Source organism: Bacillus sp. FSL R5-0523, assembly GCF_037975295.1.
Lineage (GTDB): Bacteria > Bacillota > Bacilli > Bacillales > Bacillaceae > Bacillus > Bacillus subtilis.
In genome coordinates, this window is record NZ_CP150251.1 from 2780612 (window position 1) to 2838282 (window position 57671).

58 protein-coding genes, 1 pseudogene and 1 other annotated feature (2 of these 60 running past the window's edge) are annotated in these 57671 nt (G+C 44.1%); of the genes and pseudogenes, 10 read left to right on the forward strand and 49 right to left on the reverse strand.

The window, feature by feature from the left end; genetic code table 11:
- Positions 1-385, reverse strand: partial view of a M42 family metallopeptidase gene (locus NYE53_RS14290; RefSeq protein ID WP_003229495.1) — the 5' portion only. Its footprint begins 701 nt before the window's first position; the window shows 385 of its 1086 coding nt (coding positions 1-385); it begins with the start codon at positions 383-385; its stop codon lies beyond the left edge, outside the window.
- Positions 386-568: 183 nt separating this feature from the next.
- Here NYE53_RS14290 and ysdB point away from each other — a divergent pair, with 183 nt between their 5' ends.
- Positions 569-961, forward strand: coding sequence for a sigma W pathway protein YsdB (ysdB, locus tag NYE53_RS14295; protein ID WP_029318219.1), 393 nt, complete (start codon positions 569-571; stop codon positions 959-961).
- A gap of 15 nt (positions 962-976) precedes the next feature.
- Here ysdB and NYE53_RS14300 read toward each other — a convergent pair whose 3' ends face one another.
- Genes NYE53_RS14300 through infC form a run of 4 tightly spaced genes read right to left on the reverse strand, consistent with a single transcriptional unit; the run spans position 977 to position 2428 of the window.
- Entirely contained in the window at positions 977-1246 is a 270-nt protein-coding gene (locus tag NYE53_RS14300) for a DUF1294 domain-containing protein (RefSeq protein ID WP_003229490.1), read from the reverse strand.
- Positions 1247-1302: 56 nt separating this feature from the next.
- A complete protein-coding gene (gene rplT, locus NYE53_RS14305; RefSeq protein WP_003222420.1) occupies positions 1303-1662 on the reverse strand; it encodes a 50S ribosomal protein L20 in 360 nt (119 codons plus the stop codon).
- A 31-nt stretch (positions 1663-1693) separates the two neighbouring features.
- Positions 1694-1894, reverse strand: a complete 201-nt coding sequence (gene rpmI, locus NYE53_RS14310; RefSeq protein ID WP_003222418.1) for a 50S ribosomal protein L35 — start codon at positions 1892-1894, stop codon at positions 1694-1696.
- Between the two features lie 12 nt (positions 1895-1906).
- Positions 1907-2428: a translation initiation factor IF-3 gene (gene infC / locus NYE53_RS14315; protein WP_010886591.1), complete on the reverse strand. Its 522-nt coding sequence runs from the start codon at positions 2426-2428 to the stop codon at positions 1907-1909.
- A gap of 58 nt (positions 2429-2486) precedes the next feature.
- Positions 2487-2617: a sequence feature (ribosomal protein L20 leader region), on the reverse strand.
- 255 nt (positions 2618-2872) lie between these two features.
- Here infC and NYE53_RS14320 point away from each other — a divergent pair.
- On the forward strand, positions 2873-3535 hold the full coding sequence (locus NYE53_RS14320) for a hypothetical protein (protein WP_339245293.1): 663 nt from the start codon (positions 2873-2875) through the stop codon (positions 3533-3535).
- 31 nt (positions 3536-3566) lie between these two features.
- On the opposite strand, the gene lrgB is transcribed toward NYE53_RS14320, so the two are convergent.
- The 4 genes from lrgB to lytS all read right to left on the reverse strand — a co-directional run bounded on the left by lrgB (position 3567) and on the right by lytS (position 7342).
- Positions 3567-4262 (reverse strand): antiholin-like protein LrgB, encoded by a 696-nt coding sequence (gene lrgB, locus NYE53_RS14325; protein ID WP_003229482.1) that lies wholly within the window; start codon positions 4260-4262, stop codon positions 3567-3569.
- Positions 4263-4283: 21 nt separating this feature from the next.
- Positions 4284-4724, reverse strand: coding sequence for an antiholin-like murein hydrolase modulator LrgA (gene lrgA / locus NYE53_RS14330; protein WP_004399155.1), 441 nt, complete (start codon positions 4722-4724; stop codon positions 4284-4286).
- A 133-nt stretch (positions 4725-4857) separates the two neighbouring features.
- Positions 4858-5583 (reverse strand): two-component system response regulator LytT, encoded by a 726-nt coding sequence (gene lytT, locus NYE53_RS14335; RefSeq protein WP_015251493.1) that lies wholly within the window; start codon positions 5581-5583, stop codon positions 4858-4860.
- Positions 5561-7342 carry a two-component system sensor histidine kinase LytS gene (lytS, locus tag NYE53_RS14340; RefSeq protein WP_003229477.1) on the reverse strand — a complete coding sequence of 594 codons (1782 nt, stop codon included), beginning with the start codon at positions 7340-7342 and terminating at the stop codon, positions 5561-5563. The genes lytT and lytS overlap by 23 nt, the downstream gene beginning before the upstream one ends.
- Before the next feature lie 166 nt (positions 7343-7508).
- Here lytS and NYE53_RS14345 point away from each other — a divergent pair, with 166 nt between their 5' ends.
- Positions 7509-8291: an HAD family hydrolase gene (locus NYE53_RS14345; RefSeq protein WP_123372932.1), complete on the forward strand. Its 783-nt coding sequence runs from the start codon at positions 7509-7511 to the stop codon at positions 8289-8291.
- Between the two features lie 38 nt (positions 8292-8329).
- Here NYE53_RS14345 and thrS read toward each other — a convergent pair whose 3' ends face one another.
- From thrS to NYE53_RS14390, 9 genes are all read right to left on the reverse strand, one after another.
- On the reverse strand, positions 8330-10261 hold the full coding sequence (thrS, locus tag NYE53_RS14350) for a threonine--tRNA ligase (RefSeq protein WP_041336281.1): 1932 nt from the start codon (positions 10259-10261) through the stop codon (positions 8330-8332).
- A 393-nt stretch (positions 10262-10654) separates the two neighbouring features.
- Positions 10655-11500, reverse strand: a complete 846-nt coding sequence (gene ytxC / locus NYE53_RS14355) for a putative sporulation protein YtxC (RefSeq protein ID WP_021480288.1) — start codon at positions 11498-11500, stop codon at positions 10655-10657.
- A 78-nt stretch (positions 11501-11578) separates the two neighbouring features.
- Positions 11579-12220 (reverse strand): TVP38/TMEM64 family protein, encoded by a 642-nt coding sequence (locus tag NYE53_RS14360; protein WP_268548203.1) that lies wholly within the window; start codon positions 12218-12220, stop codon positions 11579-11581.
- A gap of 33 nt (positions 12221-12253) precedes the next feature.
- Complete coding sequence (dnaI, locus tag NYE53_RS14365; protein ID WP_339245297.1) at positions 12254-13189, reverse strand: primosomal protein DnaI; 936 nt, start codon at positions 13187-13189, stop codon at positions 12254-12256.
- Between the two features lie 27 nt (positions 13190-13216).
- Positions 13217-14635, reverse strand: coding sequence for a replication initiation membrane attachment protein DnaB (gene dnaB / locus NYE53_RS14370; protein WP_251233310.1), 1419 nt, complete (start codon positions 14633-14635; stop codon positions 13217-13219).
- Positions 14636-14749: 114 nt separating this feature from the next.
- A complete protein-coding gene (nrdR, locus tag NYE53_RS14375; RefSeq protein ID WP_003223586.1) occupies positions 14750-15208 on the reverse strand; it encodes a transcriptional regulator NrdR in 459 nt (152 codons plus the stop codon).
- 273 nt (positions 15209-15481) lie between these two features.
- Positions 15482-15862: an adenosylmethionine decarboxylase gene (speD, locus tag NYE53_RS14380; protein WP_003223584.1), complete on the reverse strand. Its 381-nt coding sequence runs from the start codon at positions 15860-15862 to the stop codon at positions 15482-15484.
- Positions 15863-16100: 238 nt separating this feature from the next.
- Positions 16101-17123, reverse strand: a complete 1023-nt coding sequence (locus NYE53_RS14385) for a glyceraldehyde-3-phosphate dehydrogenase (RefSeq protein ID WP_003229459.1) — start codon at positions 17121-17123, stop codon at positions 16101-16103.
- Positions 17124-17328: 205 nt separating this feature from the next.
- Positions 17329-17709 carry a winged helix-turn-helix transcriptional regulator gene (locus NYE53_RS14390; protein ID WP_003229458.1) on the reverse strand — a complete coding sequence of 127 codons (381 nt, stop codon included), beginning with the start codon at positions 17707-17709 and terminating at the stop codon, positions 17329-17331.
- Positions 17710-17892: 183 nt separating this feature from the next.
- On the opposite strand from NYE53_RS14390, the gene NYE53_RS14395 reads away from it, so the two are divergent.
- Positions 17893-19083 (forward strand): MFS transporter, encoded by a 1191-nt coding sequence (locus tag NYE53_RS14395; protein WP_327828173.1) that lies wholly within the window; start codon positions 17893-17895, stop codon positions 19081-19083.
- A gap of 23 nt (positions 19084-19106) precedes the next feature.
- Positions 19107-19949, forward strand: a complete 843-nt coding sequence (ytbE, locus tag NYE53_RS14400; RefSeq protein WP_339245301.1) for an aldo/keto reductase YtbE — start codon at positions 19107-19109, stop codon at positions 19947-19949.
- Between the two features lie 42 nt (positions 19950-19991).
- On the opposite strand, the gene coaE is transcribed toward ytbE, so the two are convergent.
- From coaE to NYE53_RS14450, 10 genes and pseudogenes are all read right to left on the reverse strand, one after another.
- A complete protein-coding gene (gene coaE, locus NYE53_RS14405) occupies positions 19992-20585 on the reverse strand; it encodes a dephospho-CoA kinase (protein ID WP_339245302.1) in 594 nt (197 codons plus the stop codon).
- A 15-nt stretch (positions 20586-20600) separates the two neighbouring features.
- Positions 20601-21251, reverse strand: a pseudogene (gene ytaF, locus NYE53_RS14410) (sporulation membrane protein YtaF); the annotation flags it as partial.
- 151 nt (positions 21252-21402) lie between these two features.
- Positions 21403-22230: a DNA-formamidopyrimidine glycosylase gene (gene mutM / locus NYE53_RS14415; protein WP_339245304.1), complete on the reverse strand. Its 828-nt coding sequence runs from the start codon at positions 22228-22230 to the stop codon at positions 21403-21405.
- Positions 22231-22252: 22 nt separating this feature from the next.
- Positions 22253-24895, reverse strand: coding sequence for a DNA polymerase I (gene polA, locus NYE53_RS14420; protein ID WP_339245306.1), 2643 nt, complete (start codon positions 24893-24895; stop codon positions 22253-22255).
- Between the two features lie 243 nt (positions 24896-25138).
- Positions 25139-26878: a sensory box histidine kinase PhoR gene (gene phoR, locus NYE53_RS14425; protein ID WP_339245309.1), complete on the reverse strand. Its 1740-nt coding sequence runs from the start codon at positions 26876-26878 to the stop codon at positions 25139-25141.
- Complete coding sequence (gene phoP / locus NYE53_RS14430; RefSeq protein ID WP_014477634.1) at positions 26871-27593, reverse strand: two-component system response regulator PhoP; 723 nt, start codon at positions 27591-27593, stop codon at positions 26871-26873. Before phoP ends, phoR begins: the two co-directional genes overlap by 8 nt.
- Before the next feature lie 211 nt (positions 27594-27804).
- On the reverse strand, positions 27805-28743 hold the full coding sequence (gene mdh / locus NYE53_RS14435) for a malate dehydrogenase (protein WP_003237775.1): 939 nt from the start codon (positions 28741-28743) through the stop codon (positions 27805-27807).
- A gap of 43 nt (positions 28744-28786) precedes the next feature.
- Positions 28787-30058, reverse strand: coding sequence for an NADP-dependent isocitrate dehydrogenase (gene icd / locus NYE53_RS14440; RefSeq protein WP_014477637.1), 1272 nt, complete (start codon positions 30056-30058; stop codon positions 28787-28789).
- A 164-nt stretch (positions 30059-30222) separates the two neighbouring features.
- Positions 30223-31341, reverse strand: coding sequence for a citrate synthase (gene citZ, locus NYE53_RS14445; RefSeq protein ID WP_004398810.1), 1119 nt, complete (start codon positions 31339-31341; stop codon positions 30223-30225).
- Between the two features lie 337 nt (positions 31342-31678).
- Positions 31679-32143 carry a DUF441 domain-containing protein gene (locus NYE53_RS14450; protein ID WP_004398695.1) on the reverse strand — a complete coding sequence of 155 codons (465 nt, stop codon included), beginning with the start codon at positions 32141-32143 and terminating at the stop codon, positions 31679-31681.
- A 96-nt stretch (positions 32144-32239) separates the two neighbouring features.
- Between NYE53_RS14450 and ytvI the strand changes: the two genes are divergently transcribed.
- Positions 32240-33355 (forward strand): sporulation integral membrane protein YtvI, encoded by a 1116-nt coding sequence (gene ytvI, locus NYE53_RS14455; RefSeq protein ID WP_339245311.1) that lies wholly within the window; start codon positions 32240-32242, stop codon positions 33353-33355.
- 32 nt (positions 33356-33387) lie between these two features.
- Here ytvI and NYE53_RS14460 read toward each other — a convergent pair whose 3' ends face one another.
- The 7 genes from NYE53_RS14460 to dnaE form a co-directional block, all read right to left on the reverse strand.
- A complete protein-coding gene (locus tag NYE53_RS14460; protein WP_014477640.1) occupies positions 33388-33771 on the reverse strand; it encodes an FxsA family protein in 384 nt (127 codons plus the stop codon).
- A gap of 92 nt (positions 33772-33863) precedes the next feature.
- Positions 33864-35621 carry a pyruvate kinase gene (pyk, locus tag NYE53_RS14465; RefSeq protein ID WP_004398560.1) on the reverse strand — a complete coding sequence of 586 codons (1758 nt, stop codon included), beginning with the start codon at positions 35619-35621 and terminating at the stop codon, positions 33864-33866.
- 42 nt (positions 35622-35663) lie between these two features.
- Entirely contained in the window at positions 35664-36623 is a 960-nt protein-coding gene (gene pfkA, locus NYE53_RS14470; protein ID WP_003237788.1) for a 6-phosphofructokinase, read from the reverse strand.
- Positions 36624-36806: 183 nt separating this feature from the next.
- Positions 36807-37784 (reverse strand): acetyl-CoA carboxylase carboxyl transferase subunit alpha, encoded by a 978-nt coding sequence (gene accA / locus NYE53_RS14475; RefSeq protein WP_003229417.1) that lies wholly within the window; start codon positions 37782-37784, stop codon positions 36807-36809.
- Positions 37769-38641: an acetyl-CoA carboxylase, carboxyltransferase subunit beta gene (accD, locus tag NYE53_RS14480; protein WP_003223544.1), complete on the reverse strand. Its 873-nt coding sequence runs from the start codon at positions 38639-38641 to the stop codon at positions 37769-37771. The genes accA and accD overlap by 16 nt, the downstream gene beginning before the upstream one ends.
- 334 nt (positions 38642-38975) lie before the next feature.
- Positions 38976-40208, reverse strand: a complete 1233-nt coding sequence (gene maeB, locus NYE53_RS14485) for an NADP-dependent malic enzyme (protein ID WP_014664951.1) — start codon at positions 40206-40208, stop codon at positions 38976-38978.
- A 136-nt stretch (positions 40209-40344) separates the two neighbouring features.
- Positions 40345-43692, reverse strand: coding sequence for a DNA polymerase III subunit alpha (gene dnaE, locus NYE53_RS14490; RefSeq protein WP_339245315.1), 3348 nt, complete (start codon positions 43690-43692; stop codon positions 40345-40347).
- Positions 43693-43831: 139 nt separating this feature from the next.
- On the opposite strand from dnaE, the gene ytrH reads away from it, so the two are divergent.
- The 3 genes from ytrH to NYE53_RS14505 all read left to right on the forward strand — a co-directional run bounded on the left by ytrH (position 43832) and on the right by NYE53_RS14505 (position 44966).
- Entirely contained in the window at positions 43832-44173 is a 342-nt protein-coding gene (ytrH, locus tag NYE53_RS14495; RefSeq protein ID WP_003229410.1) for a sporulation membrane protein YtrH, read from the forward strand.
- The gene (gene ytrI, locus NYE53_RS14500) at positions 44170-44673 is read left to right on the forward strand and encodes a sporulation membrane protein YtrI (RefSeq protein ID WP_003229408.1); all 504 of its coding nucleotides are present in this window, start codon (positions 44170-44172) and stop codon (positions 44671-44673) included. The genes ytrH and ytrI overlap by 4 nt, the downstream gene beginning before the upstream one ends.
- 101 nt (positions 44674-44774) lie before the next feature.
- Entirely contained in the window at positions 44775-44966 is a 192-nt protein-coding gene (locus NYE53_RS14505; protein WP_003229407.1) for a hypothetical protein, read from the forward strand.
- Between the two features lie 17 nt (positions 44967-44983).
- Here NYE53_RS14505 and nrnA read toward each other — a convergent pair whose 3' ends face one another.
- On the reverse strand, positions 44984-45925 hold the full coding sequence (gene nrnA, locus NYE53_RS14510) for a bifunctional oligoribonuclease/PAP phosphatase NrnA (RefSeq protein WP_134156553.1): 942 nt from the start codon (positions 45923-45925) through the stop codon (positions 44984-44986).
- A 130-nt stretch (positions 45926-46055) separates the two neighbouring features.
- On the opposite strand from nrnA, the gene NYE53_RS14515 reads away from it, so the two are divergent.
- Complete coding sequence (locus NYE53_RS14515) at positions 46056-46358, forward strand: YtpI family protein (RefSeq protein ID WP_133954453.1); 303 nt, start codon at positions 46056-46058, stop codon at positions 46356-46358.
- 18 nt (positions 46359-46376) lie between these two features.
- Here the strand turns inward: NYE53_RS14515 and NYE53_RS14520 are convergent, their stop codons facing one another.
- The 13 genes from NYE53_RS14520 to snaA form a co-directional block, all read right to left on the reverse strand.
- Positions 46377-47696 carry a CBS domain-containing protein gene (locus tag NYE53_RS14520; RefSeq protein ID WP_004398641.1) on the reverse strand — a complete coding sequence of 440 codons (1320 nt, stop codon included), beginning with the start codon at positions 47694-47696 and terminating at the stop codon, positions 46377-46379.
- Positions 47697-47871: 175 nt separating this feature from the next.
- Positions 47872-48774 carry a sulfite exporter TauE/SafE family protein gene (locus NYE53_RS14525; protein ID WP_088467317.1) on the reverse strand — a complete coding sequence of 301 codons (903 nt, stop codon included), beginning with the start codon at positions 48772-48774 and terminating at the stop codon, positions 47872-47874.
- Between the two features lie 18 nt (positions 48775-48792).
- Positions 48793-50043: an S-alkyl-N-acetyl-metabolite deacetylase SndA gene (gene sndA / locus NYE53_RS14530; RefSeq protein ID WP_339245321.1), complete on the reverse strand. Its 1251-nt coding sequence runs from the start codon at positions 50041-50043 to the stop codon at positions 48793-48795.
- Positions 50044-50060: 17 nt separating this feature from the next.
- Entirely contained in the window at positions 50061-50753 is a 693-nt protein-coding gene (ribR, locus tag NYE53_RS14535) for an RNA-binding riboflavin kinase RibR (RefSeq protein WP_339245323.1), read from the reverse strand.
- A 46-nt stretch (positions 50754-50799) separates the two neighbouring features.
- Positions 50800-52128 (reverse strand): LLM class flavin-dependent oxidoreductase, encoded by a 1329-nt coding sequence (locus tag NYE53_RS14540; protein ID WP_339245326.1) that lies wholly within the window; start codon positions 52126-52128, stop codon positions 50800-50802.
- Positions 52125-52406, reverse strand: coding sequence for a glutaredoxin family protein (locus NYE53_RS14545; RefSeq protein ID WP_134156562.1), 282 nt, complete (start codon positions 52404-52406; stop codon positions 52125-52127). Before NYE53_RS14545 ends, NYE53_RS14540 begins: the two co-directional genes overlap by 4 nt.
- A gap of 14 nt (positions 52407-52420) precedes the next feature.
- Entirely contained in the window at positions 52421-53425 is a 1005-nt protein-coding gene (locus NYE53_RS14550) for an LLM class flavin-dependent oxidoreductase (RefSeq protein ID WP_339245329.1), read from the reverse strand.
- On the reverse strand, positions 53422-54201 hold the full coding sequence (gene tcyN, locus NYE53_RS14555; protein ID WP_339245331.1) for a sulfur-containing amino-acid ABC transporter ATP-binding protein TcyN: 780 nt from the start codon (positions 54199-54201) through the stop codon (positions 53422-53424). The genes NYE53_RS14550 and tcyN overlap by 4 nt, the downstream gene beginning before the upstream one ends.
- Positions 54198-54905 (reverse strand): sulfur-containing amino acid ABC transporter permease TcyM, encoded by a 708-nt coding sequence (tcyM, locus tag NYE53_RS14560; protein ID WP_015714510.1) that lies wholly within the window; start codon positions 54903-54905, stop codon positions 54198-54200. The genes tcyN and tcyM overlap by 4 nt, the downstream gene beginning before the upstream one ends.
- Positions 54906-54934: 29 nt before the next feature.
- Positions 54935-55654 carry a sulfur-containing amino acid ABC transporter permease TcyL gene (gene tcyL / locus NYE53_RS14565; protein WP_339245334.1) on the reverse strand — a complete coding sequence of 240 codons (720 nt, stop codon included), beginning with the start codon at positions 55652-55654 and terminating at the stop codon, positions 54935-54937.
- 21 nt (positions 55655-55675) lie between these two features.
- Entirely contained in the window at positions 55676-56488 is an 813-nt protein-coding gene (tcyK, locus tag NYE53_RS14570) for a sulfur-containing amino acid ABC transporter substrate-binding protein TcyK (protein ID WP_339245336.1), read from the reverse strand.
- A gap of 13 nt (positions 56489-56501) precedes the next feature.
- Positions 56502-57311, reverse strand: a complete 810-nt coding sequence (tcyJ, locus tag NYE53_RS14575; RefSeq protein WP_283857542.1) for a sulfur-containing amino acid ABC transporter substrate-binding protein TcyJ — start codon at positions 57309-57311, stop codon at positions 56502-56504.
- 13 nt (positions 57312-57324) lie between these two features.
- Positions 57325-57671 carry the 3' portion of an N-acetyltransferase SnaA gene (snaA, locus tag NYE53_RS14580; protein WP_015251464.1) on the reverse strand. The gene runs 190 nt beyond the window's last position, so 347 of the gene's 537 nt are visible here — the last part of the coding sequence; the start codon falls outside the window, past its right edge; its stop codon occupies positions 57325-57327.

Below are 57671 nucleotides of genomic sequence, written 5' to 3' on the forward strand. Positions count from 1 at the left end.
TTGCTTCAGGAGATAAAATATGCGGCGGCTTAGAGCCGATAACCCCTGTGATTTCTCCTTTTTTTGTGACAATGGTGACGCGCTGGGCAAGCATAACCTGAGCCCACCAGCCGCCAACAGTTTGAAAACGGATAAAGCCTTTATCTGTGATTTGTGTCACCATAAAGCCGACTTCATCCAAATGTCCGGCGATCATAATTTTCGGGCCGTTTTCTGCACCAGTTTTTTTGGCAATCAAACTGCCCAGGCGATCTGTTGTCACCTCATCAGCAAATGGTTCTATGTATGATTTCATCACTTGCCTTACTTCTCTTTCATTGCCCGGTATGCCTTTTGCATCTGTTAAATCTTTCAGCATGGTCAATGTTTCATCTAATTTTGCCATGTTCCAAACCCTCCTTCATCAGTCCTGCATTCTTATTATACAAAACATGGCGCTAACCATACGACTATTTCACTTGAAAATCGGGTATATGTTTTTACAGCTTTCTTTTAGAAAAAGTGAAACCTTTTTCTATGCTTTTCGTATTACATCAGATCATCACAATAAGGGAGGTGCCTTCACACAATGTTTGTCATGGTTCTAAGGATTATTTTGCTTGCACTTTTTGCTTATTGTATTTATGCCGTGGTCAAATATGTCGCGAATCCTAAGAGAAGGCTTAAGCTGGCCCAATCAAAAGAACATTTTTATATTATTGATGAACAAAACAATACCCGGAAGAATTTTCAGCTGACGTATAAAGGCGTGCTTTTTGAGGGAGAAAAGCATATTCCTTCCAAGGATCATCCGCTGTTTATTCACACGATCTTTGTCTGGACAGAATCTCCTGAGAAGCTGAAGCATTTCTCTGCAAAAGATTTTGAGAGCATTGAAGAAAAAGTGCTGGAACGATATCCAAATTGTAAGATTGACTGGGACCAGCCCATTAAACTCGCAAAAAAAGCAGAAGAGCGTTAAACGCTTTTCTGCTTTTTATAAATCAAACGGGCTGTAGTAAATAGCGATGAGAATCGCTTCAATTACCAGAAGAAGCGGTACTCCGTACTTAAAAGAAGCGTGTTTCGTTTTATGTCTGAAGGTTTGCATGCCAAGCCAGACACCGAGCGCTCCAAACACGATGGCTATCAGCCACAGCCGGTCTTCAGAAATTCTCCACTTGTGCTGCTGCGCTTTGCGTTTGTCAATGCCCATCACCCAAAAACCGCACAGATTAATCAACACCAAATAAGCAGCAATAATCATGTTGCCTCATCCTTTATATAGAAAAAGCCGCTCTGCTGGAGAGCGGCTCTATATGATTACTTGTTTAATTGAGCTTTAGCAGCATCAGCAAGCTGATTGAATGCAGTAAGATCGTTTACAGCAAGATCAGCAAGCATTTTACGGTTTACTTCGATACCAGAAAGCTTAAGACCGTGCATTAAACGGCTGTAAGAAAGGCCGTTCATGCGAGCAGCTGCGTTGATACGAGTGATCCAAAGTTTACGGAAATCACGTTTTTTCTGACGACGGTCACGGAAAGCATAGTTTCCAGATTTCATGACCTGCTGGTTAGCTACTTTGTATAATGTATGTTTTGAACCGAAATAACCTTTTGCTAATTTAAGAACCTTTTTACGACGCTTACGTGTAACAGTTCCGCCTTTTACTCTTGGCATTGAATTTCCCTCCTAATTGTTCCTTATCCGATTACTTGATGTTAGCAAGCATTTGTTTGATACGTTTGAAGTCTCCTGCGCTTACAACAGCACTCTTGCGAAGCTTACGCTTTTGCTTTTGAGATTTGTTGGCGAATAAGTGACTTGTGTACGCGTGAGAACGTTTTAACTTCCCAGAACCTGTCTTTTTAAAACGTTTAGCAGATCCGCGGTGAGTTTTCATTTTTGGCATGGGATTTCCTCCTTATTGCTTTTCGTTTTTCGGTGCGAGCATTAAGAACATGCTGCGGCCGTCCATTTTTGGTTTTGTTTCGACTGTCGCAACCTCAGCACATGCTTCGGAGAAACGGTCTAATACACGCTGACCGATTTCTTTATGAGTGATTGCGCGTCCTTTAAAGCGGATAGAAGCTTTCACTTTATCGCCTTTTTCAAGGAATTTAATCGCATTGCGCAATTTCGTGTTAAAGTCATGCTCATCGATTGTCGGACTTAACCGAACTTCTTTTAAGTTAATGATTTTTTGATTCTTGCGTGCTTCTTTTTCCTTTTTCTGCTGCTCAAATCGGAACTTACCGTAGTCCATGATTCGGCAGACAGGCGGTTTTGCATTCGCTGCAACTAACACAAGGTCAAGATTTGCGCGGCCGGCGATTTCAAGTGCTTCCTGACGGGACTTGATTCCAAGCTGGTCGCCATTTTGTCCGATTAAACGGACCTCACGTGCACGGATACCCTCATTAACCAATTGATCTTTGCTAATAATGAGCCACCTCCATAGTTTCTTCGAATTGATTCACAACTCATTTTGAATGCATTTTGCAGGCAAACAAAAAGTGTGGGCATTATAAAACACCCACACTACGAACATCTGTATCAATAAAAATGTACGGTCAACCTGCCAACTACATGCATGTGTCAATCAGGTGAGAAGCGGGTGCTTCTGCTTGTGATTTATATTCAATTCAATAACTATTCTACACAATACCGGATCTTTAGTCAAGGACGACTTATCCGGAACAACTTTTACATTGTAACATGGGTTTTCTATGAGCGCAAGAGAGAAAAAGAAAATCTTTCAGCTCACCAAAATGCAAAGAACCAACAATTCCCCCCTTATTTCGCAATTTACAACAAAACCACCGACAGGAAGAAATGTAAAACAAAGTTAATATCTGACCGATATAAGAAGCAGAAGGGAGCCTGACACATGAACAAACTGATACAGCTTGCTTTATTTTTCACATTGATATTAACCGGTTGCTCGAATAGCAGCACATCTTCCGAATCAAAAGTCGAAACTGTTAAGACAACTGAAGCATTTCCTCAAAAGGAGCTGGAGAAAGAGCTAAAAAAACTAAAACCCGTTTCATTGGACATGAAGTTGGAGAGTCCACTTGCTACTGAGTTAGGAAAGCGGAAGGCAAAAGAAGAAGCTGAAAAGCAAAGACAAATCGCCGCTGAGAAAAAGCTTGAAAAAGAGCGGGAGGCGAAACGAAAGAAACAGCAGGAGGAAAAAGCGGAGAGACAGCGATTAGCAGAGCAGCAGGCGGCAGAGAATCAGCGATTAGCGGAAGCGGAAAGACAAGCTGAACTTGAAAGACAGCGGCAGGCAGCAATCCAAAAAGAGCAGAAAGCGAACGCTGAGAAAAAGCGGCAATCACAGGCACAACGGCAGCAGACCGAGGCCCCCTCATCTAATAGTAAAAATCCACCATCTCCCTCGAGTCAGACAGATAAAACCATTCAACAGCCAGCTTCAGAGCTTCCTGATGACGATGGTTATGGTTATGAAGAACGAAAAAAGTGGCATGACGATCAAGTAGAATGGGGCATTAAACAAGGGTATATCGATCCCGAAGACGCACCATAAAATAAAAAAAGCCAAGGCATTCAGCCTTGGCTTATCCTCCGATCAGCTGCACGAACACAGGGATGACCAGAACCGTTACCACTCCTACTACGACAACAGCAATACTTGCCATCGCAGCTTCAACTTCTCCCATCTCAATCCCGACTGCTACACCAAGTGCATGTCCGGATGTTCCAAGAGCCAATCCTTTAGAAATCGGATTTTTCACTTTAAACACCTTCAAGAACAATGCTCCGAGCGCATATACGATGACAGCGTTAAAAATGACCGCAAAGGCTGTGATGTCGCTGATGCCCCCGATGCCTTTTGATAAAGGAAGCGCAATTGCCGTTGTAGCCGCCTGCGGAAGCATGCTTTTCATTACGGCCGAATCGAGATGAATGCCTTTAGCGAGCAGATAAACAATCGTGACAGAGCAGATAGAGCCGGCAATAATGGAGGCCATGATTTGCCACCAGTACTTTTTAAGCTTATCTCTTTGTTTGTACAAAGGAATTGCAAATGCGATCGTTGCCGGTTCAAGGAAAAACTTAATGATCTCTCCCCCGTTATTATAATCCGCGTAGGAAAAACCGCCGATTTTTAAAAATGCGATCCCCAGTACCATGGCAACAAACAAAGGAGTGAAAAGGAAGAAGCCTTTCGTTTTCTTAAATAAAAAGGTGCCGATGCCGAATGCAGCAAGTGATACGACAATCCCAAAATAAGGACTCATTGTGCTTTCCATGTGAAGAACCTCCTGTTTCCCTTAATGGTGAACGAGTTCGTTATTGTTCTGCGGGCTTTGCACTGTTTTTGTTTTCATGTCCGCTTCGGTTTTGCGTTTTCCGCTCAGCGACAGAATCAGCTGAGAAAACAATCCCGTAGCCCCCAGCAAAATAATCGTTGCGAGCAGAATGACAAGAACAATTTGCAGGCCGTATTGCTGCATCACACCAAGCGAATTCATAACAGATATACCTGATGGAACAAATAAAAATCCGATCAGAGAGGTTAAAGACGTTCCGAGCGTTTCCACTTGTTCCAGTTTAATGACTTTCAAACATAATAGGAGAAATAATAAGACCAACCCTACAACCGATGCCGGGATAGGTATTGGGACAATAGCGGCAATCATATTTGAAACCAGCATAATGACGGCAAAAATAAATGCTTGTGTTAAAAACCCGTACACTTTTTTAGCACTCATTTTCTTCACCTCTTTCTCTTTGGTACCCTCATTATAAATAAGAATTCCCTGTTATAAAGCGCTTACAAGATAACATGCCGTATAGCGGATCTGAGTTGCAGAATCAAATGGCTGAAATGCAAAAAGCCGCCCATCAAATATGGAGCAGCTTTTTCAATTCCTTCGCATATGTCCGGCTGACCGGTATTTTCGATCCGTCTTTCATGATCAGATTATACGTTGAATTAAACCATGGCTGAATTTCTTTAATATATTCAGTATTCACGACAAAGCTCCGATGGACGCGGATAAAATCAGAATCCGGCAGCTTTTTCTCAATCACAACGAGTGTATCGCTGACCGTATAAGAATGATCGAAGGTTTTTACATTGACATGACCATCTTCTGTTCCGGCATAGATAATGTCCTTCGTATCCACAATCACAATCGATTCCCCCACAGATAGCGCGAGCTTGTGCTGGCCGGCATGGCTGTTTTGCTCTGTTTCTACAATATCCCGATTGACTTTTTTATATTTTTTCAGCGTTTGCTGAATTCTTTCTTCATCGAAAGGCTTGGTTAAATAATCAAGAGCGTCCACCTCAAACGCTTTGAGCGCATACTGGTCATACGCTGTCGCAAACACAACAGCAGGAGGATGCTTCATTTTCTTCAATCGCTTTGCGATATCAAAACCGTTTTCTCCGGATAAATCAACGTCTAAAAACAGCAAATCAGGTTTTTGATCCATCATTTGGTCAAAAGCGGATTCGATATTTTCCGCTTCATTGATTTCCATTTCCTCATTGGTCCGCTTAAGCAAGTAAGCCAGTTCATCCCTTGCCAGCATCTCATCATCAACTATTAACACCCTGAGCATGTTCTTCTCCCTCTTTCATCTGTTGCATTGGCACTTGAAAGGAAACCTCTGTCCCTTTATGAACCTCACTGCTGATATGCAGTGCAGCCTGCTGTCCGAATAAACCGATCAGCCGCTGATTTAGGTTATAAAGCGCTGTACCGGTTCCCTCCTTAGACGGAAACGGTTTCTTTCCCAGTTCCGGCAAGACGTCCGGCGGAATTCCGCGTCCGTTATCCGCCACCTTCATATAGACGGATGCATCATCAGATAAGACACAGACTGTAACCTTGCATATGTCTTGTTTTTTCGGAAACGCGTGCCGAAGCGCGTTCTCGACAAGCACCTGCAAAACAAACGGAGGGATTTCAATCTGCTCCAGTCTGCTGTCGATATTAAGCTCAATTTTATATTTCCCGGGAAAACGCGCCTGTTCTAATGACAAATAGGCGTTAAGATGGTTCAGCTCCTTTGAGAGCGGAATCAGCAGCTGTCTCGCTCCTTGAAGGTTTGAACGAAAATAAACACTGAGCTGCAATAGGAGCTTACGGGTTTTTTCAACATCTGTACGGCATAGCGCAGAAATCGTGTTGATCGCATTAAATAAAAAATGCGGATTCACCTGTGCTTGAAGCGCTTTAATTTCAGCATCCTTGAGAAGTTTGCTTTGCAGCTCTGCTTCCCCAAGCTCAAGCTGTGTCGAAAACAGCATGGCCAGCCCCTCGGCAAGTTCCTCCTCTACCTGACTCAGGCCTGCCGGGCTTTTAAAGTACATTTTTAAGGTGCCGATTGTATTGCCGTTCGATGTCAGCGGCAGAACAATTGCAGCGTGCAAAGGGCATTCAGCATGCGTGCATTCAATCTCTTCCTGCGAAATCGCCTTCATAATATGCCCTGTTTTAATCACCTTTTTGGACAGGCCGGTGATCAAACTTTTCGATGGGATGTGGTGATCCATTCCCGCACCGACATGCGCAAGGATCTTTTCTTTATCAGTGAGAGACACCGCATCTGTTCCTGTCAGCTTATGGATAATAGCCGCTACACTTTTACAGGAGTTTTCATTTAATCCTTGGCGAAAAAATGGAAGTGTCTGATCAGCAATCGTCAGCACTCGATGCGTTTCGAGAGCTCTTGCCTGTTCTTCCTTGCGAATGATCGCTTGAATAATAGACAGAAAAATAAAACTGCCTGTTCCATTGATGAGTATCATCGGAATTCCGATCATGCTGACAAGCTCCCAAGCGTCACTGAACGGCTTTGCCATCAGCAAAATAATGATCATTTGCAGTGACTCCATGCCGATTCCCACAAGAGCGGCGATGCGCGGTGTCGGCATTCGATATCGCTTCGTAAAATACCTGCCGATCAAGCCTGCAAGAACACCCGCTAAAATAGATGATACGGCACAGCTTAAAGCCGTGCTGCCACCGAGTGAAAAACGATGCAGGCCCGCCAGTATGCCGATCCCAGCCCCTACAAACGGACCTCCGAGAAGGCCCCCGATTTCCACGCCCAAAATACGGGTATTCGCGATAGAGCCCGATGGATCTATCGTAAACACCCAGTCATTGTTTACAATCATATTTCTTTGAATTTCGATGCCTGTATAATTGCTGATGATGCTGAAAAGAGAAAAAATTGAAATTAAAATCGCTTTTCCTTTATAGCCGTCCTGATTCTGAAGAGCTTGTCTGAAAAGTTTCGTATGGGCGAGAATGAACCCTAATATAACAATAATCCCCACTCTCTCCAGCATCATAATCATTAAATGAATCATTCATGTCACCTGTTCTTTCCGTTTTCATTCTAGCATGTTTTCGTTTTACGGCTGACTGTTTTTTTAAAATCGTCTGAAAACATATTTCACAAGGCTTTTATCTATTGTAAAATAAAACATGAGCCTTTTGGCAGAAAGATTTGAATCTGAAGCAGAGGAGAAGATCATGAAAGCCGTATTTTTTGATTTAGATGATACACTACTTTGGGACGAAAAAAGCGTCAGAACAACATTTGCAGAAACTTGCTTACAGGCGGAGAAAAAATATGGCCTTGACCCTGAGGAATTCGAAGCAGCTGTTCGCGAAGCGGCGAGAGAATTGTACATGTCATATGAGACGTATCCATATACAGTGATGATCGGCATTAACCCGTTTGAAGGACTGTGGTCCAATTTCTCAGAGCCAATCAGTGAAGGCTTTCAAAAGCTGAACAAGATTGTGCCGGAGTACAGAAGAAATGCATGGACAAACGGACTGAAAGCGCTTGGGATTGATGATCCTGCATATGGCGAATACTTGGGAGAGTTTTTTGCGGCAGAGCGCAGAAAGCGCCCGTTTGTATATGATGAAACTTTTGCTGTACTCGATCAATTAAAAGGCAAGTATGAATTATTGCTTTTGACAAATGGCGATCCGAGTCTGCAAAAGGAGAAGCTTGCCGGCGTACCTGAGCTCGCTCCTTACTTCAATGAAATCGTCATCTCAGGCGCATTCGGCAAGGGCAAGCCGGATGTTTCAATTTTTGAACACTGCCTTAAGCTGATGAATATTGAAAAAGACGATGCCATCATGGTCGGCGATAATTTGAATACTGATATTTTAGGCGCTTCAAGAGCCGGAATCAAAACCGTTTGGATCAACCGGATGGATAAGAAAAACGAAACTGACGTAACGCCTGATTACATCATCAGCAGCCTTCATGATTTGTTTCCTATATTAGAGAAATAAAAAAGCATGATCTCTTCAATGAGATCATGCTTTTTATTTTATTTTTTCGCTTCAGCTACTGCCTTTTTCACAAACTCATCAAGAGAAATCGTTTCAGAGTTCTGTTCTCCGTATTTACGCACGTTTACCGCGCTGTTTTCTGCTTCTTGGTCACCGACCACCAGCATGTACGGGATTTTTTGCATTTGCGCTTCACGGATTTTGTAGCCGATTTTTTCATCGCGGCTGTCGACTTCAACACGCAGGCCTTCACGCTGCAGGCGTTCCTGCACTTTTTTCGCGTAGTCTAAATGCACAGCCGGAGAAACCGGGATGACTTGGAACTGAACCGGTGCAAGCCATGTCGGCAGCGCGCCTTTGTGTTCTTCGATTAAGAAAGCAACAAAGCGTTCCATTGTTGAAACGACACCTCTGTGAATGACAACCGGACGGTGCTGCTTGCCGTCCTCACCGATGTATGTCAGGTCGAAACGTTCCGGCAATAAGAAATCAAGCTGAACCGTAGACAGTGTTTCTTCTTTTCCGATCGCAGTTTTCACCTGAACATCAAGTTTAGGGCCGTAGAATGCCGCTTCACCTTCTGCTTCGTAATAGTCGTGGCCGATTTCGTCCATTGCCTCTTTCAGCATGGATTGCGCTTTGTTCCACATTTCATCGTCATCAAAATATTTCTCTGTATCTTCCGGATCGCGGTAAGACAGACGGAATGTGTAATCACTTAAACCGAAGTCTTCATAAACATCCTGGATTAAACGGACTGTACGGATAAACTCATCCTTAATTTGATCCGGGCGCACAAAGATGTGTGCATCATTTAACGTCATTCCGCGTACCCGTTGAAGCCCTGACAGCGCACCTGACATTTCATAGCGGTGCATCGTTCCAAGCTCTGCAATACGAATCGGAAGCTCGCGGTAACTGTGAATGTCTTGTTTGTAAATCATCATATGGTGCGGACAGTTCATCGGACGCAATACAAGTGTTTCATTGTCCATTTCCATCGGAGGGAACATGCCTTCCTGATAATGATCCCAGTGTCCTGATGTTTCATACAGCTCTTTGCTGCCTAGCACAGGTGTGTATACGTGCTCATAGCCGAGGCTGATTTCTTTATCAACAATGTAGCGCTCGATGACGCGGCGGATTGTCGCGCCTTTTGGCAGCCAAAGCGGCAGGCCTTGTCCGACTTTTTGAGAGTTCGCAAACAGCTTTAATTCTTTGCCGAGCTTTCTGTGGTCACGTTCTTTCGCTTCTTCTAGCATACGAAGATGCTCTTCAAGATCAGCTTTTTTGAAGAAAGCTGTACCATATACGCGCTGAAGCATTTGGTTTTTGCTGTCGCCGCGCCAGTATGCGCCTGCAAGGCTTAACAGCTTAAATTCTTTGATTTTTCCGGTTGAAGGAACGTGGACGCCGCGGCACAGGTCAAAGAATTCGCCTTGCTCATAAATCGAAACGGTTTCTCCTTCAGGAATCGCATCCAATAGTTCAAGCTTCAGGTCGTCGCCGATTTCCGCAAAACGGGCTTTCGCTTCTTCACGGCTGACTTCTTTTCGAACGATCGGAAGGTTCGCATTAACGATTTTTTTCATTTCTTTCTCGATTTTCGGCAGATCCTCCGGTGTAATCGCTTCGTCCATTTCTACATCATAGTAAAACCCGTTTTCGATAACCGGACCGACGCCGAATTTAACATCCTTGTAGATGCGTTTAATCGCTTGAGCCAGCAAGTGAGCCGTACTGTGGCGCATAATTTGAAGACCTTCTTCTGAGCCTTCTGTAATGATTTCCACTGTACCGTCTTCATTGATCGGCGTTCTCAAATCGATTTCTTTTCCGTTCAGTTTTCCGGCTAATGATTTTTTCTTTAATCCCGGACTGATGGATGCCGCGATATCTTCTGTTGTTGTTCCTTTCGCAAACTCCTTGACTGCTCCATCAGGAAATGTGATTTTTACCATATCTGACATCTTTGTCACTCCTTTTTTTGCATATAAAAACCCCGCCCCCTATGAAAGGGACGAGGTTGAATAAACGGAATCGTGGTTCCACCCTTTTTTCCGCAAAGCCAATACGGCACCTGCGGCTCTAAGCTCTGTAACGGGAGTTCCCGTCAGCCATTACTGTTCCTTTTCAAGAGGTTCACAGCTGAAGTTCAAAGGCGGTAAAGCGAATGGTCCTTAGCTGGGAAGCTTGCAGCCAGGGCTTCCCTCTCTTTGAGCCGGTATCATTCCTTCGTGTCCTTATCAATACGTGTGTCTTTCTTAATCTCCTATGTATTATAAATTGTTCAATCCAAAAAATCAACACGATCGCGTTTCCTTTTTTAAACCGACAGCCTTATATAGACAGGCTGCCGGCCCTCATCCTTCCGAGTGCTTCACCGGTATTTCTGCATCTGTAAAAGCATGCAGCGGAAGCATTTCCACTCTCTCTTGAAATACGTTTTGAATGGTCCTTGCCATCATGTGCTCGGGCTGGTCGGTATAAAGCACGACTTCATCAGGCGCAATGGAAATCAGCGGCGCGAGCAAATGAGAATCAATATACATAGGATGATCCCGGACAAATCTCCTGTCTATGTATTTCATTTTTTCCCGTTCCGGCACATAGCGCAGCTCCCATAATGTAAAGGAACCATCATGGACAATATGCACTTTTTTGATTCGCGGCTGTTTGGCGTTCACATAGTCTCTGAGTGTTTGAATAAAGTTTTGATATTCCTGTTCCATCTTATATTCATCAATCGCTGCTTCTGTAATATCTCTCAGCTGCTTATAGTATGATCCAAGTCGGAAGGTCTGAAAGGAGCGAATGTAAAATACTCCTTCCTCTAAACAGATCGTTTGGAGTTCATCCAAAATAGATTGTTTCCGTGAAAGCTTCAGCGGCTCAAACGGAAGATCGTCTGCTTCACCTTCAATAATACTGTGTGCGAGCTGAAGGATTTGCTGCTGTTCATCCTGGTCCGTGAAACAATACGTTTCCTCAATCAATGACAGCATATGCTCGTCTTCTTTGCATTCCAAAAAAAATTTGACCAGAATCGGCTCCATAAAACGCTGAATAGGAAAAGCCGGATTCGCTTTTTCAATCCCGATTTTTCGTATGCCTTCACGGACAATGATATTGTTCCGATCGTCCGAATGCTGAATGAGATGTAAAAAAGCGGCTGCATCATGGTCATCTTCAAAGATTATTTCAAGCATGTTTGTCCCCCCTTACGGCATCTGTTACAAGTATATGGGGGATGTTTTTAAAATAGACGTAAAGGTCACTGGCAAATCTTAATTTGATTCCTGGAACAAGTTTTGCATTTTCTTTCTGAAGATGAACGGCAATGAGATAAACACGATATACAAAGCGAGCACCATAAAGAAAGCGGGCAGATTGCCAGCCAAAAAGCTCGCACCCAGCACATTAAGCGCAATCGTCCCAGGGATGATTCCCACAGCCGTCGCCGCAAAATACGGCAGCGCTTTGACATTGGAAAGGCCTGCCGCATAGCTGACGAAATCAAAATTGATCGGCAGGATTCTCAAAAGAAAGATATAGAAAAATCCGTTATCCTCCATTTGCTTCTGAATGGCTTCAAGCCTTTCGTAATGCCCGTGCTTTTTCGCCGCAAACAAACCGGCCGCAAAAAACGAAACAGCTGAAGCGCACATTGAACCGACTAACGTATAAAACGTGCCGAGAAGCGGGCCAAACGCAAGTCCGCCAGCTATTGAAATAACAGACACCGGAAATAAAACAAGTGGCCTGACGATGGATATCCCGATAAACATCAGAGGTGCAAAGACTCCGAACGACAATACCCATACCCTGATCTCTTTCGGCGATACATTCAAATATATTTTATTTCCCCAAAAGATTAAACCTGCACCTGCCAGCACTGCCAGCCATTTAAAAGCGGTTTTTCGATTCATACCCTCAGTTCCTTCCCCTTTGAACCGCAGCAGTTACTGATGGCGGCGGTTTTCTCCGTCAAGGCGGATCGGAGCAGCCAAATATAATATCCGCTCCATTAATCTTGCCGCTTTTACTTCTTCCTTTTCCCCCCTTTGCGAATACGTAAAATGATGCTTCAGCTCGTCAGGTGAGAAATTAGAAGAAAAGAAAGTAGGCAGCTGCTGGGACATTCTGTGCTGAAGCACCGTTCCGATGACTTCATCCCTTACCCAGCTTGTCATTGATTCTGCTCCGATGTCATCAAGCATCAATACGGGTGTGGTCTTTACCATATTGAGCTTCTCTTCCAATGTCTGGTCTTGCAGCGAATTCTTAAGCTCTCTCACAAATTCAGGCACATAGACAATCATGGAGGAGTACTCTTTTTCCGCCAGCTCATTGGCAATTGCAGCGAGCATAAACGTTTTTCCTACCCCGAATTTCCCGTATAAATATAATCCTTTCCCTTTTCCCGTCTCATTATAGCTTTTCAGGAAGTCTGTAACATGCTGAAACATTGCGAGCCTGCTCGGGTCACTGATATCGACTTGCTGGAACGTCGCTCCGAGAAGATCCTGCTGGATATACATGCTTTTCATAAGAGACTTTTGTTTCTTCTGCTGGTCGAGCTTCCGTTTGACTGGACATTCATAATACTCGATATCAATAGACCGCCCATTGACAACAAGCTTCGGATGGTAGCCCTCCAACAAATTGTTGCAGTTTTCATCTTCCGAACAATAGGAGCAATTCTTGCTTTGTTCGATATATTCATAAAGCTTATTTAAGCTCTTTTCGATCATTTTTTGGTCAATCACTTCTTCGTTTTCCTTCAAAAATACTTGAACATCTTGATCTTTCATGACTTTTTCCTTCATTTGTTCAAGACGTTTTTGGAAATCCGGCCTGCCGGTTACGCCCTGCAGGGAACGGCCGATTGGTTCCATCTATTCCTTCACCCCGCATCTCTGTCTTTAATAGGCAGAGTATTTTTTCAGTTTTTGCATTTCTTCCATCATCTTTTTCTTCTGTTCTTCCAAATCCTGCGGATGCAGCTTCTGCTGTCCGGATTCTGAGTCAGACGCTGTTTCCTTTTCTGTCATCCAATCAGGAAGCTTTTCTTCACGAATCACTTTTTGGTTTCGTTTCGAAGACTTTGTTTTTCCTTCAGCCCATTCAAGATACTGGCGGTTTTCTTCTATTGCGAGCTTCATCGCTTCCCTGACCGTTTTTACCTTTTTGCGTGCCCAATGCGAAGCGATTTTTTGGATATAGTTTTTCGACAGCTTCATGTCGGTTTTCAGCATGACATAATAAATTAACACATTTGTGACGCCTGGCTCGAGCTTCTGTTCGAACATAATTTCTTCTATGATCTTCAGATCAGCTTTTGACGGCTCTGTTCCGTCAGCAATGTCCTGCAGAAGCTTCTTCGGGGAAATCGCCTCCAGCAATGCGATCAGCTTCCCATCCAAAGAATCCTCTTCTGCCGGTTTTTCGCCTTCACGCAGATGCACCGGCTGTGTTTTTTCCACCAAATCGGGCAGCTGTCCGTTTCTTTCAATTTGATACCAGTCGCTCGCCGCTTTTCTTAATGCCTCCGTCGTAATGACGTCACGCTCATCAATTGCGCTCATCACAACATTTTGCATTTGCAAAGGGTCAATTCCGTACAGATAAGAAAGCTTTTTGATTGTGTCCCGCACCTGCTGGGTCATCGCTTTTCTCGGTATCATCGTCTCAGAAAGTCCCGCTAAAAACAAATCAAAATCAAACACATCCTCCGTTATGGTGTAGGACGGAGACTGTCCGACAGAAGTATACTCGGTCCCCTCGGCAAGCCTTACCGTTTCCTCCATATCGGATGTGAGCTTCCATTCACTCGGCTGCAGCGATTCAAACGCATGATTAAACGGACGCGTAATGTCCTTCGCATCTTCTGAAATGGCCGGGTGCGTAAAAAATTGTTTTAATTGCTGATATTTCGTTTTTCCGACTCTATTATACAGAAAAACATTCAGCATTCCGTCTTCAAAAAATTCATTCGGTCTGAGCGGCGGAAGAAGTTCATATATAAAGAGGCGCTCCTGCCGCTCGGATTCTTTCATATATACTTTCAGCAATCCGATGCCCTCGAGCTTCCCCTGTTCCTGATGGATCGTTTTTAAGTTGGACTGTGTCATCCCCATCAGCTGTCTATGTGTGGACTCTCCGCCCCACAGACGGTTTTGTTCAAGCTCTCCCCACAATGTCATATAAAGAGAGAATGCAACAGGGCCGATTAAGGGCTGGTACAGTTGTGTAATAATTTGTCTGTCAATATCCTGCAGCATTGATCTGCTTTTAACCACATACGGGTCTACAGGCAGTACATCTTTCCAATAGTCAGCCATACATTCTCAAACCTTCCGAATTTGTTTCTACCTTTCATTTTACACCGTTTCTTATATCTATCAAATGCCAATTTTGCACATGAGAAAAGAGCTAGAAGAATCCTCTTAGCTCTTTTAACGCTCTTTCTTTATTAAGTCTTTTAATTCATCGATAAAGACGTTTATATCTTTAAACTGCCGATAGACGGACGCGAACCGCACATATGCGACTTCGTCAATCTTAGCCAGCCGGTCCATGACCATTTCTCCGACGAGCTCACTTTTCACCTCGGAGCAGCCTTGATTGCGAAGCTCTTTTTCAATATCAAAGCACATGTCTTCAAGCGTTTTGAGTGAAACAGGCCTTTTTTCACATGCTTTTATGAGCCCGCGCAGCATTTTTTCTCTGCTGAATTCCTCACGCACACCTTCTTTTTTCACGACGATGAGCGGGGTTTCCTCCACTTTCTCAAAGGTCGTAAACCGGTAGTGGCAGGATTCGCACTCGCGTCTTCGGCGAATCGACTTTCCGTCATCCACAGGCCGTGAATCAAGGACTCGTGTTCCGTTATGCTGGCATGAAGGACATTTCAATAAAATCAGCTCCCAACTATATCGTTCCCTGCAATGTATTTTCGGCAGCCTCCGCCTTTTAAAAATAGATGTGACAGCATCTGTCGGGAGAGCCGTTGTTAAATTTGTTTCTATAGCATTAGGTGGTTTGTGAAAATCTCCTTCTTATTTTACAAAAAAAATGAAAAAAGAAAAAGCTGACACTCTCGTTTCTTTATAAAAATAAAAGGAGCATAAGCTAAAAAGCGCATAATGGCTTTCTAGCTTCAGCTCCCTTTGTGTTCGCAATTTACTTTATAGTACTTTCGCTTGCGCCTGTTTAATTTGCACAGGCCCCATTCCTCTTGGTATTTCAATGTTTTCTCTTGTATCAGCATGTAATGCCTCTGCAATGTAATCAGCAGCGACATTAGGATCTAAGTCTCCACAAGTATAAACATCAATGCTCGCATATCCGTGCTCAGGAAAACTGTGAATCGTTAAGTGTGATTCAGAAATAATCACAACTCCGCTTACGCCTTGCGGTGCAAATTTGTGAAATGCAACCTCGCGCACCTCAGCACCTGATTTTAGAGCAGCATTTACAAACGTTTTTTCAATAAAATCCATGTCATTCAGCTTATCAAAATCGCATCCCCATAGCTCGGAGATAACGTGACGCCCCATTGTTTCCATAGTCATGGACCCCCCTTAACAAGAATTAAAAAGTGAAATTCCAACAACTGGGTCGGCCATTTACCACGGGGGAAAGTTAGTCCGGAGAGGTCCTAACCCTTTAAGTAATTCCGAAACAGTCTCAAGCAAGAAGTTCACGAAAAATAGTATACTGTGTTTAAGTCTAATTTGCAAGGTGCGTTTTTTCAGAAATATGTTGTTAAGGGTTTTTTCTTTAAAATGTGTCCATGACCTTATTTTATACAGCAGAAGGATGTTTCATTCGTGCCGCTACATGGCGGATCAGATCAACAACTCTGCAGGAGTAGCCCCATTCGTTGTCATACCACGCCAGCACCTTTACTTTCCTGTCTTCCATTACCATTGTTGTAAGCCCGTCAATGACCGCTGAATGCGGATTCGTATTATAATCAGTCGAAACGAGCGGTTCATCTGAGTAATCAAGTACACCGTACATCGACGTTTTGGCAGCGCGTTTAAATGCCTCGTTTACTTCTTCAGCCGTAACATCCGTTTTCAGATCAACAACGAGATCAACCAATGAGACGTTCGGAACAGGGACACGCAAGGCGAGGCCGTGAAGTTTTCCTTTCAGATGCGGCAGCACAAGTGAAAGCGCCTTTGCCGCTCCTGTTGTCGTCGGAATGATGGATTCACCGCAAGCCCGCGCCCGGCGCAAATCTTTGTGCGGGTTATCAATATTTTTTTGGTCATTTGTATACGCATGAACTGTAGTCATCAGACCGCTCTCAATGCCAAACTCTTCATCCAGCACCTTTACAACAGGCGCAAGGCAATTTGTCGTGCATGACGCATTTGAAATAATGACGTGGCGCTCAGCGTCAAATTGGTCCTCATTTACGCCCATCACAATGGTAACGTCTTCATTTTTTCCCGGAGCGGTCAAAATCACTTTTTTTGCGCCTGCTTCTATATGGCCCATCGCTTTATCTTTAGCATTAAACTTCCCTGTTGCTTCGACGACTATGTCAATATCATATTCCCGCCAAGGCAGCTGTTTTGGATCACGGCTGTTTAACAAAAGCACTTTCTTTCCATTTACGATCAGGCTGTCTTCACCAGCCACAACCTCTTTGTCGTATCTGCCGTGAATTGTGTCATACTTTATTAAATGAGCCAGCGTTTCTGCGGAATAGCTGGCGTTAATGGCCACTACTTGAATTTGATCGTCTAACATCGCTTTTCTAAAAACCATTCTTCCGATTCTTCCAAACCCGTTGATCGCTACTTTTACCTTCATGTTGGACACCCCTTATCAATTATGCCATCCTAATTTGTTACTATCTAAAATTAGTATAACACATTAAAACGAATTCGCCAGTACATATTGATAAAAATCAACGATTATAACGCTAATTTATGATGCATCTTATGTTTTCTTGCACAGAATATCAGGCGTAAGAACCAAAAAGCAGCCAGCGCTCCGCACTGACTGCCCTCATGCTTTATGATTCCTGTTTTAACTTATCATTGAGCACACTTTCTTCTAGCACAGAAAATGTATCCCCGTACACTCTGTTAATATGATTCGCTCCCCAAGCACACAGCATATCTAAAATCCCTTCTAAGCTGCGGCCGTATTCGCTGAGCTCGTATTCCACTTTGGGAGGAACTTGATTATATACGATTCGGTTAATGACACCGTCCGCTTCCAGCTCGCGCAGCTGCTGAGTCAGCATTTTTTGCGTGATGTTGGGCATTAGGCGTTTTAATTCGCTTGTGCGTTTTTTTCCGTGCGTCAGATGGCATAAAATGACGCATTTCCATTTCCCACCGATCACTTCAAGAGTCGCTTCAACAGAAATGTTATATTTTTTCTTCTCCATACAATCCATTCTCCTCACAGGCACCAAAAAGTGACTATAGCACTTCAAAGTACGTACTTTTATTTCTTAACGATATGTTTCATAATCACATTTGCCGGCTGATTTGAATCTGCTCTTTTTTATTTATATAGCTTACTCGGCAGAATTTCAATCATACAACACATCTTACAAAGGAGGAACATCATGACTTCAGCCAATAAAAGCAGTATTCCTGCACTACTGGCTTTGGCCGTAAGTGCATTCGCAATAGGGACAACTGAATTTATCAGTGTCGGCCTTTTGCCGCTCATTGCTGATGACCTGGATATTCCCGTCACGACAGCAGGATTGACCGTTTCCCTTTATGCGCTCGGCGTTACATTTGGGGCACCTATATTAACTTCATTGACCTCAAGCATGTCACGTAAGACACTATTGCTTTGGATCATGTTTATTTTTATTGCCGGTAATACGATGGCAGCAACCGCTTCAAGCATCGGGATTTTACTAGCAGCACGTGTGATATCGGCATTTTCGCACGGTGTGTTTATGTCGATCGGTTCGACAATCGCAGCGGATATTGTCCCGGAGGATAAAAGGGCTAGCGCGATTTCAATTATGTTTACCGGCCTCACTGTGGCAACTGTAACCGGAGTTCCTTTTGGGACATTTATCGGCCAGCAGTTCGGCTGGCGTTTCGCCTTTATGGTCATTATCGCCGTCGGAATCATTGCTTTCATTACAAATGGCATTCTTGTACCGTCCAAATTACGAAAAGGGACGAAAACAACGATGCGGGATCAATTGAAGCTTGTGACAAACAGCCGGTTATTGCTTTTATTTGTCATTACAGCGCTTGGATACGGAGGAACATTCGTTGTGTTCACGTATCTGTCTCCCCTGCTTCAGGAAGTAACAGGCTTCAAAGCCGGGACTGTTGCAGTGATTCTGCTCGGATACGGAATAGCTATCGCGATCGGCAATATGATTGGCGGAAAGCTGTCAAACCGAAATCCGATTGCCGCTTTATTCTATATGTTTATCGTACAAGCAATCGTTCTATTCGTACTGACATTTACAGCCCCCTATCAAGCAGCAGGGCTCATTACCATTCTCTGTATGGGATTGCTGGCCTTTATGAACGTGCCCGGCCTTCAGGTGTATGTCGTCATGCTAGCTGAGCGTTTTGTCCCGAGTGCAGTTGACGTCGCATCCGCAATGAATATCGCTGCTTTTAATGCAGGGATCGCGCTTGGATCATACCTTGGCGGTGTGATCACCGATTCAATCGGATTGATTCATACCGCTTGGATAGGCGGATTAATGGTGGTCGGTGCAGTCATTTTAACAGGCTGGAGCCGCTTAATGGAAAATCGAGATCGGCAGGAAGCCTGACAATTTTAAAGGAGGAAATGAACATGACAACACATTTACAAGCAAAAGCAACACTTCATAATGGGGTAGAAATGCCTTGGTTCGGCCTCGGCGTGTTCCAAGTGGAAGAAGGATCTGAACTGGTAAGCGCAGTTAAAACTGCCATTGTTCAGGGGTACCGCAGTATTGATACTGCAGCTATCTATGGAAATGAAGCTGGCGTTGGAGAAGGGATTCGGGAAGGCATTGAAGAAGCAGGCATTTCAAGAGAGGATCTGTTTATCACATCGAAAGTATGGAATGCGGATTTAGGCTACGAAGAAACACTCGCCGCGTTTGAAACAAGCCTATCCAAACTCGGTCTGGATTATTTGGATCTATACCTCATCCACTGGCCTGTAGAAGGAAAGTATAAAGAAGCTTGGAGAGCGCTTGAAACGCTGTATAAAGAAGGCCGTATCAAAGCGATTGGCGTAAGCAACTTCCAAATTCACCATCTTGAAGATCTGATGACGGCAGCTGAAATTAAGCCTATGATTAACCAAGTGGAATTTCACCCGCGCCTCACACAAAAAGAGTTGATAAGATACTGCCAAAATCAGGGCATCCAGATGGAGGCTTGGTCACCTTTAATGCAGGGACAGCTGCTGGATCACCCTGTATTGGCTGACATCGCTCAAACATATAATAAATCTGTCGCACAAATTATTTTGCGCTGGGATCTGCAGCATGGCATCATTACGATTCCTAAATCAACGAAGGAACACCGAATTAAAGAAAACGCAAGCGTATTTGACTTTGAATTAACGCAGGATGACATGAACCGAATCGATGCACTGAATGAAAACTTGCGCGTCGGTCCTGATCCGGACAACTTTGATTTTTAATGGCAAAAAAACACCGTTCAATATGAACGGTGTTTTTTTGTATTATGCCCAGCTGTTCATGATTTCATCAAGCTGCTTTTTAGTCTCTTCAAGCGTGCCGCTGTTATCAATGACTTGATCTGCTCTTGCTGTTTTTTCCTCTAAGGGCATTTGAGAGCGGATACGGCTGACTGCTTCTTCTTCCGTCAGCTGATTGCGCTTCATCAGACGTTCCAGTTGAAGCTCTTTTGTCACACTGACCACAATAATTTTATCAACCAATGATTCCAATTTGCTTTCGAACAATAGCGGGATATCCAATACAACAAATGCCTCCCGATTTGCAACGGCTTCATCACGGCGATTGAGCATTTCCTGCCTGACTGCGGGATGAACAATTGCATTTAAAGCGAGACGTTTTTGTTCATTTGTAAATACCAGCGCTCCAAGCTTTTTTCTATCTATATCGCCATTTGAGAGCAGTATGTCTTCACCGAATTCGTCAATGATTTGCCGGTAGGCCGGCATCCCTTTTTCTACCGCTTGTTTTGCAATGATATCTGCATCTATAACTGTTATTCCTTTTTCAATCAGCATATTGGCTACCGTGCTTTTGCCGCTAGCTATTCCTCCCGTTAAACCAATGACTAAGGTCAAGAGATCCACTCCTTTTTACAATTTCCAGAGCCCAATCGTGATTAATAGAAGCCCCGGCAAAAACGCCATTTTATCGATCCATTTCCACTTAGATAGAAAATGGCCGGCATTGATTCCAATTGATACAAACAGCGAGCTCATGATTGCCACGGCGATGCTCATCACAATCGGCGAAAAACCGAGAATGGCTGCGCCTATACCTGCTCCAAAGGCATCAATCGATAAGGCAAATCCCAATAAGACCGCCTCAATTCCGTTGATCACACCCGATTTGTCGATATCCGCACTCATGGGTTTTCTCAAAATATGAATCACAATCCCTAATGACCGAACCTCTAAATTAAGCAGTGTTTTTTCATGCAATAGGTATTCTTTATCTTTTGCCGGTTTGAAAAATTGATACAGAACCCACGCACCGATTCCAACCAATATCAAACCGCCAAGCTTCTCCGTCACATATACAGGAAAAAACTTTGTGAGAAAGCTTCCGATCAGCATGGATATAAACATGACAGCACCGGAACAGCAGGCGATAACCAAAATCGCTTTAAACGGTATTTTCATTTTTCTCAATCCGTACGTAAATCCGACTGAAAAACTGTCCAAGCTGACAGCCAACGCCAGCAGCAGTATAGAAACCATTTGCATATCCGTTTCTTCCTTTCTGTTGGTGCTCTTGTATCAGATGTGAAATGCCCGGGATTCATCACAATCATATATATGGGAAAGTGAAAAATCCGTGTTTCAAAAATGGCATCCTCAATTCCAGAGTTACTGATATATGCACCGACAGCTTGGACGATGAAGCATTATGCTGCTACTTTTTCTGGCACTTTGCGCAAAAATGCGTGCCTCTTCCTCCAACGACAATTTTCGAAATCATCGTTCCGCAATTTTTGCATGGCTCGTCTTTTTTTCCGTACACAAAATGCTGCAGCTGGAACATTCCGATTTCTCCTTGGGAGTTGATATAAGAACGGACTGTGCTTCCGCCCGCATCAATCGCCTCCTGCAGGGTGTTTTTGATTTCAGCGTGAAGGGTTTTGATTGTTTTATCTGATAATTGATTTGCTTTTGTCTCGGGATGGACACCCGCTCTGAAAAGAGCCTCATCCACATAAATGTTCCCTAGTCCAACTACCGTTTTTTGATCCAGTAGGGCAGTTTTGACAGCGCGGTTTGTTTTCACAAGCCGTTCTTTTAAATACGCACTCGTAAATTCTTCTGCATCCGGCTCCGGACCTAACTGAGAAAGCGGGAGCTCGCCCGCTTCTTCTCCCGGTTTAAATAAGTGCATGGTTCCAAATTTCCGCACATCCCTGTACCGGAGCTGGGTTCCATCCGTCATCGTGAATATGACATGCACGTGTTTATCGTCAGGCTCCTCGGCTTGATGAAGACCGTATTTTCCTTCCATTCGAAGGTGAGAAACCATAACATAATGATCTAAATGAAACAGTAAAAACTTTCCCCGTCTTCCGATGGACTGTATCGTTTCTCCTGCTAGTTTTCGCGCAAATTCCTCCGGTTCGGCAGGCCGTTTGATGATATTCGGCCATCTGATCTCTACCGATTTGATTGTTTTTCCCTTTACAAGCCCGGTCAGAGTGCGCCGGACCGTCTCAACCTCTGGTAATTCCGGCACATCCATCACTTCCTATCTCTGTTTATTTCGCATCGTACCAAGATGGGCCTGATGCAAAGTCCACCTTTAACGGCACATCTAATGCAAGCGCATGCTCCATCACTTCAGGAACAAGCTTTTCAAGAATTTCAATTTCTTCCTTTGGCGCCTCAAAAATCAATTCATCGTGTACTTGAAGCAGAAGCCTTGCTTTTAACTGTTTTTCTTTCAGCTTGGCAGCCATGTCAATCATGGCTTTTTTGATAATATCAGCGGCGCTTCCTTGAATCGGCGTATTCATGGCCGTCCGCTCCGCAAAACTTCGGATATTAAAGTTCCGGCTCGTCAGCTCAGGGATGTAGCGGCGGCGATGCATAAGCGTTGTTACGTATCCTTTTTGTTTCGCTTCCTGTACTGAATCTTCCATGTACGCTTTTACGCCCTGGAAGCTTTCCAGATAGCGGTCGATAAATGCTCCCGCTTCCTTCCGGGTAATGCCGAGGTTCTGTGACAGACCGTAATCGCTGATCCCGTAAACAATGCCAAAGTTGACCGCTTTCGCCTGGCGTCTCATCGCAGATGTCACTTCATCCTTAGCGACATGGAACACATCCATTGCCGTTTTCGTGTGAATATCCATATCATTTGTAAAAGCTTCGATCAGATTTTCATCCTTTGAAATATGGGCAAGCACCCGCAGCTCGATTTGTGAATAATCGGCTGCAAAAATGAGCCAGTCTTTTTCAGACGGCACAAAAGCTTGGCGAATTTTCCGCCCTTCCTCAAGCCTGATCGGAATGTTTTGCAGGTTCGGATCAGTCGAGCTGAGACGGCCAGTTTGCGTTAAGGCCTGGTTAAATCGCGTGTGCACTTTATGCGAATCCGGTCTCGTCACCTTTAAAAGCCCTTCGATATATGTTGATTGAAGCTTGCCAATTTGTCTGTACTGTAAAATATAGTCGACAATATCATGCTTGTCAGCCAGCTTTTCAAGCACATCGGCAGACGTAGAATAGCCTGTTTTCGTTTTCTTTACGACAGGAAGGCCGATCTTTTCAAATAAGATGACGCCTAGCTGTTTCGGAGAATTGATGTTAAACGGCTCTCCCGCAATCTCATGGATTTTTTCTTCATATTCCTTCAGCTTCGCACCCAGTTCTTCACCCATCCGTTTTAAACGGTCAACATCGACCTTGACGCCAGTTGATTCCATTTCGCCAAGAATAAGCGCAAGAGGCATTTCCAGCTCTTCAAACAGTTCAAGCTGGTCGTTGTTTTCCAGCTCCTGAACGAGCTTTTCCCGAAGGCTTTGAATCGCTAACGCTTTCCGGCCAAGGTGCTCAGACAGTACGTCTTCTGACGGCACTGCCCGTTTTGCTCCTTTTCCATAAACTGATTCATCACTTGAAACGATATGCAGGCCGTAATCCTTAGCCACACTCGCAACGTCGTCATATGAATTGCCCGGGTTGATGATATAAGCCGCAAGGAGTGTATCAAACTCGGCTCCTTTCAGCTCAATGCCCTGCCAGCGCAAAGCGACAACGGCCCGCTTGCTGTCGAAGACCCATTTCTTCTGCTCGTCATTTTCCACCCATTCTTTAAACACCTCAGACTCAACGGCAGTGTCTTTCGGAATGAAATAAGCTCCCGTTTCATTTACGATCGAAAATCCGAGAATCGGCTCTTCATGATATTTATCGCCAATCTGTTCAACGACAAATGCGGATGGAGAAACCAATATATCGCTTGTCACGTCTGTGACTGTTTTGACATTAATGTCTTCCAACGATTGATCCTGTTCTGCTTCTGCACTGTCTTCTCCAAGCCGTTCAAGAAGCGTGTTGAAGCCAAGATCTTTAAAGATGGCAATGACCTGTTCACGATTAAAGCCTTGATATTCCAGGGCGGAAACAGATACCTCAATCGGAGCATCCGTCATAATTGTCGCAAGCTCCTTGCTCATCAATGCCTGATCCTTAAACTCCTCAAGCTTTTCCTTCAATTTCTTTCCGCTCACCTCGTCAATGGACTCCAGCAGCTTTTCAACGGAATCAAATTGTTTTAAAAGCTTAATCGCAGTCTTTTCTCCGACGCCGGGCACACCCGGAATATTATCTGAGGAATCGCCCATCAGACCCTTCATGTCAATGATTTGTTCAGGCGTAAGCCCGTATTTCTCTTTGACATGCTCCGGTGTGTAAAATTCAACATCGGTAATTCCCTTTCTCGTAATGGCAACTGTCGTTTTGTCCGTTGCCAGCTGGGTTAAATCCTTATCTCCTGAGAAAACCTTAACTTCAAATCCGTCTTTTTCAGCCGATTTGGCCAGTGTGCCGATAATATCATCCGCTTCATATTGTTCCAGTTCATAGCGGCTGATCTGGTAGGCATCCAGCAGCTCGCGGATAAACGGCATTTGTTCGGAAAGCTCAGGCGGGGTTTTCTGTCTGCCGCCTTTATATTCTTTAAATGTGCCGTGACGAAATGTTGTTTTCCCGGCATCAAACGCAACCAGCATGTGCGTCGGTTTTTCATCCTCAAGCATTTTCATCAAAATCATCGCAAAGCCGTATACAGCATTCGTATGAACACCTTTATCATTGCTTAACAGCGGCAATGCAAAAAACGCCCGGTAAGCCAGACTGTTTCCGTCTACAAGCACTAATTTTTTTCGTTCCGTCATTCAATTTCCTCCTAAGAAGCCTCAGGCTTCCATTCATCTCTTACATAGTCATTAGCTCCTCTTATTTTAACAAAGTTCAATTTGAAAGGAAAATACGTGAACTATAAGAGAAGACACAAAAAAGGACGGGAACACAAATAGGTTCCCGCCGTCAAAATTGGCTCCTTGGATGAAGGGGTTCTACTACATCCTACCAGCATAGGTTTAACAGTGCATGAAGATATTGTTAAACCTTTGTAAACATTAGGCGGACTTTTCAGCGGCCCGTTTCAGCGTCACGGTAAAGACAGTTCCCCGTCCAGGCTCGCTTGTGACATCAATTTTCCCTTCATGAGCCTCTATTAAATGCTTGACAATCGCAAGGCCCAGCCCTGTTCCGCCCGAATTCCTGCTTCTGTCTTTATCTACGCGGTAAAAGCGTTCAAAGATGCGCGGAATTTCTTCTTTCTGAATTCCGATTCCAGAATCGGCAATCTCAATCTGAATGTCTTTTTCTCTAGGTTTTACATTGATAGCCACGGAACCCCCCTCAGGCGTGTAGGTTAACGCATTGTTTACGAGATTAAGAAATACCTGTTTCAGCCTGTACGGGTCACCAGATACATATTGAGGGTCTTTCGGGACATTCAGGTGCAAGGAGATGCCTTTCTCATCCGCCTTATGCTTCAGAAGCGTTTCAATCTCACCAAGCATTTTGGCCGGCTCAAACGTTTCGATACTGAGCGTGAAATTTTGCTGCTCGATTTTTGAGAGATCGAGCAAATCCTGAACCAAAGACTGAAGCCTTTCGCTTTCCTTAAGAATAATAGAGAGAAATTCAGAAAGCGCCTCTTTGTCCTCCATCGCCCCATCCAATAACGTCTCCGTAAACCCTTTTATGGACGTAATCGGCGTTTTCAGCTCATGAGAAACATTGGCCACAAAATCCTTCCTCATCTGCTCTAATTTCTTTGTTTCCGTCATGTCATGGAAAACGAGCACAATTCCTTTCCATTCATCGTCCGGCCCCATAATCGGAACGCCGTCCACTTCAAAATAACGCCGTTCTATTTTGATCGGAAGTCTTAACAGCTTGCATTTCTTTGTCTCCGTCATAAAAATGTCTTCGACAAGCTGGATCACTTCTTCATGTTCAAATGCATCGTGATAAAGACGGCGCAGCATATGATTCGGATTGATATGAAACTGCTTGGCGTAAGATCTGTTTACGAGATTAATAAAGCCTCTTCCGTCGATCATAATCAGCCCGGAGCCAATGTTTTCAATGACTGTCAGCAGCCGATCCCGCTGCATTTCCTGCGTTCGCGTCATTTCCATCAGATCAATGGCAAGGCTGTTCATCGCATGTCCTAGCTTATCAGAACGCCTAATATAGCCGCCGTACGTCCGTGCATCGTAGTTGCCCTTAGAGAGTTCTGTGGCTACATTTGTCGCTGACTCAATTGACCTTTTATAACGTGAGGTCATGCTGGAATAAAAATAAACAATGACGATAAATGCGGTACAAAGACTGGCCGTCAGCATCCCCCACAATTCGCCTTTTAAGCCGTCGCTTTTTTCAGAGGCGGAAAGCAGCACATATCCTGTTTTTTCACCTTCGCTTCTAAGTGAAAGTCCGTAATAAAGCTTGTTATCTGTTGTTGACAGAATACCCTCATGGCCAGAAACAAGCGCCTGCACCTTTTGGGAATCAGCCGATTTCCCGTTTGACCCATACAGCACCTTGCCGTCTGTATCAATAACGGATGCGCTCACATCAAGCGCGCCGCCTGCATCTTTAATGATTTTCTCATTTGCTTGATTATTCAGATTGCCGGCATCAAGAAGCGAAGCCAAGTATTTTGCTTCTTTTTCAATGTGTTCCTCTGCTTTCCTTTGATCAGATGTTTCAAAAAGCTGCTGTAAAAACAGCCCGAGGACACAAAACACCAGAATCATACAGACAACGAATATAGAAAAAAGGCGCACACGGTATTTATTCATTCATTTTTGGCTCCTCCAGTTTATACCCCAATCCCCTAATCGTTTTAATGTAGATCGGTTTTTTGGTATTGTTTTCAATTTTGTCGCGAAGATGGCTGATGTGCACATCAACAATTCTTGTATCTCCGGCAAAATCATAATTCCAGACTGCGCTCAGCAGCAGGTCTCTTGTCAGAACTCTGCCTTTATGTCTGCCTAAATAGAGCAGCAGTTCGAATTCTTTCGGTGTCAGTTCAAGCTGACTTTCTTTAAAGTACGCTTCATAATGATCAGGCAGGATTTTCAGATCGCCAATTACGATCTGGCCTTCCATTTCATCATTCTTCATCTCACTAGAGGGCGCAGCCATTTCCGAACGCCTTAAAATCGCTTTTACTCTCGCATTTACTTCCCTTGGACTGAACGGCTTGGTCATATAATCATCAGCACCGAGCTCAAGCCCTAATACTTTGTCGAATTCCTCATCCTTCGCTGTCAGCATTAAAATGGGAAACATCAGTTTTTGCTGTCTCAGCTGCTTGCATACTTCGATTCCGTCCAATTTTGGAAGCATCACATCAAGCACAATCAAATCAGGCTTCTCTGTTTCCGCTTTTTTGAGTGCTTCTTCCCCATCCGAGGCGGTAATGACATCATAGCCTGACCGTTCCAAATTGTACTGTAAAAGAGTAACAATAGATTCTTCATCATCCACAACTAAAATTTTCTTGTTCATGCTGTGCCTCCAGTATTATAATTCCCCGACATCCTATTTCTCTATTTTATGTCATCTTAACATGTTTCATGATTTTATTTTAGCGAAAGCAGGACATTCCGACAATTCGCCTTTTACATCATTTTTAAAAGAAATAAAGACGTTTGTGATAACGCTTTCATTTATAGTAAAAAGAGAAAGGCTGTATTAAGCAAGCCTTTCTCTCTTTTTATTAGGATAATACTTTCATGACATTTTTGACAGATTCAACTGATTTATTCAGCTGCGCTCTTTCATAGTCTGTCAGTTCAAGTTCAATGATTTGCTCAAGACCGTTGCCGCCTACAATTGTAGGAACACCAAGGTAGATGCCTTCATAGCCGTATTCCCCTTCAAGATAAGCAATTGTAGGAAGAACGCGGCGCTGATCTTTCAAGATCGCTTCGACCATTTCAGTCAGAGAAGCCGCAGGCGCATAATACGCGCTTCCGTTTCCAAGAAGATTCACGATTTCGCCTCCGCCTTTTCTAGTGCGCTCCACAATTGCGTCAATCCGTTCTTTCGGAATAAGAGTTTCAAGCGGGATACCGCCAGCATAAGAATAACGCACAAGCGGCACCATATCGTCACCGTGTCCGCCGAGTACGAAACCAGTCACATCTTTCACTGACAGGTTTAATTCCTCTGCCACAAATGTTCTGAATCTTGCCGTATCAAGCACACCGGACTGGCCGATTACACGCTCTTTAGGGAAGCCTGATTCTTTGTACACCGCGTATGTCATTGCATCAACAGGATTTGTCAGCACCACAATAATAGAGTCAGGAGAATATTTCACGATTTCCCGCGTAACGCTTCTCATAATCTTTTCGTTTGTAGAGACCAGATCATCTCTGCTCATACCAGGTTTTCTTGCGATACCGGCTGTAATGACAACAATGTCAGAGCCAGCTGTATCCTCGTAATTGGATGTTCCCGTAATTTTTGCGTCAAAGCCTTGAACCGGGCTTGCTTCAAGCATATCAAGCGCTTTTCCCTTTGTCGGGTTCTCCAATTGCGGAATGTCAACAAGAACAACGTCTGCCAGCTCTTTTTGAGCGATTAAAAATGCAGTTGTAGCTCCGGTAAAACCTGCTCCGATAACAGAAACTTTTTTACGAGTATTTCCCATGTCTCTCTTCTCCTTTATGGCTAGTTTTAGGCTTTTTCCTTGCTTAGTCCATGTTTTTGATCAGTTCTTCTCCGAACTCTGAACATTTCACTTCAGTCGCGCCGTCCATTAATCTAGCAAAATCGTAAGTTACGACTTTGGAAGCGATTGTTTTTTCCATAGATTTGATAACCAAATCAGCCGCTTCGTTCCATCCTAAATGCTCAAGAAGCAGAACGCCTGAAAGAATAACCGAAGATGGGTTTACTTTATCAAGGCCTGCATATTTAGGAGCCGTTCCGTGCGTCGCCTCGAAAATCGCATGTCCTGTTTCGTAGTTGATGTTCGCTCCAGGAGCAATGCCGATTCCGCCGACTTGCGCAGCAAGAGCATCAGAAATGTAATCTCCATTCAAGTTCATTGTCGCAACGACATCAAACTCGTTTGGACGCGTTAAGATCTGCTGAAGGAAAATGTCAGCAATGCTGTCTTTGATAATGATTTTTCCTGCTGCTTCCGCTTCGCTTTGCGCTTTGTTGGCAGCGTCTTTTCCTTCTTCTTCAGCAATGCGGTCATATTGAGCCCATGTGAAGACTTTATCTCCGTATTCTTTTTCAGCAAGTTCATAGCCCCAGTTTTTGAACGCGCCTTCTGTGAACTTCATGATGTTTCCTTTGTGAACAAGCGTTACAGATTTGCGGCCATGCTCGATCGCATAATCAATGGCAGCTCTGACCAAGCGGCTTGTTCCTTCTTCTGAAACAGGCTTAATGCCGATACCTGATGTCTCAGGGAAACGGATTTTATTGACGTTTAACTCATTTTGAAGGAAGCTGATAAGCTTTTGCACTTCTTCAGAGCCTTTTGCATACTCGATGCCTGCGTAAATATCTTCTGTATTTTCACGGAAGATGACCATATCAGTATCTTCAGGGCGTTTTACCGGTGACGGCACTCCAGTAAAGTATCTTACAGGTCTTAAGCAGACGAATAGGTCAAGCTCTTGTCTGAGCGCTACGTTCAAAGAACGGATACCGCCGCCGACAGGTGTCGTTAACGGGCCTTTAATCGCGATGAAATATTCGCGGATCACATCTAATGTTTCAGCAGGGAGCCACTCACCTGTTTTATTATAAGCCTTTTCTCCGGCGTAAACTTCTTTCCATGTAATTTTCTTTTCGCCTTTGTATGCTTTTTCTACTGCTGCTTCCAAAACCTTCGAAGCCGCGTTCCAAATATCAGGACCGGTTCCGTCTCCTTCGATAAATGGGATAATCGGGTTGTTTGGTACGTTTAATACTCCGTTAGAGACTGTAATTTTTTCACCTTGTGCCACAATAAAAACCTCCCAGTATGTAATTCATATTTAGAAAACATTTTATTTTTCTTATATAGAAAATAAAATGATTTTTCCTAAGATTCAATTTAAAGTGTAACCCAATTTTGATGTTCTGAACAAGAGGCTAACCTCATTGACGCAAGCCAGCCTCCAATGGTTCTTTAGGCTCTTTCTTCAATCGGAACGAATTTTTGTTTGTCAGGGCCTGTGTAATCTGCCCGCGGGCGGATCAGACGGTTGTTGTCATACTGCTCAAGAATATGAGCGAGCCAGCCGGACATTCTGCTTACAGCAAAAATCGGTGTAAACAAATCATGGTCAATACCGAGGCTGTGATATACAGAAGCCGAATAGAAATCAACGTTAGGCGGAAGCTTTTTCTCTGATGTGACGATGTCTTCTATACGAATCGACATCTCATACCATTTGCTTTCGCCTGTCAGGTTGGTCAGGCGCTTGCTCATTTCTTTCAGATGCTTCGCGCGCGGATCACCATGCTTATACACACGGTGGCCGAATCCCATGATTTTTTCTTTCTTTTCAAGTTTAGCGCGGATGTACGGCTCAGCGTTTTCCACTTCACCGATTTCTGTCAGCATTTTCATAACGCCTTCATTCGCTCCGCCGTGAAGAGGCCCTTTCAGCGCGCCGATTGCTGCAGTAATGCCTGAATAGATGTCAGAAAGTGTTGCGACGCAGACCCTCGCTGTGAACGTTGATGCGTTCAGCTCATGGTCAGCATGTAAAATCAATGCTTTGTTGAAGGCTTCAACTTCAATTGGTGAAGGCTCTTCACCGTTTAATGTGTAAAGGAAATTCTCCGCAATACCGTAATCTTCTCTCGGTTCAACAGGCTCAAGACCCTTGCGAATTCTGGAAAACGCTGCAACCAGGCCAGGCACCTTTGCCTGAAGGCGGATCGCCTTTCTGTAGTTGGCTTCCGGGTTCATGGTATCAGCCTCGCTGTCAAGCAGGCCTAGTAATGAAATTGCTGTCCGAAGAGCAGCCATGGGATGAACATTTTCGAGGGAATAAGATTTGAAGTGCTCAATAATTTCTTGCGGAACGGCAGCTTCCTTTGCAAGCTGCTGCTTTAACTCTTCAAGCTCTTTTTTGTTTGGCAGCCTTAGATGCCAAAGCAAGTAGATGATTTCTTCAAAACTTGCATTCTCTGTCAAATCATCGATATCATACCCCACATATGTAAGGGTATCATCAATAATAGAACTAACAGATGATGTTGTTGCTACAACCCCTTCAAGACCGCGTGTCGCTGTCATATATAACATCTCCTTTTCAATAAATTTCCCCTTTAAGAGTGTTGTAAAAACATGAGGCTTACTTAAAAAGCACGATGCAAGTATTTCTCTCCCCCAAAAAGAAAATGCTTACATTTTACTGGCTGCTGGAACTAAAACTCTTTGCTTATGAAAGAACATAACAAATTCTTATAAGCTTATTTAAGTTTAAGCCTATTCTCATTATAAACAATAATCAGACATTTGTTAAATGTTTACCTATAATTTTTTTTTTTCATTCTGTGATTTCCCCGAAAAAACGCCTTTATTTGCGGGTTTTTGCATACAAAAAAAAGCGGCTTTAAGGCCGCTTTTTTTTTTATGAAGTGAACAGTTTTACGATCTGCATGGCTAAATAAGCAATCCCCGCTCCGATCAGCGGCCCCACCGCAACTCCTCCAAAAAGCGCGACTGCAAGAATGGTCCCGATCACGAGAGCAGTTGTAATATGTGGATCATTTTCAAGCAGGGTCAGGCCGTTTTTTGCAATCAGCGCCACTGCGATCCCCGCTCCAAGGGCGATCCATGCGTAGGAAGACCGCATTGCTTCTCCAAGCTGCTTAAATCCGATTTCTCCCGTGGCAATCGGGACAAGAACGGCGATGGTAATAATGGTCACACCCCAGTTAATGCCTTTTGACTGGATGGTCGGAAATAATTTCTGATCAAGTCCAACGATTTTGATGATCAAAAGGACGGATACAGCAAAGAGCAATGATTGGTTTTTTGCGATAAGTGCGATAGCCAAGAGTAAAATTAAAAATAAATTCGCTTGTGTAAACACATGCCATCCCTCCTTTAAGATGAATGTATTCATATTCAGCCGCAGCGTGAATACATATAAAAAATAGGACATGCTGACGAGAGGAGGACCGTTTTCGTGAATCAATCTTATATCACTATTTTTTTCAGAACCCTCTTTGTCATATCAATGACCGCAGGGTCGATAGCTGCAGCCTATTATTCGTTTCCGTTAACTTATCCGTTCCTGATCGCCCTTATTCTTTCTTCAATGATTCATCCTGTTGTCGATTATTTGGACAAAGTGACAGGATTCCCCCGAACGATAAATGTTCTGGGCGTTCTTGCTTTTTTTCTGCTCGCAGCCTTCGGCGTCCTCACCATTCTGGTAGCCGAAATCGTAACGGGAACAGCCTATCTAGCAAAAACGCTGCCTCCGCATATCAGCACGTTTATTTCATATTGCGAAAAATTGTTTACAACTCATATTCAGCCGCTCTATAACGAGTTAACTCTTTTGTTTCAAGAATTGGAAACGAACCAGCAGGCTTCCATCGTCACTCATATCCAGACACTCGGTGATTCTGCCGCTAAAAATGCCGGGCTCCTGCTGTCCCACATTCTAGAGATGATCCCGAGATTTTTCGCTCTTCTTCCCAATACGGCGGCGGTTCTGATTTTTTCTATTCTGGCAACCTTTTTTATGACAAAGGATTGGCATAAGCTGAAAGCCATGCTTGTTTTAATTCTGCCGGATCGTGTGACAGCTAACAGCAAAGCAATCAGCAGCGAATTAAAAAAAGCAATGACTGGTTTTATCAAAGCACAAGCCGTCCTCGTTTTCATCACGATGGTGATTGTATTTATCGGCCTTTCTCTCTTAAAGGTTGAACACGCCGCAACAATTGCTTTTTTAATCGGGCTTGTAGATCTTCTCCCTTACTTAGGTGCCGGCTCCGTATTTGTGCCCTGGATTTTGTATTTATCGATTACGGGCCAGCTGCCCCAAGCGATCGGAATTGGTATCCTGTACCTCGTCGTTCTTATTCAGCGGCAGCTGACAGAGCCCAAGATACTAAGTAAATCTATCGGGATCGATCCGCTGGCAACGCTCATCGCCCTGTTTGCCGGCTTTAAATTATTCGGGTTTTTAGGACTGATTGCGGGACCGGCTGTACTCGTCATCATCCAAGCTTTCATCACAACAGGCGCATTAAAAGAAATATGGTCCTATATCACCGTTCAGCAAAAATAAAACGGCAGCCGTTTTTTCATGGCTGCCGTTTTTTATTTGATGATGATCCGCTTATTCTTCGACATTCCTCTCAGCCATTTGAACAGAATCGGCTTACACCAGCCGCGGGTAAACGGGATAAGAAGACAGGCGCCGGCCAAATCTGATAAAAAGCCCGGAAGCATCAGCAATAGACCGCCAATGAAAATGCTCAGACCGTCAGCAATCGCTTCCCCCGGCATTTTGCCATATTGAAGATCACGCTGAACCTTATAATACACTTCGGTTCCTTGTTTTTTTGCAGCTGCTGCGCCGATAATCCCAGTCAGAATCATGAATAGAACTGTCGGCAAAATGCCAATCAGCTTGCCTAAAAATAGGAATATGCCGATTTCTATTGCCGGAAACACAATAAAAAGCAAAAACAAAAATCTCATATCCAAGCCCCCCACACGTGTAACACGTTCTGTTCAACAAAAGGCATGATAAAGAGAAAAGGAAGGGATTCCCCTTCCATTTTCACCTGTAATTAAAGAACGCTCGCACGGCCTTGATAGACTGCGCCTCTGGAAGCGTCAACTGTAATATCCTGGCCATCTGTCAAAATAGATGTCGCATTTTCCAGACCCACGATAACCGGGATGCCAAGGCTTAATCCGACTACCGCAGCATGGCTAGTCAAACCGCCTTCTTCTGTAATAAGAGCAGACGCTTTTTCAAGGGATGCAATCATATCACGGTCAGTGCTTTTGGTAACAAGTACCGCACCGTCAGTCATTTTTTGCTCAGCTTCTTTTGCATTTTGTGCAACGACAACCGGACCGTAAGCTGATTTGCGTCCAATGCCTTGGCCTTTAGCGATGATATCGCCGACAGTATGAACCTTCATTAAGTTCGTAGTGCCGGACTCACCGACAGTGCCTGCTGTAATAACGATAAGATCGCCGTGTTTTACAATTCCGCTGTTCAATGATTTTTGGACAGCATCCTCAAGCATCTCATCTGTTGAGCTCGCATTTTGGCCGCTTTCCGCGAATACGCCAGATACGAGGGCAAGCTTTCTGGAAATAGAGTCATTTACAGTAACCGCAACAATCGGAGCCTGCGGACGGTATTTTGCAATCATACGTGCTGTATGGCCGCTTTCTGTCGGTGTTACGATCGCAGCAGCATTCAGGTTAATCGCCGTATGCGCGACAGATTGTCCAATTGCGTCTGTAATTGTCATGCCTACTTGGTCTCTGCGTTTTGAGAGAATTTCTTTATAATTTAATGCTTCTTCAGAACGGGAGGCGATGTTATGCATTGTTTGAACTGCTTCAACCGGATAGCTTCCGGCAGCAGTTTCACCAGATAGCATGATCGCATCTGTTCCGTCGAAGATCGCGTTTGCAACGTCACTTGCTTCCGCACGAGTCGGACGCGGGTTGCGCTGCATGCTGTCAAGCATTTGTGTTGCTGTAATAACAGGTTTGCCCAGCGCGTTGCATTTTTTGATCAGTTCTTTTTGCACAAGCGGCACTTCTTCAGCTGGAATTTCCACACCTAAGTCTCCGCGTGCAACCATTAAGCCGTCAGACACTTCGAGAATCGCATCGATGTTGTCAACGCCCTCTTGGTTTTCGATTTTAGGGATGATTTGAATATCCTGAGCGTTGTGCTCTTCAAGAAGCTCACGGATTTCGAGCACATCCGTAGAACGTCGAATGAAAGATGGTGCGATGAAGTCTACTCCTTGCTCAATACCGAAAACGATGTCTCGCGCATCCTTTTCAGTAATACCCGGAAGATTGACACTTACGCCCGGTACGTTAACACCTTTTTTATTTTTGAGTGTTCCGTTGTTTAATACTTTTGTTTTGATTTCGCGTTTAGCGGCATCTACATCAAGTACCTCAAGACCGATAAGGCCGTCATCTAACAGAATCGTTGAACCTTGTTCAACGTCATGGACTAAACCTTCATATGTCACTGAAATTTTATCTGTTGTTCCTACAACCTCGTCCATTGAAATAATGAGCTCTTTGCCTGTTTCAAGCTCAATACCGCCGTTTTCCATTGTATGTGTGCGGATTTCAGGACCTTTTGTATCAAGCAGAATTCCAACGTTCTTGCCAAGTTTTTTACTTGCTTCGCGGATATTTTTAATTCTTGCACCGTGCTCCTCAAAATCTCCGTGAGAAAAGTTTAATCGAGCCACGTTCATTCCTGACTCCATTAATTTCGTAAGCATTTCAATACTTTCACTTGCCGGACCGATGGTACAAACAATTTTAGTTTTTCTCATTTGGTTCACTTCCTTCTGAAATCTTCAGCCTTCAGCTGTACATTAGATAGACAGTTCTTTTGAAAGCTGATACATGTTTTGCTCAACTGTGTGTTTTGTCTCAAGTATTTCTATAATATCATGGTCTACAAGCTTATTGTTTTGTATACCTACACAGCGTCCGCCTTTTCCTTCAAGCAGCAGTTCAACTGCATATGCGCCGAGACGGCTTGCCAACACACGGTCAGCAGCACTCGGAGAACCTCCGCGCTGGATATGGCCCAATACAGATACCCTAGTTTCAAGATTTGTTTCTTCTTCAATGCGTTTCCCGAATTCAACACCGCTGCCTACACCTTCGGCAACAATAATAATACTGTGCTTCTTGCCGCGTTCGTGGCCGCGTTTTAAGCGAGCAATGATTTCGTGCATGTCATAGTCTGCCTCAGGGATTAAGATCGATTCCGCGCCCCCTGCAAGACCGGCCCACAATGCGATATCGCCGGCATGACGGCCCATTACTTCGATTACATATGTACGTTCATGAGAAGTCGCTGTATCGCGAATCTTATCAATTGCGTCAATTACTGTATTTAAAGCTGTATCGAAACCGATTGTAAAATCAGTGCCCGGAATGTCATTATCAATTGTACCCGGTACACCTACACATGGAAACCCGTGTTCCGTTAATTTTTTCGCACCCATATATGAACCGTCTCCGCCGATAACAACAAGGCCTTCAATCCCAAGCTTCTTCAAGTTTTCTATCCCTTTTTCACGGCCTTCAACTGTTTTGAATTCAGGACATCTTGCCGTATAAAGCTTAGTTCCTCCACGATGTATAATATCGCCTACTGATCCGAGTTCAAGCTTTTCAATCTTTCCGCTGATCAATCCCGCGTATCCGTTGTAAATACCGTAAACTTCAACGTCATGATAAATCGCTTTTCTGACTACTGCGCGAACTGCTGCGTTCATTCCCGGGGAATCCCCGCCACTCGTTAATACCCCTATACGTTTCATTCTCCATTCACCTCAGCAACATATATGATTAAACATAACATGATCATTGCCCTAAAAACAATGAAAAGGGATCTCCATCCTCCCTATGAAACCTTACCTATTATACAATTAAATAAATTGTTTTTAAATAAAATTTAAGGAATGTCACAAAAAATAAACGTGAGCCAAAGGCTTCACGTTTATTTAGTTTACCCCGATATATTGATCTTCAACCGAGACTTTACCAATTGCTTTATATTTTTCATAGCGCTGCTGAACTAATTCTTCTTCGCTCAGCTTCAGCAAAGTTTTTAACGATTGTTTAAGGGTTTCGTCCATATAGCTTGCCTGCAGCTTCACATCATGGTGCGCTCCGCCTTTTACTTCTTTAATCATATGATCTATAATACCTAATTCTTTTAAATCCGGCGCAGTGATTTTCATTGTTTCTGCTGCTTTTTTAGCAAGACTAGAGTCCTTCCATAAAAGTGCCGCGGCACCTTCCGGAGAAATAACAGAATAAGTAGAGTTTTCCAGCATATGCAAGTGATTGCCTACACCCAGACCAAGTGCTCCGCCGCTTCCGCCTTCACCGATGACGATGCAGATAACAGGCACTCGAAGGCCGGCCATCTCAAACAGGTTTTTGGCAATAGCTTCACTTTGTCCTCTTTCTTCAGCTGCTCGTCCAGGGTATGCCCCCTTCGTATCAATAAAACAGATAATTGGTCTGTTAAATTTGTCAGCCTGTTTCATCAGACGAAGCGCTTTTCTGTAGCCTTCTGGATGCGGCATCCCAAAATTGCGGACTAGGTTTTCCTTCGTGTCTTTGCCGCGCTGATGCCCGATTACCGTTACAGGAAGGCCATGGAATTTCGCAATGCCGCCGACAATGGCTTCATCGTCCCCGTACGCTCTGTCTCCGTGACATTCAAAAAAGTCGGTAAACAGGTGTTCGATATAATCAAGAGTTGTCGGACGGTCCGCCAGACGCGCAATTTGAACCCGGTCCCATGGCTTCAGATTTTTGTAAATATCATCCTGAAGCTTAGCGAGACGGTCTTCGAGCCGTTCGATTTCCGCACTTAGATCCATATCGGAATCTTGGGTGAATTTTTTTAGTTCGGCGATTTTGGTTTGCAGTTCAATCACCGGTTTTTCAAATTCTAATCTTGGAGCCACTCAATGTCACCTCCTGTTTGATGCATATCCAGCAGATTTTCTAACGTTTTTTTCATATCGTCGCGATGAATAACCGCATCAAGCTGTCCATGTTTTAATAAAAATTCAGCCGTTTGGAAGTCCTCAGGCAGTTTTTCTCCTATTGTCTGTTCAATAATCCGTCTTCCGGCAAAACCGATCAGCGCGCCAGGTTCAGCGAAATTGTAATCTCCAAGGGATGCAAAGCTTGCTGATACGCCCCCGGTAGTCGGATGCGTCATTACTGAAATAATAAGACCCTGTTCTTCACTGAACAGTTTTAACGCAGAGCTTGTCTTAGCCATCTGCATCAAACTTAATACGCCTTCCTGCATTCTAGCGCCGCCTGAAGCCGTAAAAATAATAAACGGAACTTTATCAGCTTTTGCTTTTTCAATCGCAAGCGTGATTTTTTCACCGACGACTGAACCCATGCTGCCCATTCTGAATGAAGAGTCCATGACGGCGACAACAGCCGGGTGTCCGCCGATGGTGCCTTTGCCTGTCACAACAGCCTCGTTTAAGGATGTTTTCTCGCGATCTTTTTCAAGCTTTTCCAGATATCCCGGGAAACCAAGCGGATTTTCCGAGAGCATTCCCTGATTGAATTCCTCAAAGGATTGTTCATCCATCAAGCTTTCGATACGCTGTTTTGCGTTCATTGGGAAATGATAATCGCAGTTCATGCATACCCGCATATTTTTATCCAACTCTTTAGTGAGCATGATTTTTTTACACTTAGGACATTTTGTCATAATGCCTTCCGGAACATCGTGCTTCGCTTGATCAGACGGTACGGAAGCATACTTTTTCTTTTTCGTGAATATATCCTTTAACAAATGATTACCTCCCTTTTGTGAAGGGTTCTCTTCACCGCATGTCATCAAACAGATAGACTTGCTAATAACTTTACCGAAACTATTGTACTTTTTTTGTCAAACGCTGTCATCCTCAATTCGACAACTTTTTATTCGATGACGTGCTCGGAAAGGCTTGTATGAAATCAGATAAGGTGTTGAAGCGACAAGGTTGACAGCGCATTCAAAAATAATGTTAAACCCGGCTGAAATTTTTTTAAGGCTAACCCCCTAAAAAAATTTCAGCCGTCAGTTTAACTTGAGAACAGCGCGCCGGTCTCCGCCAACGCGCTGCCATTTTTGGAATGAATTAAAATTATTCACCAATAATCGTAAGTTTTCTTGTTTTTTCTGCGACTTCTTCAGGGTCAACAGTGATTCTTGCAACACCTGTTTCCATCGCAGCTTTTGCCACAGCCTTCGCAACAGCAGGCGCAACACGTTTATCAAACGGTGCAGGGATGACATAGTCTGCGCTAAGCTCATCTTCTGAAACCAGTGAAGCAATGGCTTCAACCGCTGCGATTTTCATTTCCTCGTTAATATGAGTGGCACGCACATCAAGCGCTCCGCGGAAAATACCAGGGAATGCAAGAACATTGTTTACTTGGTTCGGGAAGTCAGAACGGCCAGTTCCGATAACGCTTGCTCCGGCTTCACGCGCATCTTCCGGCATGATTTCCGGATTTGGATTTGCCATTGCAAAGATAATTGGATCTTTTGCCATGCTTTGAACCATTTCTTTTGTTAACGCGCCTGCTACAGAGACACCGATAAATACGTCAGCATCAACGATGACATCTTTCAGAGAACCGTCTTTGCGATCTTGGTTCGTGAACTTCGCCACTTCATTTTTGACATCGTTCATGCCGTTCGGGCGCCCTTCATAAATGGCCCCTTTGGAATCGCACATCACAATGTCGCGAACGCCATAATGATGAAGAAGCTTGATAATCGCAATGCCAGCCGCACCCGCGCCGTTTGCGACAACTTTAATGGATGACATGGATTTTCCAGACAGTTTCAGCGCGTTCACAAGACCTGCTACGGTTACAATGGCAGTACCGTGCTGATCATCATGGAAAACCGGGATGTTTGTTTCTTTTTTGAGGCGCTCTTCAATGATAAAGCAGTTTGGCGCTGCAATATCTTCAAGGTTGACGCCGCCAAATGTCGGTTCCAGCAATTTTACAGTTTCAACGATTTTATCAACATCGTTTGTGTTTAAAGCAATCGGGAACGCATCTACGCCCGCAAAGCTTTTAAAAAGAACTGCTTTCCCTTCCATAACAGGAAGCGCCGCTTCAGGGCCGATGTTTCCAAGGCCAAGTACAGCTGTACCGTCAGTTACAACTGCTACCATGTTCCCCTTCATTGTATAATCATATACTTTGTTAATGTCTTCATGAATATCCTTACACGGTTCTGCAACACCCGGAGAATACGCGAGGCTTAAATCTTTCGCATTTCTGACCTCTACTTTTGATTTAGACTCCAGTTTCCCCTGGTTGACTTTATGCAGGTGTAATGCTTCTTCTCTTAATGACATTCTCCTAAACACTCCTTATGGATATTTTTTGATTCGTATACTGCTGCGTTGATTGCTGCATTCTGCGGAGTAAATCTATCTGAATATTTAAACAGGATCACATAATTGCTCCAATTGTATAACAAAAAGCGAATCGTTACCACTGTTTTAAAACGACGTTTTTTTGACCCAACAGCTCTTTTAAGCGATATAACACCTGATGATCTGCATTGATATGAAACGACTCAGGAAGCTTAATCGTCTGTTTTTGCCTTTCATAATAGAGATAAACGCCTGTTTCCCCTTTATGCTCCAGCAAAATGCGCTTAATCTTTGCCAGGATCTCCTGGCTGTGCTGACTGCTTTCTATTTTTATATAAACCGATGGCGCTTTTTCTGCATCCATATTTTCTAATAATTCTGCCCGGGACATGATGAATTGGATCTTATCTTGTCTAACTTCACATTTCCCCGCAGTGAACAAAAGAGCGCCTTCTCTTAAAACGGGAGAAAGCTGTCTGAATTGTTCAGGGAAGACTACGGCTTCCATCTCGCCGGTTTCATCACTGAGCGTTAAAAACGCCATGTTTTGACCTGTTTTCGTCCGAATCGTTTTGATCTTCGACAGCAGAACGCCTAGTGAAAGCTGCCTTTTGACTGCCCGCTGAGCCTGCAGAATGGAGACTGCTCCTTGCGCAGTGAGCTGTTTTCGGAAGGCGGAGAGAGGATGATTTGAAAAATAAATGCCAAGCGTTTCCTTTTCAAACGCAAGTAAATCCACCAGAGGAAGCTCCTCCGTCTCCACATACTTCGGCTTAATTGAAAACGATTCATCTAAAAACAATCCCATTTGGTCATCGTCCGCGGCGAATAGCTCAGCATGTTCCAAAGCAACATCAATGGATGCGAGCAGCGTGGCCCGGTTTTGGCCGAATTCGTCCATCGCACCAGAAAAGATAAGTGCTTCAAGCATTTTGCGATTTACGCTTTTTGACGGCACGCGAAAGCAGAAATCGAAAAGATCTTCAAATGGTTTCTCTTTTCTTGCTTTATATATATCTTTGACTGCTGAGACGCCTACATTTTTTATTGCGCGGAGGCTGTATCTGACAGATCCGTTTTCAACTGTAAACGGAAAACTGCTTTTATTCACTGACGGAGGAAGGATACGAATCCCGCTCCCCTTTGCTTCGTAAAGATATTGAGAGATTTTATCCTCATTGCCAATGACGCTTGTCAGCAATCCGCACATAAAATATAACGGATAATGAGCTTTCAAATACGCAAGCTGGCACCCGATCATGCTGTATGCCACCGCATGGCTTCTGTTAAAGCCATAGTTTGCGAATTTGACGATTAAATCGTAGACCTCATTTGCAGTGTCTACAGAATACTCCTTTTTTAAGCACCCTTCAACAAAATGGCTTCGCTCTCTGTCCAGGATTTCTTTTTTCTTTTTGCTGACCGCCCTTCTCAATAGGTCCGCTTCGCCTAAAGAAAACCCCGCCATACGGGAAGCAATCATCATAATTTGTTCCTGATACACAATGACGCCATATGTATCTTCCAAAATGCTCCTTAAATCTTCATGAGGATAGTGAACAGGCGCCCGGCCGTGTTTACGGTCGATAAATAACGGAATATTTTCCATCGGACCCGGCCGGTACAGTGCATTGACCGCCACAATATCTTCTAGGCCCGAAGGTTTCAGCCGTTTCAAGACGCTTCTCATCCCTGCAGATTCAAGTTGGAAAATGCCTGTCGTATCCCCTTTTGACAGCAAGGAGAACGTTTTGTCATCGCTGTAGGATATACTTGAAAGATCTATATTAATATTTTCTTCTTTTTCAATCATTGAAGTGATGGATTCAATAAGTGTCAGATTCCTCAAGCCTAAGAAATCCATTTTTAAAAGGCCCAAGTCTTCAAGATGGTCCATCGCGTATTGCGTTAAATAGATCCCTTCATGCCCTTCTTGAAGCGGAACAACATCTGTTAACGGTTCTTCACTCAGGACAACGCCCGCTGCGTGGGTTGATGCATGCCTTGGCAGCCCTTCTATTTTCCGGGCAATTGAATAGACTTGCTGAAGCAGGCTTGACTCCCGAAGCCGCTTATCCAGCTGCGGTGACTGCTGTCTCGCTTCATCCAGCGTCATGCCCGGTCTTGAAGGAATGAGTTTTGCAAGCTGATCTGCCTCCTTCGGGCTGACGCCGAATACTCTGCCGACGTCCCGGAGCGCCGCCTTTGCCGCAAGTGTTCCAAAAGTGATAATCTGTGCGACGTGCATCGCACCGTATTTCTGCTGAACATATTGAATGACTTCATCCCTTCTAGTATCGGGAAAGTCAATATCAATATCCGGCATGCTGACGCGTTCGGGATTTAAAAATCTTTCAAACAGAAGGTGATGCTTAATCGGGTCAACATCTGTGATATACAGCACATATGCCACAAGAGAACCTGCCGCAGAACCTCTTCCCGGTCCTGTAACAATCCCTTTTTCATGGGCGTGCTTCATAAAATCCCACACGATCAGAAAGTAATCGCTGAACTTCATCCGCTTGATGACATCAAGCTCATATTGAAGACGGCGAAGGTATCGTTCATCAGGCTTGCCGAAACGGCTGCGGAGTCCCTCCATACAGATATCCGTTAAATAATCATCAGCGGACGTTCCGTCTGGGGTCGGGAAAGACGGTAGACGGGTCTGCCCGAGACTGACGTCAACCCGGCATTGTTCCGCGATCTCTACAGAAGCTTGCAGTGCCTCGGGATGCTCTCGATAAATGTTTTGCATTTCTTCGAGTGGTTTCAAATCGAGATCAGGCAAATCTTCAGCGGGTGCATCCGTCAGTTTTTCCCCCGCTTTAATCGCTTTCAAACAACGGTAGGCAGCCTTATCTTCCTTCCTTATGTAATGCACATCGCCTGTGGCCGTAACAGGGATATCCGTTTCTTCTGATAGCTTTAGAATCTGCTCAGACAAGACTTGATTCCCTTTAAAAGGCTGATAGGAGAAATAAAAAGCTCCCTTTCCGAATATAGACTGAAATTCCAGCGAGGCTTGAGCAGCCTGTTCGAACAGCCCTCCTTCAAGAAGCGTTTCAATATATCCTTTTTCGCCGGGCGTTATTGCGATAATCCCTTCTCGATAACTGTGAAGCCATTTCGGCTTCAGTCCGCCTTTTGATTTAGATTGCAGAACGCTGCTGATTTTCAGCAGGTTTTGATAGCCTGTATTTGATTTTGCCAGCAGGACGAGCGGGTATGCTTCAAGTTCGCTGTCATCTGTAAAAACAGAAGCCGTCAAACCGATTATTGGGTTGATCCCTCTCGCCTTGCAAGCTTTATAAAATTGAATAGCTCCGTACATGACATGATCATCTGTCAGCGCCAAAGACGCATATCCGAGCCTGTCAGCTTCACTGACGAGCTCTTCCACAGCCGCGGCGCTGTTTAGCAGGCTATACCCGCTATGCACTTGCAGGTGAACAAAAGACATGCTATCACCTCTTTCTCATTACGATCCATTTCTTCCTTCATTATAAGGCCGGTTTCCAAAAGAAACAAATGTTCTTTTTTGACTCATCATCATACTTGTCCTGAAAGCTCAATATGATATAAAAGGTGAGGTGATAAAGATGGATCAGGAAGCAGGATTTATGGTGAATTTTATCAATAGCTACTTCATTGCGTTAGGGGTGCTGATCGGGGGCGCACTCATTGGAGGGCTCGGAGCATATTTGGCAGGCGAACCCCCGCTTACAGCCATTACAAAGCTTGCCAACCGGTTAAAAATATGGGCGCTTGTCGCAGCTATCGGAGGCACCTTTGATGCGGTATACAGCTTTGAACGCGGCATACTCGAAGGCAATACGAGAGATATCTTTAAACAGCTTCTTTTAATTATTTCGGCCATGGGAGGCGCGCAAAGCGGCTGGCTTATTATATCATGGCTGACCCAGGAGCATCTTTCTTCATGAGGGTCCCCCAGCATTACAAAAAACCGGGATGGCAGCGTTTTTTCGCGGGAATGATGTGCGGAGCCGTAATTAGCTGGTTCTTTTTCCTGTTTACTTACGGAACATTCCAAGAGGAGCAGGTCAGCCTCATCGAAAAGCAAAAAGAGCATGTAAAAGACTTGAACAATCAAATTTCGATCTATCAGGAAGACCTCCATAAACTGAATGAAGATAATAAAAGAAAACTGCTGATTCAAAGCGTCAGCGTCAAATTGCTGAATGGGGATAAATATAAAATATCACAGCCGGATAAAACGAAATTCGAGGAGCATGTAAAGGATGATATTTCAGAGGTGATTACAAAAGACATAGAGAGCGTCTATCAAACAAAGGATCTCTTGAAGCGGACAATTGAAAATAAAGTCTATATGATCAATGAAAAAAAATACGAGGCAACCGTCAGAGAATTGATTATTTATACGAGGCTGACAGTGGAACTTGAAATATCTTTCGCCACATAATTATGGATTTTTTTTAAATTCTCCAAACTTCTGTCGCTTTTTCCCATTCTTTTTTATAAACTATATGTGAGGCTTAATGGCGAAAGGAAGGAGGAAGGGAAATGGAGGTTTACAGTGACCGTCAGTTAGCAAAAGATCAAGCAGCCCGTCTCAGACAAGGTTTTTCTGCATATGCCGAAACAAACTCACTCGCTTCCCTCATCAAAAAAGAACTTCAATCACACAATCTCCAAGTCTACGAGGACCTTACTGATTTCGGCTGCTGGTTCATCCCCGTCACAGATGAACACTAAGAGAGAGGGTCTCCCCTCTACTCGTGTTCTTTACATAATGTTTCCAGATCAGCTAAAATCCGATCAGCTTCATCCCAACTGTAAATAGAGGCGCCTGAAGCAAACGGATGCCCTCCGCCGTTATATTTCCGGGCAAGTCCGTTAATGACAGGCCCCTTCGAACGGAATCTGACTCTGATTTGATCGTCTTCTTCTACGAAAAACACCCAGGCGCGAATACCTGAGATATTGCCAAGCGTCCCGACAAGCTGCGACGCTTCAGAAGCCGTTGTGCCGAATTTTTCAAGCGTATCCTTTTTGATGAAAACAGAAGCAGCCCCGTTTTCGGACAAAGACACATTTTGAAAGATAAAGCCGTTAAGCTTCACCACATTCAGTTTTGTTTCATACAATTGATTAAATAACTCTGAGGAAGAGAATGGATACTGAATGAGCTCGCCTGCATATTTTAATGTTTTTTCCGTGGTATTCGGAAATAAAAAGCGTCCGGTATCTCCAACAATGCCGGCGTAGATCAGCTCTGCCGCTTTCGTATTCAGCTTCCAGCCGTGCTCTTTTCCTTCTAAATACAGCTCGTAAATCATTTCACTTACTGAGCTGGCGCTTGTATCGACCCAGAGAAGGTCACCGTATGGATCTTCGTTCGGATGGTGGTCGATTTTCATTAGTTTGGCTCCTGAAGGATAACGCTGATCGTCGATTCTTTCCTGATTTGCCGTGTCACAGACAATGACAAGTGCGCCTTCATATGTTTCATTGTCCACCTCATCAAGGGAATATAAGAAAGAGAGGGACGGTTCAGGCGTGCCGACCGCAAAAATATTTTTTTCAGGATATGTTTCACGCAGGATTTCCGTAAGCCCGCACTGTGATCCGTAGGCATCCGGATCAGGACGCACATGTCTATGTAAGATAATCGTGTCATATAATGATATGGTTCTGATCAATTCTGTTTTCATTTGATACTCCTTTATTGTTTTTATTCATTAAATCACATTCTCTGCCGACGGAAAAGAAAAATAACGTCAAAACCAAGCCCGTTTTTGTATAAAATGGGTTTGTAAACTTTTACGATGGAGGATTTCATTTATGCTGGTTCTTGTTTTTTTGATTGGGCTTTCAGCCTGCTTTTATGTGTACTATAAAGTAAAAGGCGTACGGGCAAAGCCATCTTTGGCAAAAGAAATCTATTCAGCAAAATCAAGCATGGCCTTAGGGTCACTAGTCCTGTTCTACGGGCTTAACCAAATGATATTATTCCATTCAGTATTAACGTTAGTAATCGGCGGTATCTTTATCGTCATAGGAGCAGGAAGCGCTTGGGCAGGTTATAAAGCCTTTAGGCATTACAATCCCCTTCACGCCAAAGAAGCTGAAAGAGATCACGCGTAAGGGGCGCCTGAACGTCCCTTAGCTTCTTTCCATCAGCTGAACCATCAACATCGCTTTAGACACGATATGACCTTGGCTGTGCACTTCCACTTCCATTTTCCCAAACTTTCTGCCGGCCTCCAAGATGCGAGGTTTGACTTCGATGACTGATTCCATCTGCACAGGCTTCAAAAAGAAGATGGTGATGCTCTCTATGACGAGTTCGCCGCGTTTTTTCGAGCGCAAAAATCGGTTTGCCGCTTGCGTCAAAATAGTCGTAAATACGCCATAAGAAATGGTTCCAAGCTGATTTGTCATTTGCGGCGTGACTTCATACTCGTAAACCGTTTGATCTTCTTTATCATCACCCTCATCTTTAAACCCCCTTGAAACGATATCATCAAGCTTCTCCCCGACCTGCGGCTGCTTTTGAATCATTTGAAGAGCTTTCAATACGTCTTGGCGGCTGATCATGCCGATGAGTTTTTGGTGGCCGTCAGTGACGGGAAGCACTTCGATCCCTTCCCATACCATCATTTGCGCAGCTGAAGCGACAGATGTTTTCCCAATAACCGTGACGGGATTTTTGGTCATAACTTTTTCTATAGATGCATTTCGGTCATGGCCAGCAATATCTTTTGATGTCAGAATGCCATGGATTTTCATTTGATCGTCGACAACCGGGAAGCGGCCGTGCCCCGTTTCAAAATTTTTCTCATACCATTTTTCAAGTTTATCCTTAGGCGAAAGATATACCGTGCGGTCAGCAGGTGTTAGGATGTCCTCCACCAAAACAATTTCTTTTTTGATCAGCTGGTCATATATTGCCCGGTTAATCATCGCGGCAACTGTAAAGGTGTCATAGCTCGTGGATAAAATCGGCAGTTCAAGCTCATCTGCCAGCTGCACAATGCTGTCATCCGTGTTAAAGCCTCCGGTCACCAATACGGCCGCGCCCGCTTCAAGCGCCTGCCTGTGTGCATTTATTCTGTTTCCGACAATCAAAAGATTCCCCGCTGCGGTGTAACGCATCATCGCGTCAAGCTCCATCGCGCCGATGACGAATTTATTCAATGTCTTATGGAGCCCTGCCCTGCCTCCGAGCACTTGTCCGTCTATAACATTTACAACCTCTGCATAGGTAAGCTTTTCAATGTTCTCTTTTTTCTTTTGTTCAATTCTGATTGTGCCCACACGTTCAATCGTGCTGACAAACCCTTTATTCTCTGCTTCCTTGATCGCTCTGTACGCGGTTCCTTCGCTTACTTTCATTTCCTTTGCAATTCTTCGGACAGAAATTTTTTCACCGACAGGCAGTGAATCGATATACGTTAAAATTTGTTCATGCTTCGTTGCCAAGCCTTTCACCTCTAAGGACAGTCTTCTTGTTTTTATTATAAGGTTTCAAAGGATTTATACGCAATGAGGCTGGAAAATAAAAAAGAAGCCCGACCGGCTTCTTACAGCGTTGATTTCGTTCCAGTCAAGCGCAAGGACCCCGTGGCTCCTTTTACATCGTAAAGCGGAAAAACCTTTATTTTTCTTTTAAATGGACATCAACCGCTGTCTTAACAATATTTCGATTCCCTATTTTAGATAAAACAAATAAAACTGCAAATAGCCATATCGCCCCTATGGCCGTATAGATCAATGGATAAACAGCTGTGTTTGCGATCCATTCATTTATTAATGTTCTGGCATTTACCAGAATAATAAACCCTCCAACAAGCACACCCATCAATTGCGGATGAAACTTCTGCACCAGCCATGCTGCGATAGGGGCAGCGATAATTCCGCCGGCCATTAGTGAAAACACCCATAACCAATTGACGTCCTCCCATCCTAATGAAATAAGAAAACCGGCAGTTGCAGATACGGCGATGGCAAATTCACTTGTGTCTACAGTCCCGACAACTTTCCTCGGGCTCAAGCCTTTGCGGGATAATAAAATCGGAGTGGTCACCGGCCCCCAGCCGCCTCCGCCTGTGGCATCTGCAAAACCAGCGATCACTCCCAATGGGATGGATTGTTTTCGGTTTAACGGCACATGCTTCTTCTCAAGAGCCGGCTTATATTGAAATAAAAACCTGATTAATACATATCCGCCCAGAAGGAGCAAAAACAAAGAAATATAGGGTTTCGCCACATCTCCAGGTAATTGGCTGAGGAATGCCGCGCCTAAAAAAGCGCCTATAGAGCCGGGAATGACAAGCTGATAAACGGTTTGTTTGTCAACATTGCCAAATTTAATATGCGACACTCCCGATGCGGCAGTCGTTACGACTTCCGCTAAATGGACAGAAGCCGAAGCCACAGCAGGTGTGATGCCAAACGCCAATAACAAAGAAGTTGAGGTAACCCCATAAGCCATACCTAACGAACCGTCTATTAACTGCGACAATAAACCAATAAATGCAAAAACGATTAATTTCTTCATCAGAACACCCCATCTATATCAATCAGATATTTTTGATTCTTCATTCGAATCTAACAATCTCTTGGCGCTTTCATATAAAAAATAAGAGGCTTTGATAATGGCAGTTTCATCAATTGTAAATGCAGGGTGGTGCCAATCATGATCACCGTCTGTTCCAAAAAACGCAAAGGATCCCGGAATATGCTCAAGATAATAAGCAAAATCTTCCCCCGCGGTTGATGGGTCGGGATCAATGACTTGAAGTTTCGCTTTATGCGCAGCGTCTCGCACCAGCCCCGTTATTGCCTCATCATTACAAAGCGGCGGCGATCCGGAATGCCACTTCACATTTGCCTTTAACGAGAAAGCGGCAGAAATCTGCTCTGTGACTGCCAAAAAACGCTGTTTCACTTGATCACGAACCTCTGAATCAAATGTACGAACAGTGCCCTCAATGACAACTGTATCCGGAATGACATTCCAAGTGCTGCCGCCGTTGATTTTCCCTACGGTTAAAATCGCGCTTTGCAGCGGGTTTACATTTCTGCTCACAATCGTTTGCAGGGCGACAATAAGCTGAGAAGCGCCGACAATTGGATCAAAACCATTATGCGGCAATGCTGCATGAGCACCTTTCCCTTCTATCTCTACTTTAAATCGGTCAACAGCAGCCATAAGCGGGCCTATTTTTAACCCTACAGTCCCAACCGCGATATCCGGTTTATTATGAAGTCCAATAACCGCATCAATGCCATCCAGTTGGCCGTCCTCTATCACTTTTGCAGCGCCTGCACCCGCTTCCTCTGCCGGCTGAAATAATAAACGAATCCTCCCTTTCAGACTGTCTTGATTTTCCTTCAATAAAAAGGCCGCACCAAGAAGCGCTGCCGTATGAAAATCATGACCGCACGCATGCATGATCCCTTTATGTTTAGACGCATAAGGCAATCCTGTTTTTTCTTCGATTGGCAAGGCGTCAATATCAGCCCTCAAAGCAATCGCCGGACCTTCTGACTCCCCTGCTATGTCTGCGAACACACCCGTTTTTAGAGCAGTAGGGCGAATCTGTATCCCCTTTTCTTTAAGGCATTTTTTTATAAAAGCAGTTGTTTCAAATTCTTCTTTTGACAGTTCAGGATATTGGTGCAGGTGCCGGCGAATGCCAATGAGCTGCTTTTCTAGCGTTGAGAGATTTACGGGATTAGACTCCTCTTTCAACGTCAGGATGTCATTTCCTGTAGTCTGATATGGATAGGAGCCTTCTATATTTCTCCAATAATCCAAAGACATATGTTCCGCTCCTTTCCCTATCCCAATATATTTTCTTCAGACTCTTCAACATAAGATGAAATAAATCGGTTCAATTTATTAGTAAGACCGCCCGCCCCAAATCTTATATACTTGCTGGAAACTTTCGGATTATCTTCTTTCAAAAAGCTTAAAAAAGATAAAATATAAATGCGCCTGTAAGCTACTTGTGTAATTCCGTACTCAAAAAACCAGTTATCAATAACATTGTATACGCCTCGGTTGACGCCATATAGGTTGTTACATTTCTTGTAAAAGCAGAGATCCGGAAGATTTAACTCCTGATGGGAAAGCAGGCTTTCTTTTTTGTTCGGTGCCATAATCCCAATCAGCTCAAAGCGTTTTGCAACGCACGAAATATCCTTTTTAATTTGCTTTGTTAACGACTCCAAAGAATCAAACCTTCTTTCTTCTCTAATTTTAAAGAGAATGCTGCATTCGATTTTTTCTCCATAGATGTCTCTATGAAAGTCAAACAAAAAAATCTCCAATGTCTTTTCAAGGTTAGAGCCCACCGTCGGTTTCACACCGATATTCATAACCCCTAAATGAAATTGATGATTGACTGTCGCCAGAACCCCATAAACTCCATTACGCAGCCCATGCATTTTTGCATCTACATTTGCCGTGGGGAATCCAAGCTTTCTGCCTAATTGTTTTCCTTTCACAACCGTACCGGCAATGATCGTCAAAAAAGTCAGCCTCCCCTCTCAGCTTCCGCATTCGATCAGACGAAACCTATTGATGTGATGAATGTAAAACGGATTGATGCTGCGGAATGCCAAGACCGAGATTTTCCCGCAATGTCCCGCCGCGATAATCTTGACGATAAAGCCCTCTTTCTTGAAGAATCGGAATCACCTTTTCTACAAAAGCATCAAGTGTTCCCGGTATATCCGACCCAATGATAAACCCATCTGCCGCCTCAGCGTTGAACCAAGTTTCAATTAAGGATGCGACACGCTCTGATGTGCCGATAAATAAAGGCCGTGGAAAAGCCATTTCCTGTGCTACCTCCCGCAATGACAGATTTCTGGCTTTTGCTTCTCTCTTAATCCGGTCTGTTGTGCTTTGAAACGCATTCTTTCCCACATCGCCAATATCGGGAAATGGCTCATCCAACGGGTAAACACTCAGATCATAATCATCAAAAAAACGGGCCAAATACGTAACAGCATTTTCAATCGGTATCAATTCTGCAAATTCACGATACTTCTTTTCCGCCTCTTCTTCCGTATCTGCCACAATCGGGCTGATCCCTGGAAAAATCCGCACACCTGAAGGATCACGCCCTTCATCAGCAGCTCGCCTTTTCACATCCGCATAAAACGCTTTTGTCTCTTCTAATGAATTGGAATGGGTAAAAATCGCATCCGCATTTTTAGCAGCAAACTGCCGGCCTGTTTCTGATGAACCCGCTTGAAACACTACAGGCTCTCCCTGCTTAGAGCGCCCGATATTCAAGGGCCCCTCTACTTGAAAATACTTTCCTTTATGATTCAGGCGATGAAGCTTCGCCGGATCGAAAAACTGCCCTGTTTTCTTATTGTGTATAAATGCGTCATGCTCCCAGGAATTCCACAGCCCGCGCACAACATCCAAATGCTCTTGTGCGATCTCGTAACGTTCAGTGTGTTCTGGCAAATTAGACTTACTATGGTTGCGCGCCGCTCCTTCCTGTGGAGAAGTAACAAGATTCCAGCCAGCCCTGCCCCCGCTGATATGGTCCAGCGACATCAATTGTCTGGAGATAGTGAATGGCTCAGTAAAAGATGTAGAGAACGTCCCTACTAAACCAATATTTTTGGTAACCGATGCCAGCGCAGATAAAATGGTGATCGGTTCAAAACGGTTTAAAAAATGAGGAATCGATTTTTCAGAAATAAATAAGCCGTCTGCAATGAAAATAAAACTAAACAAACCTTTTTCAGCTGTTTGCGCCTTTTTCATGTAAAATTCAATATTCGTGCTGGCCGAGGGATCAATATCGGGATGACGCCAGCCGTCAGTTGTTCCCCCGACACCGTGAATCATGGCTCCAAACTGAATAAAATCTGAACGTGTCATCTTTTTGCCTCCTTTATCTGTGCATGATTAGCAAGTGCAAGATCAAGGTGTTCAATGCCGATTTCAGTTATCCCTTGATACTGATTGCCGCGCCCGATTTCGACCACAGGCACATGGCGCACCCCATATTTCACCTGTAAAATATCCCGAAGTTCCTCTTTCTCTGAAACATCGATATTTTGGAACGGGAACCCTTTTTCATTCAAATAATTCTTGACTTCCTCACAATACGAACAGCCTTTTTTACTCCAAACCACAATGTTCAAAACATCACTCATTCTTCTGTCCCTCCTTAACGTTTTGCAGCTAAAACTGCTTCGCTCAGCAGCTGATAAGACAGCTGTTTTTCTTCAGCATTTTTGATAGGTGTAAAAATAACAAAATCATTGATTTTGTATGTGCCTGATAAACGTGTTAATTCTTCTGCCACTTCTTCCTTTGTTCCGGCAATAATCCCGGTTTTTTGCACGATGATGTCATAGGGCTCTGTGACGTTTTCCAGATAGGCCTCAGCCTGTTCGCGGGAACCGACGTTGACCTTACGCCCGTCTTTCAAAACCACTTTTATCGATTCACGCGACACAATATGTTTTTCCGCTTCTTCTTTTGTATGTGCCGCAAAAACAGCGGGGGCAAGATGAAATTCAGCCTCAGATCCTGGCGGGAGATGCGCGTCAAATGCTCGGCGGGCTTCCTTCAGCACTTCCTCTTCACCATTAATAAAGTAAGCAAAGACAAAAGAGATTCCCAGTTTTGCAGCCGAAATGGCACTCTCTCCGCTTCCTCCCAATAGAAAAATACCCGGCTTCCGATCAACCTGCGGCCTAGGACGCAATGCGGCATAGCGGTGGGTATCAGGAAAATCATCCCGAACGAAATGAGTAAGCTCCTCCAGTTTTTCATCAAACTGACGCACCGGTTTTTTATATTCAGCCTGCAGCGCGTCTGTGGACAGCTGAAACCCGCCGGGCGCTTTGCCCACTCCAAGATCTATACGGCCGGGAGCTAACGCTGATAGAAGATGGAATTGCTCCGCTACTTTATAGGAGCTATAATGCTGCAGCATCACTCCGCCTGATGCTAAACGAATTTTTCTTGTGCTTGCAGCAAGATAGCCTAAAAGAACCTCGGGTGCAGACCCTGCAATCTCATCATTATTGTGATGTTCGGCCACCCAAAATCGGTGATATCCACACTCTTCAGCCATTTGCGCCAATCTCACTGTATGCTGTAATGTATCAGCTGCTGTCTCCCCTTCACCAATCAAGCTTTGGTCTAAAATACTTAAGCGGATCATATCACCGGCTCCTTTATGTGTTCTTTTGGTTCAAATAAATATTCCGGCGAAACACGGCGGAGAAACTGCCTCGTTCTGTCTTTTTTGGTATGGCGGAAGACTTCCTCCGGGGTTCCTTGCTCAACAATGACTCCTTCATCCATAAAAACAACTTGATCAGAGACCCTTCTTGCAAACTCCATTTCATGTGTAACAACAATCATGGTGGCTCCGGTTTTCACGATTTCCAGCATTACCTCAAGCACTTCACCGACCAGCTCCGGGTCAAGCGCTGCCGTCGGCTCATCGAACAGCAGCACATCAGGATGAATGGCAAGCGCCCTTGCTATCCCGACCCTCTGCTTTTGTCCTCCCGATAACTGACTCGGATAAGCATTCAATTTATCTTGAAGCCCGACCTTTCTCAGTTCATTTTCCGCTACGGCATACGCGTCTTGTTTTCTCATTTTCCGGGCAATCGTCAAGCCCTCCATGACATTTTCAATCACCGTTTTGTGAGCAAACAGATGATATTGCTGAAATACCATTGCCGTCTGTTTTCTCAGCCAGTGAATGTCTTTTTTGGACGGAAAGCTGCAATTAATCACTTTGTCGTGTAAAGAAATGACCCCTTCGTCCGGCCGTTCTAATAAATTCAGGCAGCGTAAAAAGGTGGTTTTCCCTGATCCGCTCGGCCCGATAATCGTCACAACTTCTCCCTTGCGTACCGTGAGATTTATCCCTTTTAATACATGGTGGATGCCAAACTGTTTATGGATATTTTTAATCTCAATCATAAAGTGCCTCCTTGAAATCTGGCTGCCTTTCTCTCTAATACTCCATTTACGGATTCTAGGATTAGAGTCAGCACCCAATAGATAATCGCTGCTCCGATAAATGCTTCTAAAAATGCATAATTATCAGAAGCAACGATAGTCGCCGTCCCTGTAATCTCTGGGACAGCCACTATAGCTGCGATAGAGGTTGTATGCAAAAAGCCGATACCCAAATTTGTGAAGTTTGGGATGGAAACCATCAGCGCCTGCGGCAATATTACACGCCGAAAGGTTTGGCTGTGTGTCAAGCCGATTGAATAAGCCGCTTCGACCTGACCGGTATCCATCGCCAGAATGCCTGACCGGATGATTTCTGTGAGATAAGCTCCGGCAGTTAAAGACAAGGCCATGATGACAAACATGGAGACCGGTATCTCATTGGCGGACCAGCCGAGATGAAAAAAACTGCTGACTTGATCCGCAACAGGCGGTATCCCTAAATAAATCAACATAATGTGAAGAATTGCAGGCGTACTTCGAAAGAAAGACACATAAAACCTTGAGCAAGCCACCAAGCCCTTAATTCTAAAAATTCTAACAATTATATTTCCAAGAGCCACGAGAAATCCAAACACGATCGGCAAAACAGCCATCATCAATGTCAGAGGAATGGTCTTTACCATTTCCTTCATGGCGGAAACGATAAATGGAAAGTCAAATTGCAATCTTCTCCCCCCTCATCCGAAGAAATATATCAATGTATGTTCATGTCAAAAACAGTAACAATCCTTGTTTGATTCTTCTTGATTCGTTTTTCTGCCACTCGAAAGAACCATTCGAATAAAACCGCTACAGCATAATAAACAATCGATAGCGCAATGTAAACTTCAAGAGAATGGTTGCTTGAGGTAATCAGTGTTTGGCCCCTTCCGGACATATCCATAACACCTATTGAAAAAGCTAGAGATGTATCTTTTAAAGAACTGATCACCATGTTTCCCATATTTGGAAACACCTGGACAAGTGCCTGGGGCAGAACGATTCGCCTGAAGGCCTGACTACCGCTTAAGCCAATACTGTACGCCGCTTCCGTTTGGCCTTTATCTACACTGCCCACCCCCGCTCGAATGATTTCTGCGGCTGCCGCTGCATTGCTTAACGCGTAGGTTGCGACAGCAGCATAAAACGGGTCCATTTTTGATGTATCAATCCCGATAAGCCCCGTAAGCGCCGGGATTCCGTAAAACACGATGAAAAGCTGCACCATGATAGGCGTTCCCCTGAAAAATGAGATATACACTTTTGCCAATTGATTTACAATTGGAATATTGTAGATGCGGGGCAGTGCCAGAAAGAGTCCTAATACAAAACCGAAAAGCAAGGACAGTGTTAAAATGTATAATGTAATCGGTAAAAAAGCAGTTAACGTCGGCACAAAATCTCCAATCATGTTCATATCAAACGCTTTTTCCATCACTGCTCCCTCTCTTTTTACCTAATACTGCTCTTTGGAATAGTCGTCACCAAGCCATTTCAAACTGAGCCTTTTCAGCGTTCCGTCATCAATGATTTCCTGTAAGGCTTTATCAATATCGTCACTTAACGTTTGTTCATTTTTGTTAAACATAAAATACACTTTAGCATTTGAAAGCACATGACCGACGGTTTTTTCTTTAATAGCGCTCGTCTTGTTTTGAAAGTCTACTGCAAAAGGCGTTGAGATCGTTGCGTCCGCACGCCCCGATTTCAGCTGATTCGCAGTCTCATTTGCGCCTTGGCCCTCATAGGCAATCTCAAACGGCCGTCCATTATCCTCATTCCATTTTTTCAGTACAAGCGCTCCGTTGGAGGTGGCACTCGTAATCACCCGTTTTCCTTTTAAGTCTTCAATTCCACGGATCGTATCGTTATTTTGAAGCACAGTAATTTTTAAAGGAAAATGGTTGTAAGCAACCTTGTTAAACAGAAATTTTTTCTCACGCTCTTTGCTTTTCTCCATTTGATGTGCCACGATATCGACTTTATGCTGTCCGAGGCTGACAAGCAGGTTGGAAAATTCCATCGTTTTAAATGTGAATTTATAATGTGGCAGGCGCTTATCAAGCTCTTTGATCAGTTCGACATCATAACCGGTTAAATCGCCTTTTTCATCAATAAAGCAAATATTCGGAAATTGGGTTCCAGTTCCGACCGTGATCGTCTGTACCTTCTTTTGCCCGGCTCCCGTCGTTTGACTGCCTGCACCGCAAGCTGACAGAACTGTTATAAGCGAAAATAATATTGTCATAAATGCTGCTTTCATTTTCATCTCATCGCCCCATTTATTTTTCAAAACTTGATTTTGAATAATCTGCCCCGAGCCATTTTCGGCTTAGTTTTTTTAGCGTTCCGTTTTTCTCCAGCTTTTTAATCGCTTGATCCGTGTCATCCGCCAAGGTTTGGCTGCCTTTATTAAACATAAAGTACACCTCGGTATCTAATAACACGTCACCGACTGTCTTTTGGCGGAAGGCGTGCGTTTTATTCTGAAAATCGACGGCAAACGGTGTAGCTATCGTTGCATCTGCGCGCCCGGTTTCAATTTGATTGGCGGTGTCATTGCTTCCCTGTCCCGCATATCTCAAATGAATCGGGCTGCCGTGCGTTTTGTTGTAATTTGTAATATAATCTGCCGCATTTGACGTGGCGCCAACTATGACTGTTTTTCCGTGCAAGTCTTTTAATGTATGAATCTTGTGATTATCCTCTTTCACCGTGATGTACATCGGCGAGTAGTTATATGGGACTTTATGATACAAAAAACGCTTTTCTCGTTCTTTATTTTTGGCCATATTGTGCGCAATCACATCAATTTTTTTATTTCCGAGACTCGTCAGCAGATTTGAGAAATCCATCGTTTTAAATTCAAATGTATATTGAGGCAACTCCTTATCGATGGCTTTCATCACTTCAATGTCATACCCGGTCAAATCGCCTTTTTCATCTAAAAACGCAATATTCGGAAAATCTGTTCCAGTGCCGACTATGACCGTTTGAGCTTGAGGATCTGTTTTGTTATTTGTTTGCGAACATCCCCCGCCAAGTAATGCAAACACTGACAGCAGCAAAACCAATCCTTTACGCTTATTCATAGGCTGCCTCACATCATGCCCAGCTGGGCGCACCTAAAAGCGTTGGGTTAAATCGTTCCGGAATCAGAACCTTGTGCATCATCACACCTATGTCCCCGTCTTTTTCCTGCTCAAAATACACTTCATACCCTCTCCTTCTGTACATGTCAGCAAGCCAAGGATGCTTGCGCGCCGATGTGCCGAGTGTCAGCGCAGGAGCCTTCAGCATATCTCGAAGCACTTTTTCTTCAACATACGTAAGCAGCTTACTTCCGGCGCCTTGTCCTTTATATTCCGGCAGTGTCGCAAACCACCACACAAACGGATATTTTGAAGGAGGCGTCTCACTCTCCCACGGGAACCTGATTGTAATCGTTGAAA

What these genes read in the sequence shown, in the direction of transcription:
- ytbE (WP_339245301.1), top strand. Translation starts at nt 19,107, where the DNA reads ATGACAACACATTTACAAGCAAAAGCAACACTTCATAATGGGGTAGAA.
- ytxC (WP_021480288.1), bottom strand. Translation starts at nt 11,500, where the DNA reads ATGCTTGAAATAATCTTTGAAGATGACCATGATGCAGCCGCTTTTTTA.
- ysdB (WP_029318219.1), top strand. Translation starts at nt 569, where the DNA reads ATGTTTGTCATGGTTCTAAGGATTATTTTGCTTGCACTTTTTGCTTAT.
- lrgB (WP_003229482.1), bottom strand. Translation starts at nt 4,262, where the DNA reads ATGGAAAGCACAATGAGTCCTTATTTTGGGATTGTCGTATCACTTGCT.
- thrS (WP_041336281.1), bottom strand. Translation starts at nt 10,261, where the DNA reads ATGTCAGATATGGTAAAAATCACATTTCCTGATGGAGCAGTCAAGGAG.
- dnaB (WP_251233310.1), bottom strand. Translation starts at nt 14,635, where the DNA reads ATGGCTGACTATTGGAAAGATGTACTGCCTGTAGACCCGTATGTGGTT.
- sndA (WP_339245321.1), bottom strand. Translation starts at nt 50,043, where the DNA reads ATGTCTTTGGATTATTGGAGAAATATAGAAGGCTCCTATCCATATCAG.
- pyk (WP_004398560.1), bottom strand. Translation starts at nt 35,621, where the DNA reads ATGAGAAAAACTAAAATTGTTTGTACCATCGGTCCGGCAAGTGAAAGT.
- NYE53_RS14345 (WP_123372932.1), top strand. Translation starts at nt 7,509, where the DNA reads ATGAAAGCCGTATTTTTTGATTTAGATGATACACTACTTTGGGACGAA.
- lytS (WP_003229477.1), bottom strand. Translation starts at nt 7,342, where the DNA reads ATGATTCATTTAATGATTATGATGCTGGAGAGAGTGGGGATTATTGTT.
- dnaI (WP_339245297.1), bottom strand. Translation starts at nt 13,189, where the DNA reads ATGGAACCAATCGGCCGTTCCCTGCAGGGCGTAACCGGCAGGCCGGAT.
- ytrH (WP_003229410.1), top strand. Translation starts at nt 43,832, where the DNA reads ATGGATCAGGAAGCAGGATTTATGGTGAATTTTATCAATAGCTACTTC.
- NYE53_RS14460 (WP_014477640.1), bottom strand. Translation starts at nt 33,771, where the DNA reads ATGAGATTTTTGTTTTTGCTTTTTATTGTGTTTCCGGCAATAGAAATC.
- lytT (WP_015251493.1), bottom strand. Translation starts at nt 5,583, where the DNA reads ATGCTCAGGGTGTTAATAGTTGATGATGAGATGCTGGCAAGGGATGAA.
- NYE53_RS14385 (WP_003229459.1), bottom strand. Translation starts at nt 17,123, where the DNA reads ATGAAGGTAAAAGTAGCGATCAACGGGTTTGGAAGAATCGGAAGAATG.
- lrgA (WP_004399155.1), bottom strand. Translation starts at nt 4,724, where the DNA reads ATGAGTGCTAAAAAAGTGTACGGGTTTTTAACACAAGCATTTATTTTT.
- tcyL (WP_339245334.1), bottom strand. Translation starts at nt 55,654, where the DNA reads ATGGAAAAAGCGTTTGATATGAACATGATTGGAGATTTTGTGCCGACG.
- NYE53_RS14395 (WP_327828173.1), top strand. Translation starts at nt 17,893, where the DNA reads ATGACTTCAGCCAATAAAAGCAGTATTCCTGCACTACTGGCTTTGGCC.
- NYE53_RS14515 (WP_133954453.1), top strand. Translation starts at nt 46,056, where the DNA reads ATGCTGGTTCTTGTTTTTTTGATTGGGCTTTCAGCCTGCTTTTATGTG.
- citZ (WP_004398810.1), bottom strand. Translation starts at nt 31,341, where the DNA reads ATGACAGCGACACGCGGTCTTGAAGGGGTTGTAGCAACAACATCATCT.
- NYE53_RS14300 (WP_003229490.1), bottom strand. Translation starts at nt 1,246, where the DNA reads ATGATTATTGCTGCTTATTTGGTGTTGATTAATCTGTGCGGTTTTTGG.
- tcyN (WP_339245331.1), bottom strand. Translation starts at nt 54,201, where the DNA reads ATGATTGAGATTAAAAATATCCATAAACAGTTTGGCATCCACCATGTA.
- NYE53_RS14505 (WP_003229407.1), top strand. Translation starts at nt 44,775, where the DNA reads ATGGAGGTTTACAGTGACCGTCAGTTAGCAAAAGATCAAGCAGCCCGT.
- dnaE (WP_339245315.1), bottom strand. Translation starts at nt 43,692, where the DNA reads ATGTCTTTTGTTCACCTGCAAGTGCATAGCGGGTATAGCCTGCTAAAC.
- mdh (WP_003237775.1), bottom strand. Translation starts at nt 28,743, where the DNA reads ATGGGAAATACTCGTAAAAAAGTTTCTGTTATCGGAGCAGGTTTTACC.
- NYE53_RS14540 (WP_339245326.1), bottom strand. Translation starts at nt 52,128, where the DNA reads ATGACACGTTCAGATTTTATTCAGTTTGGAGCCATGATTCACGGTGTC.
- tcyK (WP_339245336.1), bottom strand. Translation starts at nt 56,488, where the DNA reads ATGAAAATGAAAGCAGCATTTATGACAATATTATTTTCGCTTATAACA.
- maeB (WP_014664951.1), bottom strand. Translation starts at nt 40,208, where the DNA reads ATGTCATTAAGAGAAGAAGCATTACACCTGCATAAAGTCAACCAGGGG.
- NYE53_RS14320 (WP_339245293.1), top strand. Translation starts at nt 2,873, where the DNA reads ATGAACAAACTGATACAGCTTGCTTTATTTTTCACATTGATATTAACC.
- rpmI (WP_003222418.1), bottom strand. Translation starts at nt 1,894, where the DNA reads ATGCCAAAAATGAAAACTCACCGCGGATCTGCTAAACGTTTTAAAAAG.
- NYE53_RS14360 (WP_268548203.1), bottom strand. Translation starts at nt 12,220, where the DNA reads ATGAATCGAAAAACCGCTTTTAAATGGCTGGCAGTGCTGGCAGGTGCA.
- polA (WP_339245306.1), bottom strand. Translation starts at nt 24,895, where the DNA reads ATGACGGAACGAAAAAAATTAGTGCTTGTAGACGGAAACAGTCTGGCT.
- nrnA (WP_134156553.1), bottom strand. Translation starts at nt 45,925, where the DNA reads ATGAAAACAGAATTGATCAGAACCATATCATTATATGACACGATTATC.
- NYE53_RS14545 (WP_134156562.1), bottom strand. Translation starts at nt 52,406, where the DNA reads ATGAGTGATGTTTTGAACATTGTGGTTTGGAGTAAAAAAGGCTGTTCG.
- NYE53_RS14550 (WP_339245329.1), bottom strand. Translation starts at nt 53,425, where the DNA reads ATGATCCGCTTAAGTATTTTAGACCAAAGCTTGATTGGTGAAGGGGAG.
- tcyJ (WP_283857542.1), bottom strand. Translation starts at nt 57,311, where the DNA reads ATGAATAAGCGTAAAGGATTGGTTTTGCTGCTGTCAGTGTTTGCATTA.
- phoR (WP_339245309.1), bottom strand. Translation starts at nt 26,878, where the DNA reads ATGAATAAATACCGTGTGCGCCTTTTTTCTATATTCGTTGTCTGTATG.
- rplT (WP_003222420.1), bottom strand. Translation starts at nt 1,662, where the DNA reads ATGCCAAGAGTAAAAGGCGGAACTGTTACACGTAAGCGTCGTAAAAAG.
- speD (WP_003223584.1), bottom strand. Translation starts at nt 15,862, where the DNA reads ATGGAAACAATGGGGCGTCACGTTATCTCCGAGCTATGGGGATGCGAT.
- NYE53_RS14525 (WP_088467317.1), bottom strand. Translation starts at nt 48,774, where the DNA reads ATGAAGAAATTAATCGTTTTTGCATTTATTGGTTTATTGTCGCAGTTA.
- NYE53_RS14390 (WP_003229458.1), bottom strand. Translation starts at nt 17,709, where the DNA reads ATGGAGAAGAAAAAATATAACATTTCTGTTGAAGCGACTCTTGAAGTG.
- pfkA (WP_003237788.1), bottom strand. Translation starts at nt 36,623, where the DNA reads ATGAAACGTATAGGGGTATTAACGAGTGGCGGGGATTCCCCGGGAATG.
- ytrI (WP_003229408.1), top strand. Translation starts at nt 44,170, where the DNA reads ATGAGGGTCCCCCAGCATTACAAAAAACCGGGATGGCAGCGTTTTTTC.
- phoP (WP_014477634.1), bottom strand. Translation starts at nt 27,593, where the DNA reads ATGAACAAGAAAATTTTAGTTGTGGATGATGAAGAATCTATTGTTACT.